64 protein-coding genes, 1 pseudogene and 1 riboswitch (1 of these 66 running past the window's edge) are annotated in these 57416 nt (G+C 35.3%); of the genes and pseudogenes, 59 read left to right on the forward strand and 6 right to left on the reverse strand.

The features are described from left to right. Window positions 1–202 precede the first annotated feature (202 nt). From ACVRZD_RS06005 to ACVRZD_RS06090, 18 genes are all read left to right on the forward strand, one after another. Window positions 203–730: a YqeG family HAD IIIA-type phosphatase gene (locus tag ACVRZD_RS06005; RefSeq protein ID WP_037625538.1), complete on the forward strand. Its 528-nt coding sequence runs from the start codon at window positions 203–205 to the stop codon at window positions 728–730. Further along, window positions 730–1848, forward strand: a complete 1119-nt coding sequence (yqeH, locus tag ACVRZD_RS06010; RefSeq protein ID WP_037625537.1) for a ribosome biogenesis GTPase YqeH — start codon at window positions 730–732, stop codon at window positions 1846–1848. Before ACVRZD_RS06005 ends, yqeH begins: the two co-directional genes overlap by 1 nt. Before the next feature lie 31 nt (window positions 1849–1879). Then, window positions 1880–2188: a ribosome assembly RNA-binding protein YhbY gene (gene yhbY, locus ACVRZD_RS06015; RefSeq protein ID WP_037625535.1), complete on the forward strand. Its 309-nt coding sequence runs from the start codon at window positions 1880–1882 to the stop codon at window positions 2186–2188. A gap of 74 nt (window positions 2189–2262) precedes the next feature. Next, window positions 2263–2895: a nicotinate-nucleotide adenylyltransferase gene (locus tag ACVRZD_RS06020; RefSeq protein WP_037625533.1), complete on the forward strand. Its 633-nt coding sequence runs from the start codon at window positions 2263–2265 to the stop codon at window positions 2893–2895. Next, complete coding sequence (yqeK, locus tag ACVRZD_RS06025; protein ID WP_037625531.1) at window positions 2892–3482, forward strand: bis(5'-nucleosyl)-tetraphosphatase (symmetrical) YqeK; 591 nt, start codon at window positions 2892–2894, stop codon at window positions 3480–3482. Before ACVRZD_RS06020 ends, yqeK begins: the two co-directional genes overlap by 4 nt. A gap of 2 nt (window positions 3483–3484) precedes the next feature. Continuing rightward, window positions 3485–3991 (forward strand): cysteine hydrolase family protein, encoded by a 507-nt coding sequence (locus ACVRZD_RS06030; RefSeq protein WP_052128123.1) that lies wholly within the window; start codon window positions 3485–3487, stop codon window positions 3989–3991. 17 nt (window positions 3992–4008) lie between these two features. Further along, the gene (gene rsfS / locus ACVRZD_RS06035) at window positions 4009–4362 is read left to right on the forward strand and encodes a ribosome silencing factor (RefSeq protein WP_037625529.1); all 354 of its coding nucleotides are present in this window, start codon (window positions 4009–4011) and stop codon (window positions 4360–4362) included. Window positions 4363–4413: 51 nt separating this feature from the next. Beyond that, complete coding sequence (locus tag ACVRZD_RS06040; protein WP_447450357.1) at window positions 4414–5154, forward strand: class I SAM-dependent DNA methyltransferase; 741 nt, start codon at window positions 4414–4416, stop codon at window positions 5152–5154. A gap of 14 nt (window positions 5155–5168) precedes the next feature. Then, entirely contained in the window at window positions 5169–5786 is a 618-nt protein-coding gene (locus tag ACVRZD_RS06045; protein ID WP_037625527.1) for a DJ-1/PfpI family protein, read from the forward strand. Further along, window positions 5783–6898, forward strand: coding sequence for a nucleotidyltransferase (locus ACVRZD_RS06050; protein WP_037625525.1), 1116 nt, complete (start codon window positions 5783–5785; stop codon window positions 6896–6898). Before ACVRZD_RS06045 ends, ACVRZD_RS06050 begins: the two co-directional genes overlap by 4 nt. Before the next feature lie 26 nt (window positions 6899–6924). Next, the gene (locus ACVRZD_RS06055) at window positions 6925–7620 is read left to right on the forward strand and encodes a MerR family transcriptional regulator (protein ID WP_037625523.1); all 696 of its coding nucleotides are present in this window, start codon (window positions 6925–6927) and stop codon (window positions 7618–7620) included. Between the two features lie 43 nt (window positions 7621–7663). After that, the gene (locus ACVRZD_RS06060; protein WP_037625521.1) at window positions 7664–8026 is read left to right on the forward strand and encodes a PH domain-containing protein; all 363 of its coding nucleotides are present in this window, start codon (window positions 7664–7666) and stop codon (window positions 8024–8026) included. A gap of 282 nt (window positions 8027–8308) precedes the next feature. Beyond that, the gene (locus tag ACVRZD_RS06065; RefSeq protein WP_447450358.1) at window positions 8309–9025 is read left to right on the forward strand and encodes a YebC/PmpR family DNA-binding transcriptional regulator; all 717 of its coding nucleotides are present in this window, start codon (window positions 8309–8311) and stop codon (window positions 9023–9025) included. 152 nt (window positions 9026–9177) lie between these two features. Beyond that, on the forward strand, window positions 9178–10005 hold the full coding sequence (locus ACVRZD_RS06070; RefSeq protein WP_037625517.1) for an amino acid ABC transporter substrate-binding protein: 828 nt from the start codon (window positions 9178–9180) through the stop codon (window positions 10003–10005). A gap of 147 nt (window positions 10006–10152) precedes the next feature. Continuing rightward, window positions 10153–10998 (forward strand): MetQ/NlpA family ABC transporter substrate-binding protein, encoded by an 846-nt coding sequence (locus ACVRZD_RS06075; protein WP_037625516.1) that lies wholly within the window; start codon window positions 10153–10155, stop codon window positions 10996–10998. Between the two features lie 78 nt (window positions 10999–11076). Continuing rightward, the gene (locus tag ACVRZD_RS06080) at window positions 11077–12450 is read left to right on the forward strand and encodes a M20/M25/M40 family metallo-hydrolase (protein ID WP_037625514.1); all 1374 of its coding nucleotides are present in this window, start codon (window positions 11077–11079) and stop codon (window positions 12448–12450) included. Further along, window positions 12443–13510 carry a methionine ABC transporter ATP-binding protein gene (locus ACVRZD_RS06085; RefSeq protein ID WP_037625511.1) on the forward strand — a complete coding sequence of 356 codons (1068 nt, stop codon included), beginning with the start codon at window positions 12443–12445 and terminating at the stop codon, window positions 13508–13510. Before ACVRZD_RS06080 ends, ACVRZD_RS06085 begins: the two co-directional genes overlap by 8 nt. Next, a complete protein-coding gene (locus ACVRZD_RS06090; RefSeq protein ID WP_037625510.1) occupies window positions 13511–14203 on the forward strand; it encodes a methionine ABC transporter permease in 693 nt (230 codons plus the stop codon). Window positions 14204–14231: 28 nt separating this feature from the next. Here the strand turns inward: ACVRZD_RS06090 and brnQ are convergent, their stop codons facing one another. From brnQ to rsmG, 4 genes are all read right to left on the reverse strand, one after another. Then, window positions 14232–15599 carry a branched-chain amino acid transport system II carrier protein gene (gene brnQ, locus ACVRZD_RS06095; RefSeq protein WP_037625508.1) on the reverse strand — a complete coding sequence of 456 codons (1368 nt, stop codon included), beginning with the start codon at window positions 15597–15599 and terminating at the stop codon, window positions 14232–14234. 148 nt (window positions 15600–15747) lie between these two features. Next, entirely contained in the window at window positions 15748–16422 is a 675-nt protein-coding gene (gene ktrA / locus ACVRZD_RS06100) for a potassium uptake transporter gating subunit KtrA (RefSeq protein WP_037625506.1), read from the reverse strand. Window positions 16423–16431: 9 nt separating this feature from the next. After that, on the reverse strand, window positions 16432–17808 hold the full coding sequence (locus tag ACVRZD_RS06105; protein WP_447450359.1) for a TrkH family potassium uptake protein: 1377 nt from the start codon (window positions 17806–17808) through the stop codon (window positions 16432–16434). Between the two features lie 85 nt (window positions 17809–17893). Further along, a complete protein-coding gene (gene rsmG, locus ACVRZD_RS06110) occupies window positions 17894–18607 on the reverse strand; it encodes a 16S rRNA (guanine(527)-N(7))-methyltransferase RsmG (RefSeq protein WP_037625504.1) in 714 nt (237 codons plus the stop codon). A gap of 144 nt (window positions 18608–18751) precedes the next feature. Here rsmG and ACVRZD_RS06115 point away from each other — a divergent pair, with 144 nt between their 5' ends. The 15 genes from ACVRZD_RS06115 to greA all read left to right on the forward strand — a co-directional run bounded on the left by ACVRZD_RS06115 (window position 18752) and on the right by greA (window position 36164). After that, the gene (locus tag ACVRZD_RS06115; RefSeq protein ID WP_037625501.1) at window positions 18752–19309 is read left to right on the forward strand and encodes a LemA family protein; all 558 of its coding nucleotides are present in this window, start codon (window positions 18752–18754) and stop codon (window positions 19307–19309) included. 30 nt (window positions 19310–19339) lie between these two features. Continuing rightward, the gene (gene htpX / locus ACVRZD_RS06120) at window positions 19340–20236 is read left to right on the forward strand and encodes a zinc metalloprotease HtpX (RefSeq protein ID WP_037625498.1); all 897 of its coding nucleotides are present in this window, start codon (window positions 19340–19342) and stop codon (window positions 20234–20236) included. Between the two features lie 128 nt (window positions 20237–20364). After that, window positions 20365–20898 (forward strand): YceD family protein, encoded by a 534-nt coding sequence (locus ACVRZD_RS06125; protein WP_037625496.1) that lies wholly within the window; start codon window positions 20365–20367, stop codon window positions 20896–20898. A gap of 255 nt (window positions 20899–21153) precedes the next feature. Then, complete coding sequence (gene covR / locus ACVRZD_RS06130; RefSeq protein WP_037625494.1) at window positions 21154–21840, forward strand: two-component system response regulator CovR/CsrR; 687 nt, start codon at window positions 21154–21156, stop codon at window positions 21838–21840. 7 nt (window positions 21841–21847) lie between these two features. Next, complete coding sequence (locus ACVRZD_RS06135; protein ID WP_447450360.1) at window positions 21848–23338, forward strand: HAMP domain-containing sensor histidine kinase; 1491 nt, start codon at window positions 21848–21850, stop codon at window positions 23336–23338. A gap of 285 nt (window positions 23339–23623) precedes the next feature. Next, window positions 23624–24118, forward strand: coding sequence for a transcriptional regulator NrdR (nrdR, locus tag ACVRZD_RS06140; protein WP_037625491.1), 495 nt, complete (start codon window positions 23624–23626; stop codon window positions 24116–24118). Next, window positions 24102–25286: a DnaD domain protein gene (locus ACVRZD_RS06145; RefSeq protein WP_037625489.1), complete on the forward strand. Its 1185-nt coding sequence runs from the start codon at window positions 24102–24104 to the stop codon at window positions 25284–25286. The genes nrdR and ACVRZD_RS06145 overlap by 17 nt, the downstream gene beginning before the upstream one ends. Continuing rightward, window positions 25287–26189, forward strand: a complete 903-nt coding sequence (dnaI, locus tag ACVRZD_RS06150) for a primosomal protein DnaI (RefSeq protein ID WP_037625487.1) — start codon at window positions 25287–25289, stop codon at window positions 26187–26189. It begins immediately after the preceding gene. A gap of 42 nt (window positions 26190–26231) precedes the next feature. Further along, window positions 26232–27542: a ribosome biogenesis GTPase Der gene (gene der / locus ACVRZD_RS06155; protein ID WP_447450361.1), complete on the forward strand. Its 1311-nt coding sequence runs from the start codon at window positions 26232–26234 to the stop codon at window positions 27540–27542. 300 nt (window positions 27543–27842) lie between these two features. Further along, complete coding sequence (locus ACVRZD_RS06160; protein ID WP_037625485.1) at window positions 27843–30932, forward strand: pilus expression-regulating Snf2 family helicase; 3090 nt, start codon at window positions 27843–27845, stop codon at window positions 30930–30932. Window positions 30933–31040: 108 nt separating this feature from the next. After that, complete coding sequence (gene zapJ / locus ACVRZD_RS06165; RefSeq protein ID WP_037625483.1) at window positions 31041–31652, forward strand: divisome accessory protein ZapJ; 612 nt, start codon at window positions 31041–31043, stop codon at window positions 31650–31652. A 26-nt stretch (window positions 31653–31678) separates the two neighbouring features. Next, window positions 31679–33010: a UDP-N-acetylmuramate--L-alanine ligase gene (murC, locus tag ACVRZD_RS06170; RefSeq protein ID WP_037625482.1), complete on the forward strand. Its 1332-nt coding sequence runs from the start codon at window positions 31679–31681 to the stop codon at window positions 33008–33010. A 200-nt stretch (window positions 33011–33210) separates the two neighbouring features. Further along, window positions 33211–33696 carry a GNAT family N-acetyltransferase gene (locus ACVRZD_RS06175; protein WP_037625480.1) on the forward strand — a complete coding sequence of 162 codons (486 nt, stop codon included), beginning with the start codon at window positions 33211–33213 and terminating at the stop codon, window positions 33694–33696. A 111-nt stretch (window positions 33697–33807) separates the two neighbouring features. Continuing rightward, entirely contained in the window at window positions 33808–35610 is a 1803-nt protein-coding gene (gene mltG / locus ACVRZD_RS06180) for an endolytic transglycosylase MltG (protein ID WP_037625478.1), read from the forward strand. A gap of 71 nt (window positions 35611–35681) precedes the next feature. Beyond that, window positions 35682–36164: a transcription elongation factor GreA gene (gene greA, locus ACVRZD_RS06185; RefSeq protein ID WP_037625476.1), complete on the forward strand. Its 483-nt coding sequence runs from the start codon at window positions 35682–35684 to the stop codon at window positions 36162–36164. Between the two features lie 80 nt (window positions 36165–36244). On the opposite strand, the gene yidC is transcribed toward greA, so the two are convergent. Together yidC and ACVRZD_RS06195 are read right to left on the reverse strand one after the other, a co-directional pair. Further along, a complete protein-coding gene (yidC, locus tag ACVRZD_RS06190; protein ID WP_037625474.1) occupies window positions 36245–37177 on the reverse strand; it encodes a membrane protein insertase YidC in 933 nt (310 codons plus the stop codon). Between the two features lie 82 nt (window positions 37178–37259). Beyond that, a complete protein-coding gene (locus tag ACVRZD_RS06195; RefSeq protein WP_037625472.1) occupies window positions 37260–37538 on the reverse strand; it encodes an acylphosphatase in 279 nt (92 codons plus the stop codon). Between the two features lie 114 nt (window positions 37539–37652). On the opposite strand from ACVRZD_RS06195, the gene ACVRZD_RS06200 reads away from it, so the two are divergent. The 26 genes and pseudogenes from ACVRZD_RS06200 to ACVRZD_RS06325 form a co-directional block, all read left to right on the forward strand. After that, a complete protein-coding gene (locus ACVRZD_RS06200; RefSeq protein ID WP_447450362.1) occupies window positions 37653–38390 on the forward strand; it encodes a TrmH family RNA methyltransferase in 738 nt (245 codons plus the stop codon). A 37-nt stretch (window positions 38391–38427) separates the two neighbouring features. Further along, entirely contained in the window at window positions 38428–38943 is a 516-nt protein-coding gene (locus ACVRZD_RS06205; RefSeq protein WP_037625470.1) for an HD domain-containing protein, read from the forward strand. A gap of 9 nt (window positions 38944–38952) precedes the next feature. Beyond that, window positions 38953–39642, forward strand: a complete 690-nt coding sequence (locus tag ACVRZD_RS06210) for a Bax inhibitor-1/YccA family protein (protein WP_447450363.1) — start codon at window positions 38953–38955, stop codon at window positions 39640–39642. A 102-nt stretch (window positions 39643–39744) separates the two neighbouring features. Continuing rightward, window positions 39745–40984, forward strand: a pseudogene (locus tag ACVRZD_RS06215) (diaminopimelate decarboxylase). A 104-nt stretch (window positions 40985–41088) separates the two neighbouring features. After that, the gene (locus tag ACVRZD_RS06220; protein ID WP_037625468.1) at window positions 41089–41331 is read left to right on the forward strand and encodes a YneF family protein; all 243 of its coding nucleotides are present in this window, start codon (window positions 41089–41091) and stop codon (window positions 41329–41331) included. Between the two features lie 179 nt (window positions 41332–41510). Further along, the gene (racE, locus tag ACVRZD_RS06225) at window positions 41511–42305 is read left to right on the forward strand and encodes a glutamate racemase (RefSeq protein ID WP_037625466.1); all 795 of its coding nucleotides are present in this window, start codon (window positions 41511–41513) and stop codon (window positions 42303–42305) included. Further along, entirely contained in the window at window positions 42302–43300 is a 999-nt protein-coding gene (locus ACVRZD_RS06230; protein WP_037625464.1) for a nucleoside-triphosphate diphosphatase, read from the forward strand. Before racE ends, ACVRZD_RS06230 begins: the two co-directional genes overlap by 4 nt. Beyond that, entirely contained in the window at window positions 43279–43800 is a 522-nt protein-coding gene (locus ACVRZD_RS06235; RefSeq protein WP_447450364.1) for a metallophosphoesterase, read from the forward strand. Before ACVRZD_RS06230 ends, ACVRZD_RS06235 begins: the two co-directional genes overlap by 22 nt. Beyond that, window positions 43797–44264, forward strand: a complete 468-nt coding sequence (gene cbpB, locus ACVRZD_RS06240; protein ID WP_037625462.1) for a cyclic-di-AMP-binding protein CbpB — start codon at window positions 43797–43799, stop codon at window positions 44262–44264. Before ACVRZD_RS06235 ends, cbpB begins: the two co-directional genes overlap by 4 nt. Then, the gene (xerD, locus tag ACVRZD_RS06245) at window positions 44257–45003 is read left to right on the forward strand and encodes a site-specific tyrosine recombinase XerD (RefSeq protein WP_037625546.1); all 747 of its coding nucleotides are present in this window, start codon (window positions 44257–44259) and stop codon (window positions 45001–45003) included. The genes cbpB and xerD overlap by 8 nt, the downstream gene beginning before the upstream one ends. Next, window positions 45003–45710: a segregation/condensation protein A gene (locus ACVRZD_RS06250; protein WP_037625461.1), complete on the forward strand. Its 708-nt coding sequence runs from the start codon at window positions 45003–45005 to the stop codon at window positions 45708–45710. Before xerD ends, ACVRZD_RS06250 begins: the two co-directional genes overlap by 1 nt. After that, the gene (gene scpB / locus ACVRZD_RS06255; RefSeq protein WP_037625460.1) at window positions 45707–46258 is read left to right on the forward strand and encodes an SMC-Scp complex subunit ScpB; all 552 of its coding nucleotides are present in this window, start codon (window positions 45707–45709) and stop codon (window positions 46256–46258) included. Before ACVRZD_RS06250 ends, scpB begins: the two co-directional genes overlap by 4 nt. A 31-nt stretch (window positions 46259–46289) precedes the next feature. Next, the gene (locus tag ACVRZD_RS06260; RefSeq protein WP_037625459.1) at window positions 46290–47015 is read left to right on the forward strand and encodes a pseudouridine synthase; all 726 of its coding nucleotides are present in this window, start codon (window positions 46290–46292) and stop codon (window positions 47013–47015) included. Next, on the forward strand, window positions 47012–47254 hold the full coding sequence (gene yidD / locus ACVRZD_RS06265; protein ID WP_037625458.1) for a membrane protein insertion efficiency factor YidD: 243 nt from the start codon (window positions 47012–47014) through the stop codon (window positions 47252–47254). The genes ACVRZD_RS06260 and yidD overlap by 4 nt, the downstream gene beginning before the upstream one ends. 186 nt (window positions 47255–47440) lie before the next feature. Further along, window positions 47441–47986, forward strand: coding sequence for a tRNA (cytidine(34)-2'-O)-methyltransferase (locus ACVRZD_RS06270; RefSeq protein ID WP_037625456.1), 546 nt, complete (start codon window positions 47441–47443; stop codon window positions 47984–47986). Window positions 47987–48382: 396 nt separating this feature from the next. Further along, window positions 48383–48507: riboswitch (FMN riboswitch) on the forward strand. 76 nt (window positions 48508–48583) lie between these two features. Then, window positions 48584–49144: an ECF transporter S component gene (locus ACVRZD_RS06275; protein ID WP_037625454.1), complete on the forward strand. Its 561-nt coding sequence runs from the start codon at window positions 48584–48586 to the stop codon at window positions 49142–49144. A 3-nt stretch (window positions 49145–49147) separates the two neighbouring features. After that, complete coding sequence (locus ACVRZD_RS06280) at window positions 49148–49798, forward strand: phosphatase PAP2 family protein (RefSeq protein WP_037625451.1); 651 nt, start codon at window positions 49148–49150, stop codon at window positions 49796–49798. A 58-nt stretch (window positions 49799–49856) separates the two neighbouring features. Continuing rightward, window positions 49857–50783, forward strand: a complete 927-nt coding sequence (mnmL, locus tag ACVRZD_RS06285) for a tRNA modification radical SAM protein MnmL/YtqA (protein ID WP_037625544.1) — start codon at window positions 49857–49859, stop codon at window positions 50781–50783. Window positions 50784–50802: 19 nt separating this feature from the next. Beyond that, complete coding sequence (locus ACVRZD_RS06290; protein ID WP_447450365.1) at window positions 50803–51636, forward strand: ABC transporter ATP-binding protein; 834 nt, start codon at window positions 50803–50805, stop codon at window positions 51634–51636. Beyond that, on the forward strand, window positions 51633–52418 hold the full coding sequence (locus ACVRZD_RS06295; RefSeq protein ID WP_037625449.1) for an ABC transporter permease subunit: 786 nt from the start codon (window positions 51633–51635) through the stop codon (window positions 52416–52418). The genes ACVRZD_RS06290 and ACVRZD_RS06295 overlap by 4 nt, the downstream gene beginning before the upstream one ends. 10 nt (window positions 52419–52428) lie before the next feature. After that, window positions 52429–52971 (forward strand): tRNA 5-(aminomethyl)-2-thiouridylate-methyltransferase MnmM, encoded by a 543-nt coding sequence (mnmM, locus tag ACVRZD_RS06300; RefSeq protein WP_037625447.1) that lies wholly within the window; start codon window positions 52429–52431, stop codon window positions 52969–52971. Between the two features lie 137 nt (window positions 52972–53108). Next, window positions 53109–54443, forward strand: a complete 1335-nt coding sequence (locus ACVRZD_RS06305; RefSeq protein WP_037625445.1) for a hemolysin family protein — start codon at window positions 53109–53111, stop codon at window positions 54441–54443. A gap of 72 nt (window positions 54444–54515) precedes the next feature. Further along, window positions 54516–55307, forward strand: coding sequence for a pyruvate formate-lyase-activating protein (pflA, locus tag ACVRZD_RS06310; protein WP_037625443.1), 792 nt, complete (start codon window positions 54516–54518; stop codon window positions 55305–55307). Window positions 55308–55422: 115 nt separating this feature from the next. Continuing rightward, complete coding sequence (locus ACVRZD_RS06315; RefSeq protein WP_037625441.1) at window positions 55423–56358, forward strand: manganese-dependent inorganic pyrophosphatase; 936 nt, start codon at window positions 55423–55425, stop codon at window positions 56356–56358. Continuing rightward, on the forward strand, window positions 56358–56822 hold the full coding sequence (locus ACVRZD_RS06320) for a DUF8821 family protein (RefSeq protein WP_037625439.1): 465 nt from the start codon (window positions 56358–56360) through the stop codon (window positions 56820–56822). Before ACVRZD_RS06315 ends, ACVRZD_RS06320 begins: the two co-directional genes overlap by 1 nt. Window positions 56823–56861: 39 nt before the next feature. Beyond that, window positions 56862–57416: the 5' portion of a DUF1803 domain-containing protein gene (locus ACVRZD_RS06325; RefSeq protein ID WP_037625438.1), read on the forward strand. 105 nt of this gene lie beyond the right edge of the window; 555 of the gene's 660 nt are visible here — the first part of the coding sequence; its start codon is at window positions 56862–56864; the stop codon falls past the right edge of the window.

Consider the following 57416-nt stretch of genomic DNA (forward strand, 5'->3'; position numbering starts at 1 on the left):
GGAAGATTACTTGGAACAATTATTTGGAAACAGAGGGTAAGAAAATGACCCATTTAAAAAGCTATCTTTTCAAAAAAGATGTGAGGGCACAAAAAGGTGAGGAGAAAGTTTTCATGCGAAAGGCGTGCTAGTTCACTATACTTTACTTACAATTCTTATCAAATATGGTATAATAAGAGATACTAATGATTTTGGAGAAAAAATGAGTATAGACGATTATAGGCCGACCTATATGGTTGAGGCAGTTTATGATTTAAGAGCAAATGATCTATTGAGAAATGGTATCACTGCTGTATTAGTTGACCTGGATAACACGCTAATCGCTTGGAATAATCCTGATGGCACAGCCGAAGTGAGAGCTTGGCTAGATGAGATGACGATTGCGGATATTAGTGTAGTAGTCGTTTCAAATAATAATTATAAGCGTGTTGAAAGAGCAGTTTCTAAGTTTGGGGTAGATTTTATCAGTCGAGCTATGAAACCTTTTGCTAGAGGTATTAATATTGCAATAGAACGTTATGGCTTTGACAGAGATGAAGTTATCATGGTTGGTGATCAATTGATGACTGATATTAGAGCCTCTCATAGAGCTGGTATCAAGTCTGTTTTAGTTAAACCATTAGTAGCGTCTGATGCTTGGAATACTAAAATAAATAGAATGCGTGAAAAACGTGTCATTTCAAAACTAGAAAATAAATATGGCGCATTAGCATATAAAAAAGGAATTTGATGGAAGAAATATTTTGCATTGGATGTGGGGTAAGCATTCAAACTGAAAATAAGGAGCAGGCGGGTTTTACACCTCTTGCTGCACTAAAAAAAGGATTAGAGACAGGTGAATTATATTGTCAACGGTGCTTTAGATTACGCCACTACAATGAAATCACAGATGTTAATATTTCTGATGATGAGTTTTTAAAGCTACTTCATGAAGTTGGAGATAGTGATGCATTGGTCATTAATGTTATTGATATTTTTGATTTTAATGGGTCTGTTATTCCTGGTTTATCAAGGTTTGTATCTGGTAATGATGTTTTATTAGTAGGAAACAAAAAAGACATCTTACCGAAATCAGTAAAAGATCGTAAAGTAACACAATGGTTAACAGAAAGGGCTCATGAAGAAGGCCTTCGACCAGTTGATGTTATCTTAACTAGTGCTCAAAGTAAAGAGGCCATTAAAGACTTAATTTCAAAAATTGATCGCCTTCGAAAAGGAAGAGATGTTTACGTGGTTGGGGTTACGAATGTTGGCAAGTCAACATTAATTAATGCAATCATTCAAGAAATAACTGGGGATAAAGATCTTATAACAACTTCCCGTTTTCCTGGAACAACTCTTGATAAGATAGAAATTCCTTTAGATGATGGTTCATTTATTTTTGACACACCTGGAATCATCCACCGACACCAAATGGCTCATTATTTATCTGCAAAAGACCTAAAATATATCAGTCCTAAAAAAGAGATAAAACCAAAGACTTACCAATTGAATCAAAAACAAACTCTCTTTTTAGGTGGATTAGGTCGTTTTGATTTTATTCTCGGGGATAAGCAAGGCTTTACAGCTTATTTCGATAACAATTTAATGGTTCATAGAACTAAGTTGGAGGGTGCAAGTGAATTTTATCAAAAGCACCTTGGCTCATTATTAATGCCACCCGGAATTGCTGATAAGGAAAATTTCCCAGAGCTTACGCAGCATGAATTCACGATTTCTGATAAGACGGATTTAGTATTTTCTGGTCTAGGCTGGATAAGAATCAATGGAAGTAAGGAAAATCCTGTAAGAGTTGCAGGCTGGGCACCTAAAGGCGTTAGTGTTCTAACACGCAAAGCGATTATCTAAAAAATAATCTAAGAAAATAAAAGGAAATAAGATGTTAACAAGTAAACAACGTGCATTTTTGAAATCAGAAGCACACAGTCTTAAACCAATTGTACAAATTGGAAAAAATGGCTTAAATAACCAAATAAAAACAAGTATTAGACATGCACTTGATGCACGTGAATTGATTAAGGTAACTTTGTTGCAAAATACCGATGAGGATATTCATGATGTTGCTGAAACTTTGGAAGAAGAAATTGGTTGTGATACAGTTTTAAAAATAGGTCGTATCTTGATTTTATATAAAGTGTCTGCCAAAAAAGAGAATCGAAAATTATCTGTAAAAGTAAAGGATATTTAATCATTTAAAGTGAATGAATAGCTGAGGCTTTTTCAATTTAGGTTATCGTAAAATTTATACAAGTTGAGGAAAGTATGTCTTTAGAACTCGTAACACCATTTACAAAAGTAGAATTAAAAACAGAAAAAAAGGATAACAATAGAAAGCAAGTCGGTATTTTGGGTGGAAATTTCAATCCCATTCATAATGCCCATTTAGTGGTTGCTGACCAAGTGAGACAACAACTTGGTTTGGATCATGTCTATTTGATGCCAGAATTTAAACCTCCACATGTTGATACAAAAGAAACAATTGATGAGATGCATCGTCTAAAGATGATAGAGTTGGCCATTGAAGAAGTAGATGGCTTGGCTATTGAAACGTGTGAACTGGACCGAAAAGGAACGTCATATACTTTTGATACCATGAAATTTCTAACGGAACAAAATCCGGATGTTGATTATTACTTTATTATTGGTGCAGATATGGTTGCCTATTTGCCTAAATGGCATCGTATCGATGAACTTGTGGAACTGGTCCAGTTTGTTGGTGTCCAACGACCAAAGTTCAAAGCAGGTACTTCTTATCCAGTAATTTGGGTGGATATTCCTCTTTTGGATATTTCTTCAAGTATGATACGTGATTTCATTAAAAAAGATCGTCAACCAAATTACTTATTGCCACAGGCAGTCTTAACATATATTGAGCAAGAAGGTCTTTATAAATGACATACCAGGATTACCTTCCTTATGACCGTCAGGAGTTACTGGAGAAAATTGCTGCGCAGATGAGTCCTCACAGATTTCAACATGTACTAGGAGTTGAAAAAGCAGCCATTGCACTAGCTAAAAAGAATCACTACGATTATGAAAAAGCAGGGCTTGCTGCCCTATTACATGATTACGCTAAAGAATGTGATGATCACGTTTTTATTGATTTAATAAAAACGTATCAGTTGGATACTGATTTACTAAATTGGAATAACAATGTTTGGCATGGAAAAGTTGGTATCTATAAGATACAAGAAGATTTAGGATTGCAAGACCAAGAAATCTTACGTGCCATCGAGATTCATACTGTTGGTGCAGCAACTATGTCAACTCTTGATAAAATACTATATGTAGCTGACTATATTGAAGAGGGGAGAGATTTCCCATTAGTTGATGACGCTCGTCTGATTGCTAATGAAGATCTTGATAAGGCTGTTGCTTTTGAAACCGTAAATACAGTAGCTTATTTAGCTAAAAAAGCAGTGCCAATTTATCCACAAACAATAGAAACCTATAATGCCTTTTGTCATTATTTGAGGAACTAATCGTGAATGAAGTATTGCTTGTTGTTGATATGCAAAAGCAACTAATTGCTGAAAATCCTTATCATTTACCTCAAATGTTAGAAGGGATTCAAAGCTTAATTGCTCATTTTAGAGAAACTAATCATCCCATTATTTTTGTCAGACACAATGATTTAGGGATGCCGCTTGGTAGCCTGGATTGGGAGATTGATTCAAGTATAGCACCTATGGATGGTGAACGACTAGTTGATAAAAGCTATAATAGTGCTTTTAAAGATACAAATTTGAAGACTTACTTGGATGAATTAGAGATTACAACTGTCATTGTTGTTGGTATGCAAATAGAATATTGCATTGATGCAACCATAAAGTCAGCTTTTGATCTAGGTTATCATGTTATTGTTCCAAAGGGACTTGTTTCAACCTTTGATAATAATCTCATGTCTGCCGATACATTAATTAAACATTATGAAGGTATTTGGGCTGGTCGTTTTGCTCAGCTACAGCACATCAATGAGATGATCAAATAGAAAGAAATTGAAATTTAATGAAAAAAGAAGAATTATTAGAAATTGCTGTTAAAGCAGCAGATGAAAAACGTGCTGAGGATATTTTAGTACTTGACCTAGAAGGATTAACTAGCTTAACTGATTATTTTTTAATTGCTAGTGCAACTAATACAAGACAACTTGAAGCGATTGCTGAAAATATTCGTGAAAAGGTCAAAGAAGCTGGCGGTGATGCTAGTCATACCGAAGGCGATAGTGCAACTGGCTGGATATTGTTAGACTTAAATGATGTTGTTGTTCATATTTTTACAGAAGATCAACGTTTTCATTATAATATTGAAAAACTCTGGCATGATGCTCCAACAGTAGCTATTGAAAATGTTTTAGCATAAGAAGAAAAACAGTCCATATAGGCTGTTTTTTCAGAATAGAGGATAGAAAAGATGACAACATATGAAACATTTGCATCAGTTTATGATGCTGTTATGGACGATACGTTATATGACAAGTGGACTGACTTTTCGCTTCGCCATTTACCAAAAAGTAATAGTCGAAAAAAACTACTAGAGTTAGCTTGTGGGACAGGGATACAATCTGTTCGATTTGCACAAGCAGGATTTGATGTGACTGGTCTTGATTTGAGTCAAGAGATGCTTGATATTGCTGAAAAGCGTGCAAGGTCAGCTAAACAAAAAATCAATTTTTTACAAGGGAACATGCTTTATTTAACCCAAGCTGGGAAATATGATTTTGTTACTTGTTATTCAGACTCGATTTGTTATATGCAAGATGAAGTGGAAGTTGGCGATGTCTTCAAGGAAGTTTATAATGCTTTAAATGATGGTGGCGTCTTTATCTTTGATGTTCACTCAACCTACCAAACAGATACAGCCTTTCCAGGCTATTCTTACCATAAAAATGCAGATGAATTTGCCATGATTTGGGATACCTATGAGGATGAGGCTCCACATTCCGTCGTCCATGAATTAACATTCTTTATTCAAGAAGAAAATGGCTCTTTCACACGTCATGACGAAGTCCATGAAGAACGGACCTATGAAGTCTTAACTTATGATATCTTGCTTGAACAGGCTGGTTTTAAATCATTCAAACTTTATGCTGATTTTGAAGATAAAGAACCCACTGAAACAAGCAAACGATGGTTCTTTGTTGCTCAAAAATAAAGGAAGACAATATAATGAAAGTTGCTCTTATTATTTATCCAGAATTCTCACTATATGAAGTGACACCCTTGACTGCAACATTAGCCATTAATTATGACATATCAGTTGATATCATTGCCTCTGAAATGACGGTAATAAAGAGTGAGGATAATTTTCAAGTCATGCCTCATTTTAGTTTAGACCAGATTAATTTGGCCACTTATGATACTATTTTGTTAACTGGGACAATGGCTGCATTCGAAATATTGAAGGATCAAAAACTACTTTCAGAATTATCAAAAATAAATTTAAATAAGACGACTATTGCAGCTATTTCGTCATCTCCTTTATTTCTTGCAAAAGCAGGAGTATTGAGTGGACATCGGTTTACTGGTGGTATTTATAGCAACTTTCTAGATTATTGTACATGGCTAGAAAAAGAAAATTACACTGGTGCACATTATTATCAGGATAGAAATATCATTACAGCAGTAGGTGATAAAAGTGGTGTAGAAGGTTTTACTCAATTAGTATTAAAGCAACTAGGCTTGATTACTGAAGATATTGAATTGGATTCAGGGAAAGTGTCATTTGATTTGTCAGAAGAAGAGTTTAATTCATTCCTAAAAGAAATAAATCCGGAGGTACTATGACAATTACTGGTATTGTGGCTGAGTTCAATCCCTTTCATAATGGGCATGCTTATCTTCTAAACCAAGTTGAGAGCCTAAAAGTTGTTGTTATGTCTGGCAATTTTGTGCAAAGAGGTGAACCGGCTGTTGTTGATAAATGGACCCGAACTCAGATGGCTTTGAATCAGGGAGCTGATTTGGTTGTTGAACTGCCATTTTTAGTGGCAGTCCAGTCGGCTGACTATTTTGCTCAGGGAGCCATTGCTATCCTAGCCAAATTGGGAGTTGGAAAACTAGTCTTTGGCTCTGAAGAGGTGATTGATTACCAAAGCGTTTCTGATACTTATGGGGAAAAAGCAGAGCAGATGGAAGCTTATTTAAGGCAACTTGATGACTCCCTCACTTATCCTCAGAAAACACAAAAAATGTGGCAAGCCTTTGCCGGTTTAGACTTTGCAGGAGAAACCCCAAATCATATTTTAGGACTGGCTTATGCCAAAGCTTGCGCCGCAAAAAATATTAAACTTGAAGCAATCAAACGCCAGGGGGCTAATTATCATTCCACTGACAAAACTGCTCAAATGGCTTCAGCGACAGCCATTCGACAGCATCTAAATGATCAAGAATTTCTAGAAAGCGTCATGCCAGATTCTGATTTATTCTTACAGGCAAATCCTGTGTCTTGGGCGGACTATTTTCCTTTCTTAAGGTACCAGATTGTGATCCATCGGGACTTGACCAGCATTTTCCAGGTTAATCAGGAACTAGCAAGTCGGATTAGCGCAGCTATTGGGAGCGTAGCGACTATAGATGAGTTGGTCGACAAAGTTGCCACAAAACGCTATACAAAGGCGCGAGTTCGTCGTGTGTTGACCTATATCTTAGTCAATGCCAAAGAGGAACCACTGCCTGATGCGGTCCATGTTTTGGGCTTCTCAGAAGCAGGTCAGGCCCATTTGAAGTCAATCAAGTCGCAGGTAGAATTGGTAAGTCGCATTGGTGCAAAAGCTTGGGACCCCATGACTCAGTTGGCTGATCAAGTCTATCAAATGGGGAATCCCGAGATTGAGGAACAGAACTACGGGCGCGTGCCTGTGAGGAAAAAAAGGCTTGACCCTCACATGACGTCATAGTTTATACTTTTTAGTAAGAGGTAATGATGAGGACAGTAAATGAAATGAGTAAGCTCACTGGTATTAGTGTGCGCACGCTCCACTATTATGATGCGATTGATTTATTAAAACCAACACGTGTTGGGGAAAATGGCTACCGCTTTTATGATGATGAGAGCCTCAAGAGGTTACAGTCCATTTTACTTTACCGTGAATTAGAGTTTCCTCTTAAAAAAATCAAAGAAATAATGGATAGCCCAGCTTATATCAGAGATGAGGCCTTACTTGAACAAATTACTTTTTTAGAGGAGAAACAAGCCCACCTACATAAAGTGATCGCGCATGCTAAGGCTATCCAAGGAGGAAATGAGATGTCAGAATTTGATGTTTACGACCAAGAAGTAAAAGAGCGTTGGGGTGATACGGAAGCCTTTCAAGAGTATCAGGGCAAAGCTGGTAAGATTAATCAAGAGCAAGTTGCTGCTGATATGCAAGCTATTTTTGCTGAGTTTGGGAACTTACAAAATGAAGCAGTAGCTAGTCCACTTGTGCAAGTACAAGTTAAAAAATTGCAAGTTTATATTACAGCTAATTTTTATACCTGTACAAAAGAGATTTTAGCTGGTCTAGGACAACTCTACACGGAAGATGAACGCTTTAAAGCTAACATTGACAAGATGGGTGGAAGTGGGACGGCAGAATTTGCAGGCAAAGCTATTGAAACCTATTGTCAGAGTGCTTAATTCACCTTGTAATAAGAGTAATAGAAAATAAAGGAGTTAAATCATGTCAGATTTAAGTATGTTGCAGTGGACATTTATTTCAGAATGTCAAATTCCAAATGATGTTGAATCAGTATTAGTTCCTGGAGAAGTTGCAGTTGCAGCTTACAAAACAATCAGAGATAATGCGATTTTTACCAATAAACGACTGATTGTTAGAGATGCTCAAGGATTGACAGGGAAAAAAGTAGAAATTTACTCATTGCCGTATTCAGCTATTAATATGTGGTCTACTGAAAATGCTGGTGTTTTGGATATGAATTCTGAAGTTGAATTATGGACTAGAGCAGGTCATATCAAAATTAATCTAAGACGAGGCGTCGATATTAGACAACTCGATCAGTTGATTGCAGAAGCAATACTCTAGTAGATTTTTTTATGATCTGATTAGGTTTATCAGAATAATGCCGATCAGTAACTTATCAGTTTATATTATCTAAAGTCTCAATTGAGGCTTTTTTGAGGGCAAGACAGATACTTCAGTCAGATGGACTAATCATTTGATTTTTATTGTTCACAAGCGTCAGCTCTGTTAAATTTCATTTTACCAAATGCTTGCAAAGTGCTATAATAATAGAGTTAAAAGATAAGATAGCTCTGCAATTCAACAGGGACTACATAAAAAAATGTTAATTTAGAGGAGATTCCAATGGGACGTAAATGGGCCAATATTGTTGCCAAGAAAACTGCTAAAGATGGTGCTACTTCAAAAGTCTATGCTAAATTTGGTGTAGAAATCTATGTTGCTGCAAAACAAGGGGATCCAGATCCTGAGTCAAACTCAGCCTTAAAATTCGTTATTGACCGTGCTAAACAAGCGCAAGTTCCAAAACACGTTATTGATAAAGCGATTGATAAAGCTAAAGGAAATACTGATGAGACTTTCGTAGAAGGCCGTTATGAAGGTTTTGGACCAAATGGTGCAATGATTATCGTTGATACCTTGACATCAAATGTTAACCGTACGGCAGCTAACGTTCGTACTGCTTACGGTAAAAATGGTGGCAATATGGGCGCGTCAGGTTCAGTATCTTATCTGTTTGATAAAAAAGGAGTTATCGTTTTTGCCGGTGATGATGCGGATGCTATCTTTGAACAACTATTAGAAGCTGATGTTGAAGTGGACGATGTGGAAGCAGAAGAAGGAACAATTACTGTTTATACTGCCCCAACGGATCTTCACAAAGGTATCCAAGTGCTTCGTGATAATGGGATTGAAGAATTCCAAGTGACTGAACTTGAAATGATTCCGCAATCAGAAGTGACACTTGAAGGCGAAGATCTTGAAAAATTCGAAAAATTAGTTGACGCACTTGAATCAGATGATGATGTCCAAAAAGTTTACCATAACGTTTCAGATTTTTAATGAGATCTTCTCTATCAGTGGATAAGCCAAAAGGCTTGTCCACTTTTTTTATGTGATAAAGAAAGCATATCACTGTGATATGGTATTGGTATTAGTACTAGCTAGTGAATCATGCTAAAATACTACTATTATAACCAAGGGGAGAATGCTCAATGAAATTAAATAAAATAGTAGCAGTCAGTGCTTTAGGTTTGGCAACAGTCAGCCTCTTAGCAGCATGTGCTAATGATAAAAATACTAGTTCAAATAAGAAGGAAGAAGTAAACTTTGCAACTGTTGGAACAACTGCTCCATTTTCTTATCAAAAAGATGGAAAATTAACAGGCTATGATATTGAAGTTGCTAAAGCTATTTTTAAAGATTCTTCAAATTACAAAGTTAACTTTAAGAAAACAGAATGGTCATCTATTTTTACTGGTTTAGATGCTAGCAAATTCCAAATGGGTGCCAATAATATTTCATATACAAAAGAGCGTGCTAACAAGTACCTTTTCTCATACCCCACAGGGACAACGCCATCTGTTTTAGTTGTTCCTAAAGATAGTGATATCAAATCTTATAGTGATATCAAAGGGCATTCAACTCAAGTAGTTCAGGGGACAACAACTGCGGCTCAGCTTGAAGCTTACAAGAAAAAAGAAGGCAATGCAAGTTTAGACTTGAAGTATACTAACGAAAACATTACGCAAATTTTAAATAATTTGAGTCAAGGTAAGGTGGACTTCAAAATCTTTGATGCCCCAACCGTTAATGCTATTATCAAGGAGCAAGGCTTGGATAATTTAAAAACAATTCCTTTGGAAAGCAAAGATCAACCATACATTTACTTCATTTTTGGTCAAGATCAAAAAGAATTGCAAAGCTTTGTTAACAAACGTCTGAAAGCCTTAGAAAAAGATGGAACTTTGACCAAGTTAGCCAAGGAATACCTGGGTGGATCATATGCTCCAAGTTTGGTTGAAATGAAAGAACCCAAATAATATGATGACAGACTTTCCAACGGAAAGTCTTTTTAATACCTAGGTATATAGTTTGAAACTATATAAAAAGCTATATTTTATCTATTTGAAAACTATATTGTTTTAGGTTAGAATAAGAACATGATTTAGAAATGAGGACTATATTACATGAAATTACAAAAGGTTTTAGGAATTGCAGGGATTGCATTATTGTCAACAGTTTTAGTTGCTTGTGGTAGTGAAAAAAATGATAAAAACACCATCACTGTGGGTGTTATGACAAAGACAGAGTCAGATCAAGCGCGTTGGCAAAAAATTGAAGACTTGTTAAAAAAGGATAACATCACAATTAAGTATAAAGAGTTTACGGATTATAACCAACCCAATAAGGCAGTTGATAATGGAGAAGTAGATATCAATGCTTTTCAACATTATAACTTTTTAAATAATTGGAATAAAGAAAACAAAGGTGATTTGGTTGCTATTGCAGATACTTATATCAGTCCAATTCATTTATTCTCTGGTACAGATCAAAAAGGAAAAGCTAAGTATACTAGTATTAAAGATTTGTCAAAGGGCGCACAAATTGCCATCCCTAATGATGCAACAAATGAATCACGTGCACTTTATTTATTAGAATCAGCTGGACTTATCAAATTAGATGTTTCTGGTGAAAAATTAGCTACCATTGCTAATGTGACAAGCAATAGTAAGGATTTGGACATCAAGGAACTTGATGCTAGTCAGACTGCACGTTCATTAACTTCTGCTGATGCAGCTATTGTCAATAATAGCTTTGCAGTTCCTGCAAAAATTGATTACAAAACATCACTTTACAAAGAAAAAGTTGATAAAAATACAAAACAATGGGTTAATATTTTAGCAGCTAAAAAGGATTGGAAGAAGACTGACAAAGCCCAGGCTATTAAAAAATTAATCAAAGCTTACCACACAGATGATGTGAAAAAAGTTGTTGATAAAACATCTAATGGTGTTGATATCACAGTATGGTAATCCCTTATAACAGATTAAAGTAATGACAAAGAGGTTGAAGACAAATGTCCCAACCTTTTCTTGATAGGAGAAGAATAAATGACTAGATTAGATAATAGAGATATCATTGATACATTCTGGGAAGATTCGATAACCCAATCTTATTTAGAGGTATTAAAGTCATTAATTGCTAAAAAATCAATTTTTGCGCAAGATATTGGTCTTCTTGACGTAGCAACTTTTCTACAAACTATTTTTGAAAAGGCAGGGGCCGAAGTGATTTTAGATAAAACTTATCAGGCTCCCTTTGTATTGGCAAAATTTATTAGCCCAAATAAGAATGCCAAAACGCTTATCTTTTATAATCATTATGATACTGTCCCAGCAGATGGTGATCAAAAATGGCAAAGTCAACCGTTTGAATTGACAATCAAAGATAACGTTATGTATGGGCGAGGCGTTGATGATGATAAAGGTCATATTATTGCGCGTTTAACTGCGGTTCAGAAATACATAAGTGACTTTGGCGCTTTACCAATCAATATTATTTTTATGTTAGAAGGTGCCGAGGAATCAGCATCAGTCGATTTAGAGCACTATTTAAGCAAGTACAAAAATCAGTTAGTGGGTTCAGAACTCTTGATTTGGGAACAAGGTATCAGAAATGAACAGGATCAACTCGAGGTAACAGGGGGCAATAAAGGGATCGTCACCTTTGATGCAAAGGTTAAGAGTGCAGCTCTCGATTGTCACTCTAAATTAGGGGGAAGTATTGAATCTGCAACTTGGTATCTGATTGATGCCTTAAGCAGCTTAAGGGGAGAAAATGGCCAAATTCTAGTTGATGGATTGACGGATGCCATTCAAAAACCGAGTCAAAAAGAATTAGATTTGGTGGCACACTATGCATTAGAAGATGAAGAAAAGATAAAAGGGCTTTACGGGCTTAGATTACCTATGTTACAATCAGATAGATTGGAATTTTTGAAGACCTATTATTTTCAACCTTCATTAACGATTCAGGGTTTTGCATCAGGTTATTTAGGAAAAGGTGTTAAAACAATCATTCCCTCGGAAGCGAACGCCAAGTTAGAAATCCGTTTGGTACCAGGGATGGATCCGGAAGTCGTTTTTGAACAGGTTAAAAAGCAATTACAGAAAAATGGCTTTGATCAGGTTGAATTGCTTTATACTCTTGGTGAAAAAAGCTACCGCAGTGATTTAAGTCATCCGGCTATACAACATTTGATTACAGTTTTAGATAAGCATTATCCAAGAGGGCTAAGCCTTCTACCAACATCGGCAGGAACTGGACCAATGCATACAGTCTTTGAAGAATTAGCTGTACCTATGGCTTCATTTGGTTTAGGCAACAAGGATAGTCGTGATCATGCTGGAGATGAAAATATTAGTATTGAAGATTATTATACCCATATTGTATTGGTAGAGGAGTTAATTAAAAGTTATGAGTGAAGAAACGATAATTCAATTAGATCATATTGATATTACTTTTGAACAAAAAAATCGTCAAATACAGGCTGTAAAAGATGTTTCAATAGACATCAAAAAAGGTGATATCTATGGAATAGTTGGCTATTCTGGTGCTGGTAAATCAACTTTAGTCCGTGTTATCAATCTGTTGCAAAAACCAAGTTCAGGAAAAATTACCATTGATCAGGATGTTACTTTTGATCAAGGCAAAGTACAATTGTCAACACAAGCCTTGAGGGAAAAACGACGCCATATTGGCATGATTTTCCAACATTTTAATTTGATGGCACAAAAGACTGCTAAAGAAAATGTTGCTTTTGCACTACGTCATTCAGACTTGTCTAAGGTAGCTATTGACAAAAAAGTAGAAGACTTACTTGATTTGGTGGGATTATCTGATCGTGCTAACAATTACCCATCACAATTGTCAGGTGGACAAAAGCAACGGGTTGCGATTGCGCGTGCCTTGGCCAATGACCCTAAGATTTTAATTTCAGATGAGGCGACTTCGGCTTTAGATCCTAAAACAACAAAACAAATTTTAAGTCTTTTACAGGACCTCAATAAAAAATTAGGCTTAACGATTGTGATGATTACCCATGAAATGCAAATTGTAAAAGACACGTGTAATCGTGTTGCAGTTATGCAAAATGGCGTTTTAATTGAAGAAGGATCGGTTCTTGAGATTTTTTCAAATCCTAAGGAAGCTTTAACACAGGAATTTATCCTAACGGCAACGGGAATTGATGAAGCAATGTCAAAAATTAACCAACAAGAAATTGTGAAAAACCTACCGAAAAATGCGCTGCTAGTCCAATTAAATTATATTGGAAGCTCAACTGATGAACCAATTTTAAATCAGATTTACCGTGATTATGAAGTGACGGCAAATATTTTATATGGTAATATCGAAATATTAGATCAGACGCCTGTTGGTGAAATGATTCTCGTTCTAGAAGGACGACCAGAGTCTATCATTGCTGCTGAAAAAGCGCTTAATGAAGCAGATGTTCAAGTACAAGTGTTAAAAAGGGGAGAATAAATGACTGATTTCTTACATACTTATTTACCAAATGTTGTTCAGTTAGGTTGGTCAGGTGATGCTGGCTGGGGCATGGGCATTTGGAATACCCTTTTTATGACCATCGTACCATTTATTGTTGGGGGCTCTATTGGGCTTTTTCTTGGGTTAATGCTCGTTTTGATGGGGCCAGGTGGCGTCATTGAAAATAAACAGGTTTCTTGGTTTTTAGATAAAGTAACTTCTATATTTAGAGCGATCCCATTTATCATTTTAATTGCTATATTGGCTAGTTTGACTTACTTGCTAATGGGAACAATCTTAGGTGCTAAGGCTGCTCTCGTCCCCTTAACTTTTGCGACCTTTCCATTTTTCGCACGGCAAGTTCAAGTTGTCTTTTCAGAACTTGATAAAGGGGTTATTGAAGCTGCCCAGGCTTCAGGAGCGACTTTCTGGGATATTGTAGTGGTTTATTTAACAGAAGGTTTACCTGACTTGATTCGAGTGTCTACAGTGACCTTAATTTCACTTGTCGGGGAGACGGCGATGGCTGGGGCAATTGGTGCTGGAGGACTTGGTAATATTGCTATTTCCTATGGCTATAATCGTTTTAACAACGATGTGACCTGGGTAGCCACTTTGTTAATTTTATTACTGATCTTTTTGATTCAATTCTTAGGCGACAGCTTAACACGTCGTATTAGTCACAAATAAAAAAAATAAGGAGACAAATTCTTGTCCCTTATTTTTTTAGTTGTCTTAGACATAATCCAAGTAAGAATCCAATGATCGCAAAGCTAATCCAACCAAGAGAGAACTGTCCTAAAGGAACAATCTCTAAGAAGAATTGATTTAGTGAGGTTGGTAGTGAAAATAAACCAGTCATTTTTGATAAGGTTGAAATAGCATCAAACAAGGCTGGTATCATGGTCATAAAAATAGTTGTTTTAAAAACTAGAGGATCTTTATGAAATACGTTTTGCAATAAAACTAAGAAGATTAAAGCGATGGTAATAGGGTAGAGTAAGAAAAGGACAGGAGTTGACCATTTGACAATGGCATCCAGACCACCCAAATAAAAACTAGCTGAAATGAGCGTAAAGATACTTGCCCAAGTGACTTGAGACCATCGAGGCTGTAGTTCATGAAAGAAAGAGGCGCTTGAGCTGATAAGACCAGTTGACGTTGTAAGACAAGCTAAGAAGATAAGAATAGCCAAACAAATTTGCCCTAAGCCTCCAAGATAAAAAGCACTGGTATGGCTAAGTAATTGCCCGCCATTTATGGGCTTATTGCCAGAAATAAATAAGCCATCTTTGAAAGTGAAAAGGGATTGTGATGTTGCGCCAATTCGCCCAATGAAAATATAAACAATGGCTAATAAGGTAATGGCAATTAGTCCAGAAATGATAGTTATTCTAGTGATGTCTTTATCAGACTTTGCTCCAAATTGTTTGGTTGCTTGAATGACTAGTATTGAAAAAACAAGTGATGCTAGAGCATCCATTGTACCATAACCTTGAATTAAACCTGCCATAAAGGGAAAGTCTTTAAAAGCATTATTGATGCCTAAACCAGCATTATGTGCTTGTCCATATGGTCCTGCGGGTTGTATAAATGAAGCAATAACAAGAATTGTAATAACAACTAGTAATGTTGGTGTTAAATATTTTCCAATATTATTTGACAACTGATTGGGCTTAATAGCTAGGTAATAGGACAAACCAAAGAAAAACAAGGCATAAACAATTTTATGGCTGATACTGTCCCCTAATAGCGGAGCAATTCCAACTGCATACGAAGTCGCTCCAGTTCTTGGGATGGCAAAAAAAGGTCCGATAGAGAGATATAAGAGAGCAGAGAAAACGAAGGCAAACCACTTTGCTATTGGCATAGCTAATTCTTTAACATCTTTAGAACCGGATTTTGAAATAGCTAAAACTCCCAAGAGTGGTAAAGAAACACCTGTTAAACAAAATCCTAAAATGGCCCCAAAAAGGTGGTTACCTGAATAGAGTCCAAGAATTGCTGGGTAAATTAAATTTGCAGCTCCAAAAAATAATGCAAAGAGCATGAAACCAATGATAATATAAACTTTTTTTTGAGACATATTCTACCTTAATTCGTAATATTGAAAATTCTGAAAATTTTAATCGTAATCGTAATTGACGACAAAAAACATTATATCTAACTTTACTCTTACCGTCAATCTATTTTTAATGTTAGAAAATAAAAAAAGCTAAGAGTCTTTCTTAGCTTTACTTTAAATAACCTAAATAATCAAATTTTTCAATGGTATTATCATTGGCGATAGCTACAATAATTGTATCATCTATGAGTGGCAGATTGGGATCGATATTTGGAATTAATTTTTTATCACTAGTATGACGAGTACCAATGATATTTAAATCAAAATTTTGACGAACATCCAATTCAGTCAGTGTCTTACCAACCCAAGATTTTGGAATATGGAAATTGACCATTGAGACACCGTGTTCTAAATACACAATACTTTCAATATGATGTTTCATAATATTAGCTGCAAGTTGCTTACCAGAATCACGCTCAGGTGTAATAACTTTGGTAGCCCCAATTCCTAGTAGGACTTCTTCAAAAATTCTATTTTTTGCTTTGGCTACGATAATTGGAACACCTAACTTTTTACAATTCATGATAGCTAATACAGACGATTCTAAGTTATTACCAGAAGCTATGACAACTGTATCACAATTGTCAATACCAATAGCTAGTAAAAATTCTTGATCAGTCATATCACCGATGGCTGCTTTAGTCACAATGTCTGAAACTTGATTAACCAATTTTTCATCATTATCAATTGCAATGACATCCTGATCGAATTCACTTAGACGTCTAGCTACTGTTCTACCAAATATTCCTAATCCTAAAACGCCAACTGTTTTTCTCTTAAACATAAAATCTCCTTATCCGACTAATATTTTCACTTCAGCAAAGTTAACTTTCTTTTCGTTTCCTTTTATTAAGCTTAATAAGAAAGTTATTGGCCCTACACGACCGATGAACATTAAGACTATCACAATTATCTTCCCAATAGGTGACAATTTCGGAGTGATATCCATTGATACCCCAACTGTTCCAATAGCTGAAACAGTTTCAAAAAGTAAGGCAACGGAGTCAATTTCTGGCTCTACCCATAAGAGTAAGAGAAATCCCGAAAACAGCACTGTAAAGAAAAAGATGACTACGGTAGTTGTTTGTTTAATTGTTTTGTTTGAAATAGAGCGAAACTGATAGGTTACTTTTGAAAGACCTGAGAATTCAGCTTTAAAAAGTAAGAAGATAATAGCTGCGGTTGTTACTTTAATACCACCAGCGGTCCCTCCAGGTGCACCGCCAATAATCATTTGAAACATATAAAGAAAATTAGTCGGAGCTAAAGCATCAGTGTACGAAATCGTTGCAAAACCAGCCGTTCGCATTGTGACCGTTTGAAAGAAAGCAATCATTAATTGCTGCAATAAATGATAGTTTCCCAAGGTTTTGGGATTATCTTTTTCAAGAAACCATGTGATAAGTGTTCCAACAAGTAGAATAATTGCTGAGGTTTGTAGAACCAAACGCGTATGATGCGACATTTTTCTGAAGAATGATTTAAAGTAACGTGGTTTATCACTAATAGATACTTTAAGATTATCAAAGATATCTTTCCAGACTGTAAATCCAATTCCTCCGGAAATAATTAAGCCACATAGGACCAAATTAATAGTTGGGTTAATAATAAAATCTTTTAGGCTGTTTGTTGAAAAATTATCAAAACCAGCGTTACAAAAAGCTGAAACAGCTAAAAACAAACTGTTAAAGAGGCCATTTTTCCAACCAAATCGTGGTACAAAATCTGTAGCTATTAGACACATGGCTAGGCTTTCAATACAAAAAGTTATTTTGTAAGCAAAAAAGAGATAATTTTTAAGCCCGTGATGATTTTCATGATTCAGGGCAGATTGCAATAAACTACTGCCAGCCAAATCTAATTTTCGATTAAGGGCATAGGTACTTATGGCTATTAAAGTAACGAGCCCCAAACCACCTATTTGCATCAGCAAAATAGAGACAACTTGCCCAAAACCATTGTATGCTTCAGAAACTGGAACAACTGCTAGGCCAGTCACACAAACCATTGAAACAGCAGTAAAGAGATGGTTAAGGTAACCAACTTCTGGACTATTTGGATAATGGGAAAAAGGCATAGACAAAAGCACACTGCCAATTAAAATAACAATCACAAAGCTAAAAGTAAGTCGTCTTGTGATAGACCATAATCTAAAATACGTAAATTTCATAAACTTTCCTTTCCCAATCAAATCTATAGTATCAAAAAAAAGACAATCCTGCTTGTGAAATCATCAGTTTTTGTCTTTTACATCATTATAATGGTTTTTTATTTGGTAAACCAGCTTTTCTGGGATATTTATTTGGTGTTTCTTTCTTTTTATCTACAATAGTGATATAACGCGAATCACCATTCGGTAATAAGTAATGGTGATTTAAACTAACTTGAGAAAATAAAGTAGACAAAGCTTTTTTCGCCTCATTTATTTCTTGGTCAGCTGCTTGTGCTTTCAAGGCGATAAGGCGACCATTAATTCTTAAAAAGGGAATGGTGAGTTCAGATAAGACTTGCATACGGGCGACAGCTCTAGCGGTAACTATGTCGTAGTGGGCACGAAAGTTTCTATCTTGTCCAAAGTCTTCAGCTCTGCCATGATAAAAATGAACAGTATCTAGGTCTAGTTTTTCAGCTAACAACTGTAAGAAATTGATCCGTTTATTTAGCGAATCAATAATGGTGACATCAAGTTCTGGACAAATAATTTTCATTGGAATACTTGGGAAGCCAGCTCCCGCCCCAATGTCTAGGAGTTTGAGAGGTTGGTTGCTAATATGTCCTTGCAAAATGGGTGCTATGGAATCATAAAAATGTTTTAAATAAACGTCATTTTTTTCTGTGATTGCGGTTAAATTAATTTTTTGGTTCCATTCTACTAAGAGTTCAAAATAGGTTTCAAACTGATTTTTTTGATACTCACTCAAGATAATATCATTATTTTTTAGAGCTTTATAAAATTCTTCTGGAGTCATGCTTATCCTCAATATCTAATTTTAACCATTTTACCATAAAATAGTTAATAAAAAAATGATCGGAACAGGATTTTGATTATCTATTAGTATCATAAAAAGACAAAAGTTGTTATAATGTTAACAAAGAAAAAAAGGAGAAATCAGATGCCAACATTTTTAATTATTCTTATTGTCGTAGGTCTTATAGCATTTTGGTTAATGACTACTTATAATGGTTTAGTAAAGGCTAGAATGCATACAAAGGAAGCTTGGAGTCAAATTGATGTTCAGTTGAAACGTCGTAATGATTTAATTCCAAACCTGATTGAGACTGTTAAGGGCTATGCAAGTTACGAAGAAAAAACATTTGAAAAAATTACTAATCTGCGTGCCAAAGTAAATCAAGCTTCAACACCAGCTGAAACAATGCAAGCGTCTAATGAGTTGACAAGACAAGTTTCTCAATTGATTGCTGTTGCAGAAAATTATCCTGACTTAAAAGCGAATCAAAATTTTCTTAAATTACAAGAAGAGTTAACTAACACAGAAAATAAAATCTCATATTCTCGTCAGTTATTTAATAGCACTACTTCAAACTACAACACCAAATTAGAAACTTTCCCAAGTAGTCTTGTTGGAAAACTGTTCAACTTTAAAGCTAGTGAATTCTTACAAGTACCTGAAGCTGAAAAGGAAGTTCCAAAAATAACATTTGAATTTTAATAATTGTAACTCAAGTAGAAAGGAGGCTTAATGTTATACCAACAAATTTCTCAAAATAAACGTCGTACGATTATTTTAGTTATTGGATTTTTTGTCTTATTAACACTTATCGGAGCTGCTGCTGGTTATTCCTTATTTTCGAATTATCAATTAGGGATAGTTATTGCATTAATTATTGGTGCTATTTACGCCTTTAGTATGATTTTTCAATCTACAGCAGTAGTAATGAGTATGAATAATGCGCGTGAGATAACAGTTGACCAAGCACCAGATTTTTTCCATATTGTTGAAGATATGGCAATGGTTGCACAGATTCCTATGCCTAAGGTTTATATCATAGATGATCCATCATTAAATGCATTTGCTACTGGCTCTAGCCCGCAAAATGCTGCTGTAGCAGCGACAAGTGGCTTATTACAAGTGATGAGTCGTGAAGAATTAGAAGGCGTAATTGGCCACGAAGTTAGCCATATTCGTAATTATGATATCCGTATTTCGACAATTGCTGTCGCATTGGTTTCTGCCATTACCTTGATTTCTTCAATTGGAGGAAGAATGATGTGGTATGGCGGAGGCCGTCGAAATAATAATGGCCGAAATAATGACAATGGTCTCGGTATTATACTTCTGGTTGTCTCTATTTTGTCCTTAATTCTTGCTCCGATACTTGCTTCAATCATTCAATTAGCTATTTCTAGGCAACGAGAATTTCTTGCAGATGCTAGTTCTGTAGAGTTGACACGTAATCCAGAAGGAATGATTAAAGCATTGGAGAAACTAAACAATTCTCAATCAATGGTTAATTCAGTCGATGATGCAAGTGCAGCCCTTTACATAAATGAGCCAAGAAATAAAGAAAAAATTAGTTCACTTTTTAGTACTCACCCACCAATTGAGGAAAGAATCAAAAGGCTGAAAGAAATGTAGTATAACCTGACGGAAAATTTAATTTTTAAATAGCGGTTTAAAAGCTTGATTTTTCAATTCTTGAACTATTTATTGACAATTACAAAAAATAATAGTAAAAAATAATTAGATATTTATTAGGAGAAACAATGTTAGCAGTTTCAGAAATCAAAAAAAAACAAGAACCGAAACAGTTTGAAGTTACTTTGACAATTGATTCGGTCCTTAAAAACAGAAATCCGGAAATCATTGATATTCATGATGTTTATGCCAAAGGAACAGTATTATATGATCAAGGTTTATTCATTTTAGATTATAGTCTAGATTATACAATTGTTCTCCCTTCAAGTCGTTCGATGACGGAAGTTACTTTAACAGAAAAACAACATATTCAAGAATTATTTATTGAAGAATCTCATGTTTCCGAAAAAAAAGAAATGGTTGAAGAGAATCTCGTTCTTATTTTGACAGACCCCTTCATCAATCTTGAAGAGAGTGTTGTTGATAATATATTGTTAAGTATTCCTCTACAAGTATTAACAGAGGAAGAAAAATTATCAGAAAAATTCCCTGCAGGAGATGATTGGGAAGTCTTAACTGAGGAACAATATTTACAACTTAAAGAAGAAAATAATAAGGAAGCAAATCCATTTGCAAGTTTGCAAGGAATGTTTGATGAATAGTGTACTTCAATTATGAATAAAACTGAATCTTTAAGATTTTTGTAATTTTTTATTGAAATATTGAGTTGACTTTGGTATACTCTATACAGTATCTAGTAGTTCACTTTAAATTTCTCTTAAAACAAGGTCTAATAGGCAATTGGTGGATTTTAGAAAGTGAAATTTAATAGCAATGTCGTAGAGGCGAAAAAATAAAAAATAAGGCTTTTAATGTTCGAAATCTAATAGAACTTAGAAGATTAGGGATTGGTATAAATGACTAAGAAAATATTAATTGTTGAAGATGAAAAAAATCTAGCTAGGTTTGTTTCTCTTGAATTACAACACGAAGGTTATGAAGTAAGTGTTGAGGTAAATGGAAGAGAAGGACTTGAAACTGCATTAGAAAAAGACTTTGATTTAATCTTGCTTGATTTAATGCTTCCTGAAATGGATGGATTTGAAGTTACTCGTCGTTTACAAACAGAAAAAACGACTTATATTATGATGATGACTGCACGCGATTCTATAATGGATGTTGTTGCAGGTCTTGACCGTGGTGCAGATGATTATATCGTAAAACCATTCGCAATTGAAGAACTCTTGGCTCGAATTCGTGCAATTTTCCGTCGCCAAGATATTGAAACTGAGAAGAAAACTCCAAACCAAGGAGTTTACCGTGATTTAGTTTTAAATCCTCAAAATCGTTCAGTTAATCGTGGAGATGAAGAAATTTCACTTACTAAACGTGAGTATGATTTGTTAAACATTTTGATGACAAATATGAACCGTGTAATGACACGTGAAGAGTTATTATCAAATGTTTGGAAATACGATGAAGCTGTTGAGACTAATGTTGTTGATGTTTATATTCGTTATCTTCGTGGGAAAATTGATATGCCAGGAAGAGAATCATACATCCAAACAGTTCGTGGAATGGGCTATGTAATTCGCGAGAAATAAGATGCATATGAAAAATCAGGAATCAGGACAGTATAAAAAATCATTACCCAAAAGTTTATCAAATTTATTCTTTGTACTATTTTTCTGCATTTTTTCTGCCTTTACTTTGATTGCATACTATTCAACAAATTATTTTTTATTGAAAAAAGAAAAGCAGTCTGTCAATCAAACTGTTAATATTGTTAGAGTTCGTCTGTCACAGGTGGACTCTAATTTTTCAGTTGAAAATTTATCGGAAGTTTTATATCAAAATAGCAAAGAAAATCTAAAAAAAGATAGTTATAGTGGTAAAAATTTAGTCCGTAGTCGAAGAGATTTAACAAATATCTTAGACTCAAATCAAGAAATTTATATTTATAATACAAATAAACGGATGATTTTTACGACAGATGGGGAAGAGACTGCTAGTCCTCTAAAGGGACCGATTAATAGAGTTTTTGATGACCAAGCGAAAGGTCAGTACCGAGGGTTTTCGATTATTCAAAGGGTATACTCTAAAAAAACTGGAAAATTCCTTGGTTATGTCCAAATCTACCAAGATTTAGAAGACTATTTTGTCATTCGAGCAAGGTTATTAATCTGGTTACTTTTTGTTGAATTATTTGGAACAAGTCTTGCTTATTTCATTATTTATTTTTCAACAAGACGATTTCTAGAACCATTGCAAAATCTGCATGATGTCATGCGGACTATTTCTGAAAATCCTAATAATTTAGCTCTACGCTCAAAAATAAAATCGGGAGATGAAATCGAAGAACTTTCTACCATTTTTGATACCATGTTAGATAAGGTTGAAAATTATACTAATTTACAATCTCGTTTTATAAGTGATGTTAGTCATGAACTTAGAACTCCAGTGGCGATTATTAAGGGGCATATTGGCTTATTGCAACGATGGGGTAAAGATGATAGTGAGATTTTAGAAAAAAGTCTGAATGCTACTGCTCATGAAGCTGATCGGATGGCGATTATGATTAATGATATGTTGGACATGATAAGGGTTCAAGGTAGTTTTGATAGCCACCAAGATGATACGACTAATCTGGAAAGTTCAATTGAAACTGTTATTGGCAATTTCAAAGTTCTTAGAGAAGACTTTACTTTTAATTGGATAAATCCGAACTTGGATATTGAAGCTAGAATCTATAAGAATCACTTTGAACAAGCCTTAATGATTTTGATTGATAACGCTATTAAATATTCTCAATATGAAAAAGAAATCACAATCGATTTAAAATTTTATAGTGCTAATCAGGCTATTGTAACAGTAAGTGATAAAGGTGAAGGTATTTCGCAAGAAGATATTGAACATATTTTTGAACGTTTTTACAGATCTGATAAATCTCGTAATAGAACGAGTACACAGGCTGGACTTGGGATTGGCTTATCCATCTTACATCAAATTGTGGAAGGTTATAATCTAAATATGGAAGTGAAAAGTCAACTAAATCAAGGGTCAACTTTCGTTTTATATTTGCCTATTGTGGATCCATTTTAATTATTGAAATGAGAGTGGTACAAAAATCAGTAATTCCGTAGAAATTTGATTTTGTCGTCCCACCTACGCAAAGATGAGTAGGGCTGTAACAGTTGATTTTCAACGTATTAGAGCCCACTCAACCACTGCGTCATATAAAAACTAGAGTCTGAGAACAGTTTTCCCAGACTTGTTTTTTAGATAAAGATGAGAGGGCTAGTAATCGAGGATGAATATCCTTTTTTTTAGTTGCAAAATATGATAGAATAGAGTACTAAATTAATTTGATAGAATTGGGGTGTTTGCGTGCGTTGTCCAAAATGTAATTATAATAAATCAAGTGTTGTTGATAGTAGACAGGCCGAAGATGGTAATACTATTAGACGTCGAAGAGAATGTGAAAAATGTCATACACGATTTACGACATTTGAACGTCTAGAAGAACTCCCATTGTTAGTTATCAAAAAAGATGGTACTAGAGAGCAATTTTCACGGGATAAACTTTTAAACGGTGTCGTTCAGAGTGCCCAGAAACGACCAGTTTCTAGTACGGATATTGAAAATCTTATCTCAAGAATTGAACAAAAAGTGAGAGCTGATTATGAAAATGAAGTCTCTAGCGCAGCTATTGGCAATTTAGTGATGGAAGAATTAGCTGAACTTGATGAAATTACTTATGTTCGGTTTGCCAGTGTTTATAAGAGCTTTAAAGATGTTGATGAAATTGAAGAATTACTTCAGCAAATTACAACACGCGTTCGAGGAAAAAAGAAAAGTAGAGTGAATGATGAAACCCATTGATGAATTTTATTATGTCAAAAGTAATAAAATTTTATACAATTCCGATAGTCTAACAGCTGTCTATGGTCCCATAATTGGAAATGATGCTGTGATCTTATATCAGTACTTTGTTCAATTCTTTGATGATGCTAAACGCTCTCACAAATTTTCAGAAGTATTGAACCATCTGCAATTTGGAATGACACGCTTAGAAGAGGCATTGGTTGTTTTAACAGCAATGGATTTAGTGACATTTTATCAATTACCAGAAAGTTATGTCATTAAATTACAGGCTGCATTAGATAGAGAAGAGTTTTTACAAAGTCCTGTTTATAGACGTTTATTGGAGCAAAAAATTGGAGATTTAGCTGTTTCAGAAATGATTCCTGAAATTCCTAAGCATGCTCAAAACATTTCAAAAAAATTTTCCGATGTCTTTTCTTCGGATGTAACAGGTCAAAGTCACTCCCAATCGCATAAAAGACGACAGGGTCAATTTGATTTAGATAGTTTCAAACGATTAATGATTAGAGATGGCTTGCAATTTAGTAATGAAAAGGAAGCTATCATCGATCTCTATAGTTTTTCGGAACAATACAGTTTAAGTTGGTTTGATGCTTATCAAGTCGCAAAGGCGACAGCTATAAATGGTAAAATTTCACCCAGTCGTATGCATTTAAAACAATCACAGCCTACTGTGGCAGTATCTGAGGGTAGTTTTACGGAAGCAGAAAAAGTAATTATTAAGGCAGCGAAAAATGATACCGCTCTGCAATTTTTAGAAAAAATAAAAAAAGCCCGTCGTGCAACAGTTACTAAAGATGAGAGAAATCTTTTGTTGCAATTGGCAGAAATGAATTTTTTGGACGAAGTCATTAATGTTATGGTGCTTTATACTTTCAATAAAACGAATTCAGCAAATCTACAAAAAAATTATATTTTAAAGATTGCTAATGATTTTTCTTATCAGAAAATCGCTAGCGCCGATGAGGCTGTGTTGAAGATGCGTAGTTTTGAAGAACGTAAGCAACAAGGAACAAGCAAGGACAAAGCAAAGAAATCTAATGTTCCTGAGTGGAGCAATCCAGACTATCAAGAATCAACGACGCAAGAAGAAATGGAACAACTCAATCATTTCAAAAAAGAAGCTTTGGAGCGTTTGGAAAATCTCAGAAAAGGTGGTGACTAGATGGAAAAAATTGGTCAAACAATCGATAAAAAAGGCCATCTTGGGCGAAATAATGCAAATGAGCTAATCCAGGTGATTTTAGCTGATCCAGAAGTTGCTGAGTTTATTGCTAGTCATCAACTGAGTCAAGAAGAAATTAATTTGAGTTTGTCAAAGTTTAATCAATTTTTAGTTGAACGTGCTAAATTCAAAACAGCTGATCCATCATATATCGCCAAAGGGTACTCACCTATTTTGGTAATGAATGAAGGTTATGCTGACGTCTCATACAAAGAGACTAAAGCATTGATTGATGCTAAGAAGAAGGCCGCAATTTCTGACCGCATCAATTTAGTCAATTTACCAAAATCCTATCGCCATATTCGTATGTCTGATTTTGATATTGATAATGCTAGTCGAATGAAGGCTTTATCTGAATTACTGGATTTTGTAGAAAGTTACCCATCTCCTGAACAAAAAGGGCTTTACTTATTTGGTGATATGGGAATTGGGAAGTCCTATTTGATGGCCGCTATGGCTAGAGAATTGTCAGAGCAAAAAGGGATTTCTACAACCTTGCTTCATTTTCCTAGTTTCACAATTGATGTTAAAAATGCTATCTCAACAGGTTCTGTTAAAGAAGAAATTGATGCTGTAAAATCAGTACCAGTTCTGATCTTAGATGATATTGGTGCAGAACAGGCAACCTCTTGGGTACGTGATGAGATTTTACAAGTTATCTTACAATATCGTATGTTAGAAGATTTACCGACATTCTTTACTTCCAATTATAGTTTTAATGATTTGGAGAGGAAGTGGGCAAATATCAAAGGTAATGATGAAACTTGGCAAGCTAAACGTGTCATGGAACGTGTCCGTTATTTGGCTAAAGAGTTGCACTTAGAGGGTGCGAATCGTCGTTAGAGAAGAAAATTGTCATAAGAGTGACAAAAAAGAAGGAGAATCATGGTTTTACCTACAGTTGCCATAGTTGGACGTCCGAATGTTGGCAAGTCCACATTATTTAACCGAATTGCAGGGGAACGCATTTCTATCGTCGAAGACGTAGAGGGTGTTACGCGTGACCGAATTTATACCACAGGTGAGTGGTTAAATAGAAAATTTTCACTTATTGATACAGGTGGTATTGATGATGTCGATGCCCCATTCATGGAACAAATTAAGCATCAAGCTCAAATTGCTATGGATGAAGCTGATGTTATTGTCTTTGTCGTTTCTGGTAAAGAGGGAGTGACAGATGCAGATGAGTACGTTTCAAGAATTCTGTACCGTACAAATAAACCTGTCATTCTAGCTGTTAATAAAGTTGATAATCCAGAAATGCGTAATGATATTTATGATTTCTACGCATTGGGATTAGGCGATCCATTCCCCGTTTCTTCAGTCCATGGTATTGGTACTGGTGACGTCCTTGACGCTATTGTTGAAAATCTGCCAATCGAAGTTGCAGAAGAAAATGATGATGTTATTCGTTTTAGTTTGATAGGGCGCCCAAATGTTGGCAAATCAAGTCTGATCAATGCTATTCTTGGTGAAGACCGTGTTATTGCTAGCCCAGTTGCGGGGACTACCCGTGATGCTATCGATACCGCATTTAGAGATGAAGATGGTCAAGAATTTACCATGATTGATACAGCAGGTATGCGTAAATCAGGTAAAGTTTATGAAAACACTGAAAAGTATTCAGTTATGCGCGCTATGCGCGCCATTGATCGCTCTGATGTCGTATTAATGGTAATAAATGCCGAAGAAGGTATCCGTGAGTACGACAAACGAATAGCTGGTTTCGCTCACGAAGCTGGAAAGGGGATGATTATTGTTGTTAATAAATGGGATACCCTTGAAAAAGACAATCATACTGTTTCCAAGTGGGAAGCCGATATTAGAGATCAATTCCAATTTTTATCCTACGCACCAATTATCTTTGTTTCAGCAGAAACAGGACAAAGATTGAATAAATTACCAGAAATGATTAAACGAATCAGTAATAGTCAAAGTCGCCGTATTCCTTCAGCTGTGCTTAATGATGTTATTATGGATGCAATTGCTATTAATCCAACACCAACAGATAAAGGTAAACGACTTAAGATTTTCTATGCAACACAAGTTTCGGTTAAACCACCTACTTTTGTTGTCTTTGTCAATGAAGAAGAATTAATGCATTTTTCATATTTGAGATTCTTAGAAAATCAAATTCGTGCTGCCTTTACATTTGAAGGTACACCAATTCATTTAATTGCCCGTAAACGAAAATAGTGAGTAGGACAAAATTAGTAACTACCAAGCATTATGATTCTGTCATCCTACCTCTGTAAAATTAAGTAGGGTTGTAGAAAGTGATTCAGCAATGTATTTTGCCCGCTAACCCATTTGGTATCGTCCATAGTATTATATAAAAAAAGCTAAGACTATTTTGTTCTTGGCTTCTTTTAGTTGAAGAAATTTCAAAATGAGCAATTAATGCAACTCATAAATTTTTTCTTTTAGACAGATTATTGAGGAATTATGAGTGGAATTTTGATATAATTAAGGGATAATGACAGAGGTGGGGTAACTATGGCGAGATTAATTCCGGGAAGGATTAGAAATCAAGGGATAGCCTTATATGATCAAGGCTTAGTGACAATCGTTAAAGAAGAAAAGAGCCACATTGAGGCACGCGTTGACTCCCAGAAAGTAACTTATGGGGTTGATGATGATGCAATTACTTGTCAATGTGATTTTTTTGCGCGAAAAAAATACTGTCAACATATCGCAGCTTTGGAATATTTTTTTAAAAATGATCATAATGGCAAACTGATTTCCCAACAATTTACCAGCCAATCTGAATCAAAAGAAGAAACAAAAAAAATGACCTCTTTTGGAAGTCTTTTCTTAGATAATTTAAAAATGAATGAGGATGATACAACTGTTTACAGGCTATCAGCAACTGGTAGTCGCAGTCCTTATTCTTCAGAATTTTGGTGGAGTTTAAAGATCAATCGTCTTCCTGATGATCGGACTTATGTTATCAGAGATATCAGAGGATTCATTAACTTAATCAAAAAAGAAGGGTTTTATCAAATTGGAAAAAACTATTATGAGCAACTATCACTTTTAAAATTCGATCAAGCTAGCCAAGATTTAATCTCATTTTTATGGCGACTGGCACCTAACTCTGATAAAAGTGACCATAGTTTTGTTTTTCCCAATCATGCCCGACACCTTCATTTACCAAGTGGTTTCTTTGAAGAAGGTTTATTTCTACTAAGAGATTTATACGAATTCACTTTTGAAGGAACTTACCAAAAATACACTAAAGTATTTATCAAACCATTAGAAGCAGATGCAGAATTATTCAAGTTTATTGTTGACGTTCACCGTAAATCGATTGAACTTAAAATAACTGAGAAGTCGGTAACTTATCTCTTTGATAATTCTTATTTGTTGCATAATGATACTTTTTATTATTGCACTTTAAAACAACAAAAACTGATTTCAGCTTTGCGCAGTTTACCGATTGAGTCTGATTTACAAAAGCACATTTATTTTGATTTGGATGATCAAACAAAATTAGCAGCAAGTTTATTAGATTTTAAAGAAATTGGTTCGGTTTTGGCACCAAAAAGTTTTGACATTAGAGATTTTGATGCGACATTTCATTTTGATGCAAATCCTAACCAACTCGTCCTTCAACTCGTTTTAGATTATGGTGAATTGCAAGTATCAGATAAGATGACCTTTGATCATCTGCCTTTTGCTAGTAATTTTAAAAAAGAAGATAAAATTAATAGGGCATTGAGTTTCTATGGCTTTGCACCTCAATTTTCTTCTACCAAAGACATTGAATCAGCTCATGATTTATATCATTTCTTTACAGAGGCACTTCCTTATTTTAATAAATTAGGGAAGGTAACACTTTCTGAAGCTGTCAATCAGCTGAAGTATTCTGAGGCGCCGCAGATTGCCATTGAAAGACAAGGGGGCTTATTAGATGTATCATTTGATTTTTCGCAAGTGCTTGAAAATGATATTGATGACGCCCTTACGGCTTTATTCACAAATAGTCCTTATTTTGTCACTGAAAGTGGTAAGTTAGTTGTATTTGATGATCAAACACAAAAAATTAGTCAATCTTTATTGCAATTACGTGCTAAACAGAAAGAAAATGGTCATTTACAATTAGATAGTATCGCAGCAGTTCAATTATCTCAACTTTTTGAAGGACAAGATAACGTCCATTTCTCTCAAGAATTAGAACAATTGATTTCTGATTTAAGGCACCCTGAGAGCTTTGTATTACCTCAATTACCGATCAACGCCTCAGTAAGAGATTATCAGTATCATGGGATTAAATGGATGTCCATGTTGGATAAGTATGGCTTTGGCGGGATTCTAGCTGATGATATGGGGTTGGGAAAAACATTGCAAACCATTGCTTTTTTGAGTAGCCAATTGGTAGCTGGCAAGAAAGTGCTCATTTTATCTCCGTCCAGTTTACTCTATAACTGGTTAGATGAATTTGACAAATTTCTCCCTGGTTCAGATGTTGCTGTCTCGTATGGCTTAAAACAAACGCGGGATCAACTTATTTCAGAGGAACATCAGGTCACGATTACTTCTTACTCTTCGTTTAGGCAGGATTTTACAACCTATAAAAATTATAACTATGATTACTTGATTCTAGATGAAGCTCAGGTTATAAAGAACTCACAGACTAAAATTGCCCAAAGCTTACGGGAATTTAATGTTAGCAATTGCTTCGCCTTATCTGGTACACCAATTGAAAACAAGCTTCTAGAAATATGGTCCATCTTTCAAATTGTTTTACCTGGTCTTCTTCCAAATAAGAAAGATTTCTTAAAAATGGATGCCAAGCAAGTTTCGAGATATATTAAGCCATTTGTAATGAGGCGTCGAAAAGACGATGTTCTGCCAGAATTACCAGAGTTGATTGAAATGAATTATCAAAATGAGATGTCTGATAAGCAAAAGGCGATTTATTTGGCTCAATTACGTCAAATGCAGGATACAATTAGGTATTCTAGTGATGCCGATATTAATCGCCGGAAAATAGAAATTTTATCTGGAATTACTAGATTACGGCAGATATGTGATACGCCAAGTTTATTTATGGATTATGACGGTGATAGTGGAAAATTAGATAGTTTACGAACCCTTTTAGTGCAAATCAAGGAAAATGGACATCGCGCTTTAGTTTTTTCACAATTCCGAGGAATGTTAGAAATTGCAGAAAAAGAGATGGAACTTCTTGGGTTGACACATTACAAAATTACTGGCTCTACCCCAGCAAATGATAGACAGGAAATGACAAGGGCCTTTAATAATGGTTCCAAAGATGTCTTTCTCATTTCTTTAAAAGCAGGTGGGGTTGGCTTAAATCTAACAGGGGCGGATACCGTTGTTTTGATTGACCTTTGGTGGAATCCTGCAGTTGAAATGCAAGCCATTAGTCGTGCGCATCGGATTGGACAAAAAGAGAATGTCGAAGTCTTCCGTTTGATTACAAGAGGAACAATTGAGGAGAAAATTCTTGAAATGCAAGAAAGTAAGCGTAATTTAGTTACGACGGTTCTTGATGGTAATGAAAGTAGAGCAAGCATGTCTATCGAGGAAATCAAGGAAATTCTAGGGCTTGAAAGTTAATAAAGACAGTTTTTATCATAAAAGCTGCCTAAGCTAGGGGAATGCTTTGAAAAAACGCCTTAATTAGTTTATAATAGTGAATGCTACAGGAAGAAAGAGGACTATAGTATGACTAAGCATCAATTTCCATTGGTTGCCGATGGTCAGCCGATTATCGAAGAGGGGCGTCAAATGCGTTTATATGAAAATGCTGATTTGATTACTAATATTCGTGGCTACTATCAAGATAAAAATTACGATGATGTCACTCAGGATTATCAATTTGCCAATCAAGACCAATCCGACTCATATGAGACATCAAAACGGATGGAAGTCATTGATGAAGGCCGTAATTATGCAGAAATGGCTAGAAAAAGGGCTAAGCAAGATATTAAAGCTAAGCGTCAAGAGTATATTGCAAAAGAAATGACCTTGTCTCAAAAACCAATGCATCACCAAGATAAAAAAGTAATAAATGAAAAAAACAGTCAAGTTGTCAATCAACCAGTGACAGCCTTAAGTCATTTAAGTGAAAAGTTAAGACAGGATACTTATATTTTAGCTGAACTTCCGACTCACTATAATGAATCACAAGAGAATAATCAGCCAGTGGCTAGAAAAAATAATTATGATTTTCTTAAACGGAGTCAAATTTACAATAGTGAACAAACACGTATTAATAGAGAGAAAACAATTGCACAAGAACTGAATCTAACACGGTTAGATGATATTAACAGTTAATGGGTTATTTATAAGAAGGAGTAATCATGTCAAAAACCTATCATTTTATTGGGATTAAAGGATCTGGAATGAGTGCTTTAGCACTTATGTTACATCAAATGGGCCATAAGGTCCAAGGAAGTGATGTAGACAAATACTACTTTACACAACGTGGATTAGAAAAAGCAGGAATTGAGATCCTACCATTTAGTGAAACTAACTTGACTGGTGACATGGAAGTGATTGCAGGTAATGCATTCAGAGAAGATAATAATGAAGAATTAGCTTATGCAATTCACCAAACTATTCCTTTCAAACGTTATCACGAGTTTCTTGGTGAGTTCATGAAACAATTTACCAGCTTTGGTGTTGCAGGAGCACATGGTAAAACATCTACAACAGGTCTCTTGTCTCATGTCTTAAAAAATATTACGGACACCTCTTACCTCATTGGTGATGGGACAGGTAGGGGTTCTGCAAATGCCCAATATTTTGTATTTGAGTCAGATGAGTATGAACGTCATTTTATGCCATATCATCCAGAGTATTCTATTATTACAAATATTGACTTTGACCATCCAGACTACTTTACAGGAATCGATGATGTCTTTTCTGCTTTCAATGATTATGCCAAGCAAGTCCAAAAAGCATTGTTTGTCTACGGTGAAGATCCAGAATTGAAGAAAATTTCAGCCAATGCTCCAATCTACTATTATGGCTTTAGTGATGCCGATAATTTCACAGCTTATGATATTTTGAGAACGACAAATGGCTCAGATTTTAAAGTTAAACATGACGGCAAGGAAATTGGTGAATTCCATGTCCCTGCTTATGGACGTCATAACATTTTGAACGCTACAGCCGTTATTGCTAACCTTTATATTGCTGGCTTTGATATGGATTTAGTGGCAAAACATATGGTATCATTTAATGGCGTTAAGCGTCGCTTTACAGAAAAAATCATCAACGATACGATTATTATTGATGACTTTGCACATCATCCAACAGAAATTGTAGCAACCATTGATGCGGCAAGACAAAAATACCCAAGTAAAGAAATTGTTGCTATTTTTCAACCTCATACTTTTACACGGACAATTGCTTTGCTTGACGAATTTGCACTCGCATTAAATGAAGCGGACAGTGTTTATTTAGCAAAAATCTATGGCTCAGCGCGTGAAGTGGACCATGGAGATGTAAAAGTAGAAGATTTGGAAGTTAAAATCAATAAGCCGTCAAAAGTTATCACTGTTGAAAATGTTTCCCCACTATTAGACCATAACAATGCAGTATATGTCTTTATGGGTGCTGGAGATATTCAGTTGTATGAGCGCTCATTTGAAGAACTTCTTGCAAATTCAACACGTAATAATCAATAAAAATGAGAGTGGGACGAAAATCAGTAATTTCGTAGAAACTTGATTTTGTCGCCCCACCTCCGCAAAGTTGAGTAGGGCTGTAACAGTTGAATTTCAACGCATTAGATCCCACTCAACCACTGCGTAACATACAAAAATCTATATAAAAACTAGAGTCTGAGAACATTTGTCCCAGACTCTTCTGTTAAAAGAGGTAGGTTATGATTATCAGAAATGTTAGACCAAGTGATTGGCAAAGAGTTTCCCAAATAGAAAGTAGCAACTTTTCCAAGGAAGAAGCAATGACCGAGGATGCCATAAAACAGAGATGTCAACGAATTACGGATACTTTTTTGGTTGCGGAATTAGATGACCAAATTGTAGGTTATATTGAAGGTCCTGTTGTTAAGCAACCAATTTTGGAAGATCATCTTTTTCACGATGTGAAAGAAAATCCTCTAACAGGCGGCTATATAGCAATAACTAGTTTATCTATTGAGAAAATGCACCAACAAGAAGGAATCGGTATTGCCTTACTAGCAGCACTAAAAGATGTTGCCATTTCACAAGAACGAAGTGGTATCATCTTAACTTGCCATGAAGAACTGATTGCTTATTATGAAATGAATGGCTTTTCTAATTTAGGGTTATCAGACTCTACACATGGTGGATCAGTATGGTATTTAATGAGCTGGCTGGCCATCTAGCAAGCTAAAGTAGCACTATTTATTAAAAATGAGTAACAAAGTTGGGATTTAATTGCATTTATAGATATATTAAGTTATAATTGCGATTGATTATATTTAGGAGGATCCGCTTTGACAGATCACAAAGATGATGAGCAGCCGTCTCAAGCTAAGTTTAGTTTTAAGGAACAAATTCTTGCTGAGTTGGAAAAAGCTAATCAAATCAGAAAAGAAAAAGAAGAAGAACTGCATCAGAAGGGCTTAAGAGAAGATGAAGTTCAACAAAAGGAAATAGAAGCTAGGCAAGCAGCCCGAAGAACTGCTGAACTATACTATAAATACCAAAAAGAAACAGAATCTCAACCAGTCAGTCCTAACAATGAGCAAACTCCAATAGGAGATGGGCAAGAAAAGGTAGATTACGTTGAAGAAAAAGGTCTTGAAAAAGAGTCTCTGATTCAGTTTTTAAGTAAAGAAAATACTGCAAGTAATAAGAAACAGGATATCTTATCTGAGTCTTCTTTTACTAACTTGCAAGGTTCTGAAGATGAAGATAATAGTGCCAATGATTTGGTTATAGGTGATGAAGAGAATGATTTATCAAAAACGATTCCATTTACACCACTAATGGCCAATGATTTTGATCCAACAGGCATGACGACTGAAAATCAGACGACTGTCATAAGTAATGATGAAGTCATTCACCACGACTATTCTTCGGAAAGTAACCAATCATTGAATGGGATGATGGATGAGACTCCTAATGGTGGAGGAGGGCTTGTGAAAAATAAGCGGGTAAAACGTCAACATGTTAATAAACTGGCTAATAAAATCTCGTTAATAATTATTGCTGGTGTTGTTGTTATCATGTTATTAGTTGCAATTATTGGCACTACTTATGTTTACAGTGCAGTTAATCCAGTTGATAAAACTGACACTAAGTATGTTCAGGTAGAAATTCCTAATGGTTCAGGGAATAAATTAATTGGCCAAGTTTTAGAAAAAAATGGTTTAATTAAAAACAGTACCGTATTTAGTTTCTATACAAAATTTAAGAACTATGGTAATTTCCAAAGTGGCTATTACAATCTTCAAAAGAGTATGTCTATGTCTGAAATAGCTAAAGCTTTACAAAAAGGAGGAACGTCAGAACCGTCGAAACCAGTATTGGGCAAAGTTCTGATTCCTGAAGGCTATTCAATTCGTCAAATGGCGAAAGCTATAGAAAATAATGTCAATACTAAATCAACGAAAGATAAAACGCCATTTAGTGCTGATACTTTCTTAAAAGTTGTTTCTGATGATGCATTTATTAAAGAAATGGTAAAAAAATACCCAAGACTTCTATCAAGCATCCCTAAAAAATCAGATGCCGTTTATCAGTTAGAAGGTTATTTATATCCTGCTACTTATAATTATTATAAAAACAGTAGTGAAAAGGAAATGGTTGATCAAATGTTAGCGACAACGGATGCTACCTTAGCTAACTATTATGATCAGATTGCAAAAGAAGGCAAAACTGTAAATGAAGTATTAACTTTGGCTTCATTAGTTGAAAAAGAAGGCTCTACAGACGAGGATCGTCGAAATATTGCTAGCGTATTCTATAATCGTTTAAATAACGGGATGGCGCTGCAATCCAATATCGCCATATTATATGCGATGGGTAAATTAGGAGATAAAACGTCACTAGCTGAGGATGCTTCTATTGACACAACCATTAAATCGCCTTATAATATTTACACAAACACTGGCCTCATGCCTGGTCCAGTTGATAGCCCTGGTTTATCTGCAATTGAAGCAACTATAAAACCTGCACATACAGATTACCTATACTTTGTTGCTAATGTAAAAACTGGCGAAGTTTATTACGCTAAAACTTATGAGCAACATTCTGCTAACGTTGAAAAATACGTCAATAGTCAAATTCAGTAAGATGAGACATGATGCTTAGGCATCATGTTTCTATTTCTGATTACATAACATGAAAAGAGAGTAAAAAAATTATGGCTGAAAAAACTTATCCTATGACCCAAGCTGAAAAAGATCAGTTGGAACAAGAATTAGAAGAATTAAAATTAGTTCGTCGTCCAGAAGTTGTTGAACGTATAAAAATAGCACGTTCATATGGTGACTTATCAGAGAACTCAGAGTACGATGCAGCAAAAGATGAACAAGCATTTGTAGAGGGACAAATTTCTACTTTAGAAACTAAAATTCGTTTTGCAGAAATTATCAATAGCGATGCAGTCGCAAAAGATGAAGTTGCTATCGGTAAAACAGTTGTTGTTAAAGAAGTTGGAACTAACGATACAGATACTTATCATATTGTTGGTGCAGCAGGTGCAGACATCTTCTCTGGAAAAATTTCCAATGAAAGTCCAATAGCACATGCATTGATTGGTAAAAAAACAGGTGACCTTGCTAAAATTGAATCACCTGCAGCGACATATCAAGTTGAAATTGTCAGTGTTGAAAAAACAAAATAAGGGAGTAGCTGATATTATTCAGCGCTTTTTTATTTTGCTCATAAAAAAATCCCTCTATTGTTTCAGAGGGATCTTATTATTTATTTGCGTTTCTTTTGTTTACCGGCGTTACGGTTTGTTTTTGTATGGCCGTTAGTAGCTATACTTTTAGAAGTTTGCGAGGTATTTGCAGTAACATCTTTTCGAGCTGTATTTGATTTATAAGCCTTAGGAGGGTTATTTTTATAATCTTCCTCAATTTGTTGACGGATTCTTGGTTTAATCATATAAGTTGTGATTAACTGTTGAATGATACTAAAGAAACCACCAACTAACCAGTAAAGTCCAACACCGGCTGGTAGGCTCAAAGTCATGAAAATCATCATGATTGGCATTGTGTACATCATAGTTTTCATTTGTGCACGTTGTTCTTCAGCAACTGCCTGCATTGATAACCAAGATTGGAAGAAATAAAGAATAGCAATAATTCCAGTTAAGACTAGACTACGGCTCCCTAAGTTTAGTCCCATAAAAGTACTTGTTGAAATCCCTTTTGTATACAATGCTGCAAAGTACATTGCTGAGAAGAATGGCATTTGGATAAGCAGTGGAAGACATCCCATGCCACCAAGCATGTTAATGCCATTTGCTTTTTGCGCAGCCATTAAATCTGATTGCGCAGCAAATTTTTCTTCTTGCGTACTTGCATTTTTCATACGTTGGTTAATTGGATCAAAGATAGGTTTTAAGTAAGCCATTTTTTCAGATTGATAGCTTGCTTTCCAAGATTGATAAAGTCCAAGGGGTAGAATCAAAGTTCTAACAATAATGGTAACAATGATGATAGCTAATCCAAAACCAAGCCCAATATGATTGGCGAAGTAGTCGATGAAATAAGACATGGGTTTACCAATTATATCCCAAATCATCCCTTTTGGATTACCATGAGAATCTCTACCTACACAACCTGTTAAGGTCACTAATACTGACAAGGCAAGTCCTGATAAGAGAACACGATTTAATTTAATTTTCAATGTAATTTTCCTTTAAATTTTAATATACCTATCTATTTTACTTTTTTTCCATCAATAGTACAATACTTCTGTAGTCGGATTTTTAATTTGACATTTTAAAGTCTGTAAAATCGGCAGAATTATCTAAAGCAACATCTAAATAAGTGACGTTTGCCCATCTAGAAGGACCTTTTCTAACTTCCTGAATAAATTTGGCAATTTTGTTTGGATCTTCAGATTGGGCAAGGATGCTAACTGTTCCATCATCGTTATTCCAGACACGTCCATAGATATCGCCCATTTCAAGTGCTAAAGCATAGGTTGAATAACGAAAACCAACGCCTTGAACCCTACCTGACACTGTTAAACGTACTTTTTTCATAGTATCCCTCCTTATCCTCTTAATTATAGCATAACTTGATATAATTTTTTTGCCATATAGCAAAGCAAGGCAAGTCAGCATCGCTTTTAGGTGAAGATATGGTATAATATGGGCATGATAATAACTTCCAAAGCAAATCCATTAATTAAACAAACTAAAAAATTATTAACAAAGAAGCATCGTAAAGTAAGCTATTTAATTGAAGGTTGGCATTTATTTGACGAAGCCCAAAAAGCTAATCAAGAATTTATACATATTTTCTTGCAAGAAGATATGGCTGATAAGCTACGCTCCCTAGAGGGGGTTACCTTGGTAACTTACGACATTTTGAAAGAATTAACGGACTCACCAAATCCACAGGGAATTATAGCAGAAGTGAGAATGCCAATTACCCCAATGCCAAACTGTCATCAAGGCAAGTATCTCCTTTTAGAGGATGTTCAAGATCCTGGGAATTTGGGGACACTAATTAGAACTGCTGACGCAGCTGGATTTACGGGTGTTTTTCTGTCTGAGAAATCAGCAGACTTATATAATCCCAAAACATTAAGATCTATGCAAGGCTCTCATTTTCATCTACCTGTTTGGCGACAAGACCCAGCTCTCATTTGTCAAAATGTTAAAGAAAATGGTCTTCCAATTATTGCCTCAACTCTATCAGATCAATCCGTTGATTATCACGTCATTGAAAAACCAGCTTCATTTGTCCTTGTTATGGGAAATGAAGGCTCTGGAATTAGCCCTCAAATGTCGGATATAGCTGATACTTTAGTGCACATTACGATGCCAGGACAGGCAGAAAGTTTAAATGTTGCAGTCGCAGGAGGCATACTTATTTTCAGTTTGATTTAAGCTTATGTGTTATAATAAGTGTGTGAGGTGATCGTTTATGGAATATACAAAAGATAAAGAATTTATGGAACTCGTTGGTGAGTTGATTGATCATCCACGGTTTCAAAAACTGGAACATATCGTGCAACACCATCATTCAACACGCCTTGAACACTCTATTAATGTTGCATATAGTAGTTTCAAAATGGCTAAGCGATTTGGTTGGGACGCGGCTAGTACTGCTCGTGGTGGTCTACTTCATGACTTCTTTTATTATGATTGGCGCGTTACGAAATTTAACAAAAGTCATGCTTGGGTTCATCCAAGGATTGCCGTTCGGAATGCAAGAAAATTAACCCCTTTAAATAAAAAAGAAGAAGATATTATTTTAAAGCATATGTGGGGAGCAACGATTGCTTTTCCACGATATAAGGAATCTTACATTGTGACAATGGTTGATAAGTATTGGGCCGTTAAAGAAGCGACTACTCCAATACGCAGACGTTGGGCTAATCGTCGCTTGTTTAACAAAAAAGCATTTAAGAGAAAGACTTTAAATAGTTATCATCGTTAGGAGGAAATAATGAACGAAAATATAATTTATGCTGAGACTGACACAGGTCTTAACCAATTTTTTGCAAAAATCTATAGTTTAGTAGGGATGGGAATTGGCTTATCTGCTTTTATTTCCTACCTAATGCTTTATCCCTTTAGAGATAACATGTTAATGATTGTGGCCAACCATCCATTTGTTTATTATGGGGCAATCATTTTTGAATTGCTATTAGTTTTTTTTGCTAGTAGTGCTGCAAGGAAAAATACGCCTGCTGCCCTACCGTTATTCTTAGTTTATTCAGCATTAAATGGTTTTACCTTAAGTTTCATCATCATGGCTTATACGCAAGCAGTAGTATTGCAAGCATTTATCTCATCTGCTGGAATCTTCTTTGTTATGGCAATGATTGGTGCTCGTGTTAAACGTGATTTATCTGGCTTAAGAAAAGCTTTATTTGCAGCTTTGATTGGAATTATCCTAGCTAGTCTTGTTAACTTCTTTCTTGCTAGTGGTGCGATGAGCTATATCATTTCAATTGTTTCTGTCTTGATTTTCTCAGGTTTAATTGCTTCGGATAACCAAATGATTAAACACGTTTATCAAGCAAACAATGGACAAGTTGGTGATGGTTGGGCCGTAGCTATGGCATTAAGCTTGTACCTTGATTTTATCAACTTGTTTATTAGTCTACTTCGTATTTTTGGAAGAAATGATTAAGTAAAATGTGGTCAGTCTCATGTGGGCTGGCTATTTTTCTATCTTTATGTATGGACTTATATTATACTATTTCTAATATTTTTGAAAATTCGGATAATTGATATGAAAGTCGTTTTTGTTAGTAAAGAAACCTTAGAAAACATTATTTCTAATCATCCCACGCCATTTCATCTTTATGATGAAAAAGGGATACGAGAAAAAGCAAGAGCATTAAATAATGCCTTTTCATGGAATAAGCGCTTTAAGGAGTACTTTGCTGTTAAAGCTACACCAACTCCAACTATTTTAAAGATTCTTCAAGAAGAAAATTGTGGTGTTGACTGTGCAACAGATGTTGAATTGATGATGAGTCATGAACTTGGCTTTACAGATATTATGTTTTCATCAAATAATACAAAAACTAGTGAATATCAATTTGCCAGAGAAATTGATGCGACTATTAATCTTGATTCTTATGACCAAATTGAATTCTTGAAAGCTGCAGCCGGTCTTCCTGAGACTATTTCTCTTCGCTTTAACCCTGGAGGGACTTTTACCTTAGGCACAGCAATTATGGACCATCCTCAAGAATCAAAATTTGGGATGACTAAAGATCAACTTTTTCAAGGAATCAAAGTGTTAAAAGCAGAAGGTGTAAAAACGTTTGGAATCCATTCTTTTTTAGCTTCTAATACAGTAACCAATGATTATTATCCTGAGTTGGCTAAGGAATTGTTCTTGCTAGCTATTGAAATCAAAGAGCAGCTAAATGTCTCATTAGATTTCATTAATCTATCAGGGGGGATTGGGGGTCAACTGTCGACCAGAAGAAAAGCCGAATGATATTGCTGTGATTGGGCAGGGTGTCAAAGAAGTATTTAATGAATTGTTGGTTCCAAACGGATTAGGCGATTTAAAAATCTTTACGGAGTTAGGACGCTTCATGTTGGCTTCTCATGGTCATCTAGTAACGAAAGTGTTACACCGTAAAGAAACCTATAAAAAGTACGTAGGAGTTGATGCATCAGCAGTTAATTTACTTCGTCCTGCTATGTATGGTTCTTATCATCACATTACAAATTTGTCGCATCCTGATGCAATACTAGAAACAGTAGATGTAGTGGGTTCTTTGTGTGAAAATAATGATAAATTTGCTAAGGAACGCCAAATCCCAAATGCAGGAATTGGGGATATTTTGGTCATTCACGATACAGGGGCACATCGTTTTTCGATGGGATACCAATATAATGGTCGTTTAAGATCAGCTGAAATTCTCTTAAAGGAAAATGGTGATTACCGTTTAATTAGAAGAGCAGAACCTCCAGAAGATTATTTTGCAACAATTAGAGGATTTGATTTCTAAAAACCATTCCTTTAGGTGACTGATTTTAGAGGACCTCTATTTGTAAAAAGACTTGAAGTTTGATATAATAAGTGGAATAAAAAACTAGGAGAATTTACATACATATGTCTACAGCTATTTGGATTTTATTAATTATTGTTGCCCTTGCAGGTGGTCTTTTCGGAGGCGTATTTATTGCTCGCAAACAAATGGAAAAAGAACTAGGTGAGCATCCTCGTTTAACACCAGAAGCTATTCGTGAAATGATGAGTCAAACTGGTCAAAAACCAAGCGAAGCGAAAGTTCAACAGACTTATCGTAATATTATCAAACAAGCTAAAGCAGCTTCAAACAAAAGTAAAAAATAAGAATAGTTTAAGGATTGATAGCAGTTCAGGATAGCTATTTTTTACAAGTGAACAGTCATCAATAGTTAAAGTTTAAAAACTTTTGTAATTGATTTGCATTGTCAACTGTTCAGGGTTCAAAATCAACTCAGTTGGCATACCGACTGAGTTTTTTATGGTATTGATAGAAAAGAGATATAATGGATAATAGACCAATTGGTTTTCTGGACTCAGGAGTGGGTGGCTTAACAGTTGTCCGAGAGCTTAGAAGGCAATTACCTTATGAAAACATAGTTTATATCGGAGATTCAGCAAGAGCCCCTTATGGACCAAGATCAGCCGATCAAATTCGTCAATTTACTTGGGATTTAGTCAATTTTTTATTGACCAAAGATGTTAAAATGATTGTTTTTGCTTGTAATACGGCAACAGCGGTAGCTTGGGAGGAGGTTAAAGCGGCATTATCAATTCCGGTTCTAGGTGTTATATTACCTGGATCAAGCGCAGCGATTAAATCAACAACTACAAAAAAAATAGGGGTAATTGGAACACCAATGACGGTCTCCTCCAATATTTATCAAGAAAAAATTCAACTGTTAGCACCAATGGTTGACGTGACAAGTATAGCATGTCCTAAATTTGTTCCAATTGTTGAGTCTAATGAGATTAAGTCTAGCGTAGCTAAGAAGGTGGTTTATGAAACCTTAGCTCCTTTAGTTGGGAAAGTTGATACTTTGGTTTTGGGATGCACACATTATCCTTTACTAAGACCAATTATTCAAAATGTGATGGGACCATCAGTTCAATTAATTGATAGTGGAGCTGAATGTGTGCGAGATATATCAGTCTTACTAAATTATTTTCAAATCAATGCTAGTCCTAGTGAGATAATAGCTAATCATCACTTTTATACAACGGCAGGAATTGACAGTTTTCAAGAGATTGCAACAGACTGGTTAGAAGAAAATGTAAACGTGGAGCATGTGATACTATGATAAATAAAACTTACGAACTGAAAGATGACCAAAATTGGTTTATTGGTAAATGGAATGGCTATAATTCGATTGAATTATTGGGTGGTGTTCTTGATGAAGACATTAATAGTCTTAATCAACTGTTGGCGCCACTAAATAATCAAGAATTTGATGAAAAAAATTGGCAAGAATTTGGATATGCTATTACAGTAATTGAAAAAGAATCTGACTTTAAATTAATTTCTTTTGTGATTAATATGATTAATGAAGAAACAGGTCGCCATCTCGTTGCCATTGAGGAGGCTGGGGCAATTATTGTTCTTGAAGGTGAGACTATTTATGCCATAAGAGTACCTGATCAAGGTATCAGCAAAACAGCTTTTTTTGGCAAGTCCTCACAAAGTTTAGGAGATACTATCCTAATTGCAACACATAATCAGGGTAAAACAAAGGAGTTTCGTCAATTATTTGGTAAAATGGGATATAAGGTAGAAGACTTAACTGATTATCCAGAATTACCTGAAGTGGAAGAGACTGGGCTTACCTTTGAAGAAAATGCCAGACTAAAAGCAGAAACAATTGCCAATTTAACAGGCAAAATGGTGTTGGCTGATGATTCCGGGCTAAAAGTGGACATTTTAGGTGGCTTACCTGGTGTCTGGTCAGCAAGATTTTCAGGACCTGAGGCAACTGACTTGCGCAATAATGTAAAATTATTACATGAATTAGCAATGGTATTTGACAAAAAAGACCGTTCAGCTCAATTTCATACAACCTTAGTTGTAGCTGCACCAGGAAAAGACAGTTTGGTTGTCGAAGCAGATTGGCCGGGGTATATTGCGACGGAACCTAAGGGTCAAGGTGGATTTGGATATGATCCGCTCTTCATAGTTGGAGAAACTGATAAGCATGCAGCAGAATTATCAGCTGAAGAAAAAAATGAGATATCACATCGAGGTCAAGCTGTTAAGAAATTAATGGAGGTATTTCCATCATGGCAGGCAAAACTTTCATAGTTATGAGTGATACGCACGGAGATCGTGGTATTATTGAATCTATCAAAAATCGTTATTTAGGACATGTGGATGCTATTTTTCATAATGGGGATTCGGAATTAAAAAGTTCGGATGAGATTTGGCAAGGAATTCATGTTGTAGCCGGAAATTGTGACTATGACGCTGGATATCCAGACAAAAATATTATTACTATTGGTCCATACACTGTCGCACAAACACATGGGCACCTTTATCACATTAATTTTACTTGGGATAAGCTTGATTACTTTGCTCAGGAAGCACAGGCTGATATCTGTCTTTATGGGCATTTACATCGTGCAACAGCTTGGAAGTCTAGTGGCATTGTATTTATTAATCCCGGAAGCTTAGTTCAACCGCGAGGAGAAATTAATGAAAAACTATATGCCCGTGTGCAACTGTCTGATGACTTGATTAAAGTTGAATTCTTTAATCGAGACCATCAGATTTATCCCCTATTAACTAAGGAATTTAATCGATGATTGCAAAAGAATTTGAAAGCTTTTTACTTCAACATTTGGATAGTTACTTAATCCCTGCGGATGATTTAGCTATTTTTATTGACACCCATAATTCAGACCATGTTATGTTGTTATTAGTTAGTAACGGTTTTTCAAGAGTACCGGTCTTAACTAAGGATAGGATATATAAAGGGACAATTAGTATCTCTGATATTATGAATTACCAACGTAAAAACCAACTAACTGATTGGGAAATGAATCAAATGGATATTGGGGAAATGGTGAATACAAAAATTGAACCTATTTCGGTTACTGCTAGATTAGCAACAATTATGCATCAACTTGTTGAGTTTCCATTTTTGCCAGTTGTCGATAAGAAAGGAAAATTTGTAGGAATCATTACAAGAAAATCAATTTTAAAAGCAGTGAATTCCCTCTTGCATGATTTTACTGAAGGATATGAAATCGTTGAAAAACATGATTGAACACATTGACTTATTTCTTGACCAAAAATCAATTTCACAAAACACAAAACTTTCTTACCGTTATGACTTATTGCAATTTGTAGAGGTAATCGGTGATAGGCTTTCTCAGGATAAATTGAAATTATATCGGGAAAGCTTATCATCTTTAAGTCCAGCAGCCAAAAAGAGAAAGTATTCAGCAGTCAATCAATTTCTTTTGTTTCTTTATCAGCATAAACTGGTAATGGATTATTATTTTTTAGATGATAAAATTAGAGTGGAAGTTGATTCTGATAGTCCTAAGATTCGTGTTAATCCAGAATTATTTTATCAAGCTACAGCTTTTGAGTCGGGTCAGCTGATTGCATTGTTGACTTTGGAAATGGGACTCTTTCCTAACGAAATTGCTCAATTGTCGCATCAGTCCATAGATCTATCATTCGATGTGATACGCGTAACTCATAAAAAACGTGTGAGGGTGCTAACGATCCCCAAAAAAGTCATTCCGATTCTGGAAAAACAACTGATTTCACATCACAATTTCTTATTTGAACATGGTGGGAAGCCTTTTTCTAGGCAATGGTACTTCAGTCAATTAAAGAGTTTTCTTGAATCAATTGGGTATGGTCAGCTTTCTGCTCAAGATCTTCGAACGGAGTTTATCTTGACTCAAAAGGAGAAGGGAAAGTCGTTAATGGAGTTGAGTAAGGAACTTGGCTTAAAGAGTCCAATCACGCTAGAAAAGTATTATAAAAATTAATGGATATTAAATTAAAAGATTTTGAAGGGCCGCTTGATTTGTTACTCCACTTAGTTTCTAAGTATCAGGTGGATATTTACGATGTTCCGATTGTGGAAGTTATTGAGCAATACCTAGCTTATCTTAACACGTTGCAGGCTATGAAATTAGATGTAGCAGGTGAGTATATGGTGATGGCTAGTCAATTAATGTTAATTAAAAGTCGACGCTTATTACCAAAAGTTGTTGAAGTCGACGCTGAAGTTGATGATCCTGAAATGGATTTGCTTAGTAAGATTGAAGAGTATAGTCGTTTCAAAGAATTGAGTGAAGAACTTGGTAATCAACATGACCAAAGAGCCAAATTTTACTCAAAAGCTAAACAAGAACTGATTTTTGAAGATACCGTTTTAAACCAGGATAAGACAATTACGGATTTATTTTTGGCGTTCTCAAAAATTATGACAGTTAAACAAGAAGAGTTCAAAAATAATCATACGGTTATTGAGCGCGATGACTTTAGAATCGAAGATCTGATGACTCATTTGGACGATAAGTTAAGGCAACAAACTCAGTTAAAATTGTCTAGTGTTTTTCAAGAATGCTCCAGTTTGAACGAAGTGATTACCTTATTTTTAGCGACCTTAGAATTAGTAAAAATTCAACATGTCTATATTCAACAAGAACATAATTTTGGAGACATTGTTTTAAGAAAGGGAAATGGATGACTTATCTATCTCAAATAGAGGCACTTTTGTTTGTTGCTGGTGAAGAGGGACTTAGCTTACGAAATTTAGCTAGCATGGTTAATTTGACACCGACTGCTTTACAGCAACAACTTGAAAAATTGGCAGATAAATATAAAAGTGATGACGATTCCAGTCTATTATTAATGGAATCTGCTAATACTTATAAATTGGTAACAAAATCTGACTACTGGGAATTACTTCGAGCATTTGCTAAAGCACCAATGAACCAAAGTTTATCACGAGCTAGTTTAGAAGTTTTATCTATTGTTGCGTATAAGCAACCCATCACTAGAATTGAGATTGATGACATTCGGGGGGTGAATTCAAGTGGAGCCTTGAGTAAACTGCTAGCCTTTGAGTTAATCAAAGAGGCTGGAAAAAAAGAGGTTATTGGTCGACCGAATTTGTACGTTACATCAGACTACTTTTTGGACTTTATGGGAATCAATGACTTAAATGACTTAATCGATATATCTGAGGTCGATATGCAAGAGCAAGAAACAGACCTTTTTCATAATAATGATTAAATAGGCTTGCTAGAAATAGAAAAGAGAAAAAATGAGAATTAACAAATTTATTGCCCATGCTGGGGTTGCCAGTAGACGAAAAGCTGAAGAATTAATTAAACAAGGCTTGGTAACGATTAATGGTCAAGTTGTCACTGAACTAGCAACACTTGTAAAATCAGGCGATCAAGTAGAAGTAGAAGGTAGTCCAATCTACAATGAGGAAAAAGTATACTACCTATTAAATAAACCCCGAGGCGTTATCTCGTCTGTTTCTGACGATAAAGGGAGAAAAACAGTTATCGATTTATTACCTCAAGTTAAAGAAAGAATTTATCCAGTTGGTCGCTTAGACTGGGATACGTCTGGACTATTAATTTTAACCAATGATGGTGATTTTACTGATATGATGATTCACCCTCGAAATGAAATTGATAAGGTTTATTTAGCACGCGTTAAGGGAATTGCTACAAAGGAAAATTTACGTCCTTTGACACGTGGTATTGTGATTGATGGTAAGAAAACAAAACCAGCTCGCTATAATATTATTCGTGTTGAAGCGGATAAAAATCGTTCAATTGTAGAATTGACGATTCATGAAGGACGTCATCACCAAGTTAAAAAAATGTTTGAATCTGTTGGGTTATTGGTTGATAAATTATCTCGTACACAGTTTGGAACCTTAGATTTAACGGGTTTACGTCCAGGAGAAGCACGTCGCTTAAATAAGAAAGAAATCAGCCAACTTCATAATTCAGCTGTCACAAACAATAAATGAAACGACTATTAATTGCACCGGTCAGAGCTTATCAAAAATGGATTTCGCCACTTTTTCCACCATCATGCCGTTACCGACCAACTTGTTCAACCTATATGATTGAAGCAATTGAAAAACATGGTTTTTTGGGGGTCATAATGGGTATTGCACGTATTTTACGTTGTCACCCTTTTGTCAAAGGTGGAGATGATCCTGTACCGGATTATTTCACTTTACGAAGTCATAAGAAAATAAGATAAAATAATAAATTTTTAATGATAAATTCTTGACAAATGAGGTCAGAGTGCTATAATTAATAATAAGTTTTCGTTGATTTAAATCAAACCTGTTATGATTTAAGTTTGCGAAGCACCACAACCACATTGTTTGCTGAGCATGACTCCGAGCAGTGTGGTTTTTTTATGAGTGAAAAGGTAAAAATATAAATGAAAAAGCAACTAGAAGCTGAAGAATATCGAGAAAGTAATAGTAAAAACCATGTGGTTTTGTTTCAACCTCAAATTCCTCAAAACACAGGAAATATAGCTAGAACTTGTGCAGCAACCAATTCTCCCCTTCATATTATTAAGCCTATGGGATTTCCAATTGATGACCGAAAGATGAAACGCGCTGGCTTGGACTACTGGGATAAATTAGACGTTCGTTTTTATGATTCGTTGGATGACTTTTTAGAACAAGTAGACGGAGAGATTCATTTAATCAGTAAATTTGCAGAAAAGGTCTATTCAGATTATGACTATGACGATGGGCAAGCCCATTATTTTATTTTTGGACGTGAGGACAAGGGGCTACCTGAAGAATTCATGAGAAATCACTCAGATAAGGCCTTACGCATCCCAATGAATGATGAACATGTTAGAAGTTTAAATCTTTCAAATACAGTTTGTATGATTGTTTATGAAGCATTAAAACAACAGTCATTCCAAGGTTTAGAATTAAGCCATACATACGAACATGATAAGTTGAAGTAACACTAAAGCTGTCATAAGGGCCATCAGATCTAAAGGTATTTTCTTGCAAAAAAAAACGGCTAATTATGTGGTTGGTATTCTATTAACACGCTGTGGAACCAAAGAAGCACTGATCATAGTGATAATATAAATATTAAAGCACCTTTCTTTAAAATTACAACACTCTAACAATAGAAGGAGTCTGGGACAACTGTTCTCAGACTCTATTTTTTTATAGATTTATGTCTGTAAGGCAGTTGGTTGACTGGGCTCTAATACCTTGAAAATCAACTGTTACAGCCCTACTCCACTTTGCGGAGGTGGGACGACAAAATCAAATTTCTGTGAAATTACTGATTTTTGTCCTGCTTTTTTAATCAAAGGCCTTGCTATCATCTCAGATATTTGCTATGCTATAAGTGTCTTCAGGGCAGGGTGTAATTCCCGACCGGCGGTGACTAGTAAACTAGAAGTCCGCGAGCGCAAGCTGATGTGGTGTAATTCCACAACCGACAGTATAGTCTGGATGAGAGAAGACCGGCTTTTTGGGCTACTCTTTTTTGGTACCCAAATACGACGGAACTTCTTTCAATTTGAAAAAATTGGAGGAACTTTTTTATGTCAAAAACACAACGTATGGTAATGATTGCAGCCTTATCTGCTGTATCATTTGTCTTGATGTTTTTTAGCTTTTCAATCATTCCAGGGGCGAGTTTCCTAAAGATTGAATTTTCGATAATTCCTGTTTTATTGGGAGTGATATTACTGGATTTAAAGAGTGCCTATGTCATTCTTATTTTACGGTCATTATTAAAATTATTACTCAATAATAGTGGCATCAATGATTTCATTGGTTTACCAATGAATATTGTTGCCTTAGGCTTATTTGTGGCTGTATTTGCTGTAATCTGGAAACCTAAGCCAACTTTTAAACAATATGTTGGTGCTAGTCTTATTGGGACAATTGTTTTAACACTTTCAATGCTCTTATTAAACTATTTTTATGCCATTCCACTTTATGCTAAGTTTGCGAATTTTGATATTGGAACTTTTATTGGTGTAGGTAAATACATGATAGCCATGGTTTTACCATTCAATATTCTTGAAAGTTTAATATTTGCTATTTCATTTTATTTTGTGTATATTGCTTGTAAACCAATTTTAGAAAGATATACATAAGAAATGAAAAATAAGCAACAATACTGGGTCATTGCTTCGTTTGCATTCCTGATATTTGTTATGATTGGCTATATGGTGCGTTTTTTTCCAGAAAATTTAGTGCCGTTTGACCAAACGATACAGACAGCAGTTAGAGGAAATTTACCTGAGGAGCTAACTGATTTTTTCAAAATCATAACTAAATTTGGAAATGTTATGACCCAAATTATCATCGTCGTTATTTCAGTTAGCATTTTAGCCTTTAAAAGATGGAAAGCTGAAGCCTATTTTATGCTTACTATTGGCATAATTGCAGCAATTTTAATCACTGGATTAAAGCTCATTTATCAAAGAGGTCGTCCTTCGCTAATTCATATCGTGGTAGCAGATGGTTTTTCTTTTCCTTCGGGGCATTCAATGGGGAGTATGTTGATAATTGGAGCATTGATTATTATTGCTTATCAACGAATTAGTAACAAGGTTTTGAAAACTATTACAGTTAGTCTAATGGGCCTATTAATAGCTGCAATTGGAATATCGCGGATTTATTTAGGGGTTCATTACCCAAGTGATGTTTTAGCAGGCTTTATATTAGGATTTGGGATATTGGAATTCTTATACCCACTTTATGTGAAAAAACGGTTTGAATGGCGTTTTCAATCCAAACAAAAATAATCAGTGAACAACTCATCAGAGTTGTTTTTTTCTGTATATTTAATGCTATAATATGAATATGAAAAAGAGATATCAAACCCTTAATGGCTACTATCGGTGTACATTTGGAGAAAAAATTTTTAAGGTTCCTATTGATGCTGGTTTCGATTGTCCAAATAGGGATGGAACAGTGGCACACGGAGGGTGTACTTTTTGTACCGTCTCAGGATCAGGGGATGCTATTGTAGCGCCAGATGCCCCGATTCGGGAACAATTTTACAAAGAAATTGATTTTATGCATACGAAGTGGCCAGATGTCAAAAAATATTTGGTTTACTTTCAAAATTTTACTAATACTCACGCTCCTTTGGATAGTATTAAAGAACGATATGAACAAGCTATTTTTGAGCCTGGAGTTGTAGGTGTCAATATTGGCACGCGTCCTGATTGCTTACCTGATGATGTCATAGCTTATCTAGGACATTTAGCAGAGCAGATGCATGTTACTGTCGAATTAGGTTTGCAGACAACTTATGAAGAAACATCACAGATCATTAATCGTGCTCATTCCTATGACTTATATAAAGAAACGGTAAAACGACTTAGGAAATATCCAAAGATTGAAATTGTTTCACACTTGATTAATGGCCTTCCAGGAGAGTCTCGGGAGATGATGGTTGAAAATGTGAGACGTTGTGTTACAGATAATGCTATTCAAGGAATAAAGCTCCATTTACTGCATTTAATGACCAACACGCGCATGCAAAGAGATTACCATCAAGGTAGACTACAATTAATGTCACAAGAGGACTATGTTTCTGTTATTTGTGACCAATTGGAAATAATCCCAGAAGATATCATCATTCATCGCATAACAGGTGATGCTCCAAGAGATATGCTGATTGGTCCCATGTGGAGCTTAAATAAATGGGAAGTATTAAATGCAATTGATTTAGAAATGGAAAGAAGAGGCTCTTATCAGGGTTGTCGTAGCTTAATGAATTAAAGGAAACAAAGGAGAGAAAATGTCTGATACAATTATAAAAATAGAGCATTTATCCAAGTCATATGGCAGACATTTGGCATTAGATAATCTCAACTTAAGGGTTGAAAAAGGAGAGATTTTTGGCTTTTTAGGATCAAATGGAGCAGGTAAATCAACGACGATTCGCTGTATTCTTGAATTGATTGGTCATAAAAAAGGGATAATCACTCTGTTCAATAATCGTCATAAAACAAGTGAAGATTTATTAGAACATATCGGCTATATGCCATCAGAAGCAATGTTTTATCCGACTATGACAGCTAAGCAAGTTATCCGTTTTGCTGCCAAGGCTCATTCTAAAGATTGCACAAAGGAAGCAGACCGTATTTGTCAATTGTTAGATGTTCCCTTGACTAAAAAAATTCAGGATTTATCACTTGGAAATCGCAAGAAGGTTAGTATTGTATGTGCTTTGCAGCATCAGCCAGACTTGTTGATTCTTGATGAACCGACATCTGGTTTAGATCCTCTCATGCAAGAACGTTTCTTCCAATTACTCCTGGAAGCCAAAGAGGCTGGAAGGACAACTTTCCTTTCATCACATGTATTATCTGAAGTAAAGGACTATTGCGACCGGGTCGGTATCCTTAAAAAAGGAAAACTCTTAGCAGTGGATACCGTTGAAAACTTGATGCGCAGTAAAAAGAAAACAGTGACAACTTGGAAAGATGGAGAGTCTAATACCTTTACTTTTGAAGGGGAAATAACTCAACTGCTTGCTGATTTGAGTCAATTAAATCCTGATGATGTTTTAATTGAGGAACCTAGCTTAGAGGAACTATTTATGCATTATTATCAGGAGGATGGCAAATGATTATTAGACATGAATTACGTCAAAATACCAAAAGTCTTTTGATTTGGGCCCTTTCAGTCGGTGTTAGCAGTGCTCTTTGTATCTTGCTTTATGAAAGTGTGGCAGATAGTATAAAATCCATCGCTAATCTTTATCAGGATATGGGAGGTGTCTCTAAGGCTCTAGGGATGGACAAAGTCTCCATTGCAACATTAGGGGGGTATTATGCAGCTGAGATTGCATTGATTTATTCCTTGGGCGCTGCCATGTATGCTACCTTACTTGGGATATCAATTGTCGCTAAGGAAGAAGAAGGGCATACTGCTGAATTTCTTTATAGTTTACCTTTGAGTAGACAACGCGTTCTTAATGGCAAATATATGGGTATGCTAGTCTGTTTAATGTTTTTCAATGTCATTAGTATCGCACTCGAATTTCTTGGCCTATGGAAAGTGAATATGACGTTTGATTATACAGCTTTTTGGCAATACCATGGCTTAGTCCTCTTACTACAAATTGAAATTGCCAGTCTTTGCTTTATGATTTCTGCTTTTACTAGAAAACGGTTGATTGGTCTTGGTATGGGAATCGTTTTATTGGCTTACTTTATGGATATTATTTGTCGCCTAGTAGAAAAAGTTGATTACCTTAAATTTATGACACCCTTTTACTTTGCAAACGCAACCGATCGATTTGGTGGGCAAAACTTGGACTGGAAGATGTTACTGGTTGCATTAGCTATTACCTTAATTTCAATCGTAACGGCAAGCCTTATTTATAATAATCGTGATTTAGCAAGTTAGGAAGAAAAACGTGAAAAGACCAATTCAATTATCACATGAATTTTTAGAAGAAATAGTAACAAGGGATAGTTGTTTTGTTGATGCAACTATGGGGAATGGCTTTGACACATTACATTTTGCACCATTAGTAAAAAATGTCCTTGCCTTTGATATCCAAATGGAAGCAATAGAAGCAACTAAAGCCAAATTGGAGGCAGCTAATCTTAATAATGTGCAATTAATCCATGATGGCCATGAACATGTTGATCGTTATGTAGATCAGATTGATGCGGCTATCTTTAATTTGGGTTATTTGCCAAGCGCCAATAAGGAGCTCATAACAAAACCAGATACAACGATAATGGCTGTTGAAAAAATACTTGAAAAATTAGTAACTGGTGGTCGGATTGCTATTATGGTCTATTATGGTCATGATGGTGGTCAAGAAGAACGGCAAGCCTTAATGACCTATTTGTCTGGTCTAAACCAGAAAGAAATAACGGTTATGACTTATCAGCCTATTAATCAAGTTAATAATCCTCCCTATCTGCTTATGATTGAAAAATACAACTAGAGTCTGGGACAGAGGTGATTGGTGTTAGAAAAATAATTGTTGTGGAAAATTTTAAGATATCAAAAACAAAATATCTGTTATCAAATAAATATGTGCTATAATGAATGTACTATATCTATTTTTAGGAGTTACAACTAATGGAAGACCCTGTGAGTCAGCCCTTATATTTACAATTTTTATTACTATTTTTCTTAACATTGTTAAATGCATTTTTCTCTGCTAGTGAAATGGCTCTGGTTTCATTGAACCGATCTAGAGTTGAACAAAAAGCAGCAGATGGAGATAAGAATTATAGTCGTTTATTATTTGTTTTGGAGCAACCCAATAATTTCTTATCCACAATTCAGGTTGGTATTACCTTTATTGGACTACTATCAGGGGCAAGTTTATCAGCCTCACTTGGTAAAGTTTTTTCACAATGGATGGGTGGATCTGAAACAGCCCAAACAGCTGGAAGTATTATTTCACTTGTTTTCTTAACCTATATCTCGATTGTGCTAGGAGAGCTTTATCCAAAACGAATTGCCATGAATTTAAAAGATAAATTGGCAATTATTTCTGCACCAATTATTATTATATTAGGCAAAATGGTTAGTCCTTTTGTTTGGTTGTTATCAGCTTCAACTAATTTACTGAGCCGTTTAACACCGATGACCTTTGATGATGCCGACGAACAAATGACCCGTGATGAAATTGAATACATGTTGTCAAATAGTGAAGCGACATTAGATGCCGAAGAAATCGAAATGTTGCAAGGTATTTTTTCACTTGATGAATTAATGGCGCGTGAGGTAATGGTTCCTAGAACCGATGCTTTTATGATTGACATCAATGATAATACCATGGAAAATATTAAAGAAATTTTGAGTCAAAGTTTTTCAAGGATACCTGTTTATGATGATGATAAAGATAAGGTAATTGGTCTTGTCCACACCAAACGTCTCCTGGAAGCAGGCTTTAAAGAAGGTTTTGAAAATATCAATATGAAGCGTATTTTGCAAGAACCACTATTTGTTCCAGAGACTATCTTTGTTGATGATCTTTTAAGACAATTTAGGAATACGCAAAATCAAATGGCCATACTTTTAGATGAATATGGTGGAGTAGCAGGTCTTGTTACACTGGAAGATTTATTAGAAGAAATCGTTGGTGAAATTGATGATGAATCTGATAAGGCTGAAAAGTTTGTTCATGTTATCGGAGAAGACACTTATATTGTCGTTGGGACGATGACTTTAAATGATTTCAATGAGTTTTTTGAAACGGAACTTGAAAGTGATAATGTGGATACTATTGCAGGTTTCTATATAACAGGTACTGGTAATATCCCAAGTCAGGACGAAAAAGAAAGCTTTGAATGTGATAGTAATGGTAAACACTTAATTCTTATCAATGATAAGGTAAAAGATGGACGCATTACCAAGCTTAAAATGATTGTTTCTAATATAGAACAGAATATTGATGAAGACTAGGACATTACCTAGTCTTTTTTCTTAAAAATGATATAATGAAACTGTTAAACGTTTTCATGAAAAGGAGAATAAATGGCAGATATAGATTACAGTCAAGTAACAGGTATGATTCATTCTACAGAGAGTTTTGGTTCAGTAGATGGACCTGGAATTCGTTTTATAATATTTATGCAAGGCTGTAAAATGCGTTGTCAGTACTGTCATAATCCAGATACATGGGAAATGGAAACTAACAAGTCACAAGAGCGAACAGTCAGTGACGTCTTAAAAGAAGCTTTGCAATATAGACATTTTTGGGGTAAAAATGGTGGTATCACGGTTTCTGGTGGGGAAGCTATGCTTCAAATTGATTTTATTATCGCTCTCTTCACGGAAGCAAAAGCATTAGGGATTCATACCACTCTGGATACCTGTGGTTTTGCTTATCGTGCTAAACCGGAATACCATGAAAAACTAGATACATTGTTAGCTGTCACAGACTTAATTCTTTTAGATATTAAAGAAATCGATGAAGAACAACATAAAATTGTTACCAGACAGCCTAACAAAAATATTTTACAGTTTGCTCAGTATTTATCTGATAAAGGTATTCCAGTATGGATCAGACATGTTTTAGTACCAGGCTTGACCGATATTGATGACCATTTAGAACGTTTGGGTGACTTTGTTGCGACTTTAAAAAATGTCGATAAATTTGAAATATTACCCTATCATACGATGGGGGAATTCAAATGGCGTGAATTAGGCATTCCTTATCCTCTGGAAGGGGTAAAACCGCCAACAAAAGAGCGCGTTCAACATGCCAAAGAGTTGATGAAAACGGAAACTTACACAGAATACCTCAATCGAATTCATCAATCATAAATGAGGCTAGCTGATTGCGCTGGCCTTTTAAATTCCCTTAAATTAAAGAAGCATACTTTGATTTTAGCCTCTAATTTTGCTAAAATAGAGTGAATAAAAAGAATGAGGTACAAACATGTCTAAAATTTTTGTTTTTGGTCACCAGAATCCAGACTCTGATGCGATCGGATCATCTTATGCTTTTGCTTATTTAGCAAAACATGCTTATGGTTTGGATACAGAAGCTGTTGCTTTAGGTGAACCAAATGAAGAAACTACATTTGCTCTGGATTATTTTTCAGTGGCTGCACCACGAGTGGTAGAATCTGCTAAATCTGAAGGTGTGGATACAGTTATCTTGACCGATCATAATGAGTTCCAACAATCAATTTCAGATATTAAAGAACTAACTATTTATGGCGTTGTTGATCATCACCGTGTTGCCAACTTTGAGACTGCTAACCCATTATTTATGCGAGTTGAACCAGTGGGATCAGCGTCATCAATTGTTTATCGTATGTTTAAAGAAAACAATCTTGATGTACCAAAAGAAATTGCCGGCTTAATGCTTTCTGGTTTAATTTCAGATACCTTATTACTAAAATCACCAACAACTCACGTGACAGATGTTAAATTGGCTGAAGAATTAGCAGAGCTGGCAGGAGTTAACTTAGAAGAGTACGGAATGGCGTTACTTAAAGCAGGTACAAACCTCTCAAGTAAAACAGAAGAAGAATTAATTGACATCGACGCAAAAACATTTGAACTGAATGGCAATGCTGTTCGTGTCGCACAAGTTAACACTGTTGATATCAATGACATTTTAGAACGTCAAGAAGCCATTGAAGCAGCTATCAAAGATGCCATTGCAAAAGAAGGCTACTCAGACTTCGTTCTTATGATCACCGATATTGTCAATTCAAATTCAGAAATTTTAGCAATTGGTAGCAACATGGATAAAGTTGAAGCAGCTTTTGAGTTCTCACTTGAAAATAATCATGCCTTTTTAGCAGGAGCAGTTTCACGTAAAAAACAAGTTGTTCCACAATTAACAGAGAGCTTTGGTGCCTAATGTCATACATTGTAAATTTTAAAGAAATTGAAACGACTTTATTAGAAGATAGCTCAGTTAAAGATGTACTAGCTGGCCTTCGTGCGAATGAAGCCCGTTATTTCTGGAATAAATATAAGATTGACTACGAAGTCTTTACACCAGAAGAGAAGCCAGACATTCTCCCATTTATTGAAAAAGTTTTAGAAGAAAGAGATATGGTCTTTCCTTATAAAGCACTCTGTGTCTCACAGATGGAAGTTGATGGCATTTTATGGTCACATGTTTATTATGATAATGGACTTGCTGTAAATGTTTTATATACTTTAGCAGAAGGTGGCAAACGTGCCGTTGGCTTCAAATTATCAAATGGTATTGAGATTCCACAAGAATTTGAAGGCAAATTTAAATTTGCTCGCCAACGCTCAAAACTGGCAGGAGAAATTCGCGGAACATTCTTTGTTGTCAAAAAAGAATATTTATAAAGAGAAGGAGGAATCCTTCTTTTTTGTTATAATAGTGTCATGATTAAAATAATAAACCCGGATAAATTAACAGCACAGCCATTTTTTCAAGATCTCGTTAATTATTTGGCTGAACATAATGATGTCATTTTACGACAACTCAAAAAAGATTTTCCTGAACAAAAAAACTTGGACCGCCACTTAGAAGATTATATCCAAGCAGGTTATATTGTGCGCGCTGAAAAACGCTATCACCTAGCTTTGCCAATGCTTAATACTTTAGATGGTGTCAAATTAGATCAAATGGTTTTTGTTGATGACTGCTCTGCTATTTACCAAGATTTAAAAGAGCTACGCTTTGAAACGCAATTACCTAATACCACTAATGAGTGTGTCATCATAGAATCAACGGACTTTGAACGACAAGAATTGACCCTTTCAAATTATTTCTATCGTTTAAACCATCGCTATCCCCTCTCAGAGCAACAGCTCCCATTATATAAGCTTATTGGTGATGTTAATGCACAATATGCCTTGAAGTATGTATCAACTTTTTTAACCAAATTTCTACGCAAGGATGTCGTCAAGCAGAAATCAACAGATATTTTTTGTCAG

The sequence above is a fragment of the Streptococcus hongkongensis genome (assembly GCF_053206145.1).

Bases quoted from the DNA above. Each gene is read 5' to 3' on its own strand.
- der (WP_447450361.1), top strand. From the start codon at position 26,232: ATGGTTTTACCTACAGTTGCCATAGTTGGACGTCCGAATGTTGGCAAG.
- yqeH (WP_037625537.1), top strand. From the start codon at position 730: ATGGAAGAAATATTTTGCATTGGATGTGGGGTAAGCATTCAAACTGAA.
- yidD (WP_037625458.1), top strand. From the start codon at position 47,012: ATGAAACGACTATTAATTGCACCGGTCAGAGCTTATCAAAAATGGATT.
- ACVRZD_RS06115 (WP_037625501.1), top strand. From the start codon at position 18,752: ATGCCAACATTTTTAATTATTCTTATTGTCGTAGGTCTTATAGCATTT.
- ACVRZD_RS06270 (WP_037625456.1), top strand. From the start codon at position 47,441: ATGAAAAAGCAACTAGAAGCTGAAGAATATCGAGAAAGTAATAGTAAA.
- ACVRZD_RS06020 (WP_037625533.1), top strand. From the start codon at position 2,263: ATGTCTTTAGAACTCGTAACACCATTTACAAAAGTAGAATTAAAAACA.
- ACVRZD_RS06070 (WP_037625517.1), top strand. From the start codon at position 9,178: ATGAAATTAAATAAAATAGTAGCAGTCAGTGCTTTAGGTTTGGCAACA.
- ACVRZD_RS06200 (WP_447450362.1), top strand. From the start codon at position 37,653: ATGATAATAACTTCCAAAGCAAATCCATTAATTAAACAAACTAAAAAA.
- ACVRZD_RS06040 (WP_447450357.1), top strand. From the start codon at position 4,414: ATGACAACATATGAAACATTTGCATCAGTTTATGATGCTGTTATGGAC.
- ACVRZD_RS06280 (WP_037625451.1), top strand. From the start codon at position 49,148: ATGAAAAATAAGCAACAATACTGGGTCATTGCTTCGTTTGCATTCCTG.
- cbpB (WP_037625462.1), top strand. From the start codon at position 43,797: ATGATTGCAAAAGAATTTGAAAGCTTTTTACTTCAACATTTGGATAGT.
- ACVRZD_RS06145 (WP_037625489.1), top strand. From the start codon at position 24,102: ATGATGAAACCCATTGATGAATTTTATTATGTCAAAAGTAATAAAATT.
- ktrA (WP_037625506.1), bottom strand. From the start codon at position 16,422: ATGTTTAAGAGAAAAACAGTTGGCGTTTTAGGATTAGGAATATTTGGT.
- yqeK (WP_037625531.1), top strand. From the start codon at position 2,892: ATGACATACCAGGATTACCTTCCTTATGACCGTCAGGAGTTACTGGAG.
- ACVRZD_RS06160 (WP_037625485.1), top strand. From the start codon at position 27,843: ATGGCGAGATTAATTCCGGGAAGGATTAGAAATCAAGGGATAGCCTTA.
- ACVRZD_RS06085 (WP_037625511.1), top strand. From the start codon at position 12,443: ATGAGTGAAGAAACGATAATTCAATTAGATCATATTGATATTACTTTT.
- ACVRZD_RS06055 (WP_037625523.1), top strand. From the start codon at position 6,925: ATGAGGACAGTAAATGAAATGAGTAAGCTCACTGGTATTAGTGTGCGC.
- ACVRZD_RS06250 (WP_037625461.1), top strand. From the start codon at position 45,003: ATGGATATTAAATTAAAAGATTTTGAAGGGCCGCTTGATTTGTTACTC.
- ACVRZD_RS06080 (WP_037625514.1), top strand. From the start codon at position 11,077: ATGACTAGATTAGATAATAGAGATATCATTGATACATTCTGGGAAGAT.
- yhbY (WP_037625535.1), top strand. From the start codon at position 1,880: ATGTTAACAAGTAAACAACGTGCATTTTTGAAATCAGAAGCACACAGT.
- ACVRZD_RS06260 (WP_037625459.1), top strand. From the start codon at position 46,290: ATGAGAATTAACAAATTTATTGCCCATGCTGGGGTTGCCAGTAGACGA.
- racE (WP_037625466.1), top strand. From the start codon at position 41,511: ATGGATAATAGACCAATTGGTTTTCTGGACTCAGGAGTGGGTGGCTTA.
- htpX (WP_037625498.1), top strand. From the start codon at position 19,340: ATGTTATACCAACAAATTTCTCAAAATAAACGTCGTACGATTATTTTA.
- rsmG (WP_037625504.1), bottom strand. From the start codon at position 18,607: ATGACTCCAGAAGAATTTTATAAAGCTCTAAAAAATAATGATATTATC.
- ACVRZD_RS06230 (WP_037625464.1), top strand. From the start codon at position 42,302: ATGATAAATAAAACTTACGAACTGAAAGATGACCAAAATTGGTTTATT.
- ACVRZD_RS06045 (WP_037625527.1), top strand. From the start codon at position 5,169: ATGAAAGTTGCTCTTATTATTTATCCAGAATTCTCACTATATGAAGTG.
- rsfS (WP_037625529.1), top strand. From the start codon at position 4,009: ATGAAAAAAGAAGAATTATTAGAAATTGCTGTTAAAGCAGCAGATGAA.
- covR (WP_037625494.1), top strand. From the start codon at position 21,154: ATGACTAAGAAAATATTAATTGTTGAAGATGAAAAAAATCTAGCTAGG.
- ACVRZD_RS06135 (WP_447450360.1), top strand. From the start codon at position 21,848: ATGAAAAATCAGGAATCAGGACAGTATAAAAAATCATTACCCAAAAGT.
- ACVRZD_RS06320 (WP_037625439.1), top strand. From the start codon at position 56,358: ATGTCATACATTGTAAATTTTAAAGAAATTGAAACGACTTTATTAGAA.
- pflA (WP_037625443.1), top strand. From the start codon at position 54,516: ATGGCAGATATAGATTACAGTCAAGTAACAGGTATGATTCATTCTACA.
- ACVRZD_RS06090 (WP_037625510.1), top strand. From the start codon at position 13,511: ATGACTGATTTCTTACATACTTATTTACCAAATGTTGTTCAGTTAGGT.
- ACVRZD_RS06290 (WP_447450365.1), top strand. From the start codon at position 50,803: ATGTCTGATACAATTATAAAAATAGAGCATTTATCCAAGTCATATGGC.
- murC (WP_037625482.1), top strand. From the start codon at position 31,679: ATGTCAAAAACCTATCATTTTATTGGGATTAAAGGATCTGGAATGAGT.
- ACVRZD_RS06235 (WP_447450364.1), top strand. From the start codon at position 43,279: ATGGCAGGCAAAACTTTCATAGTTATGAGTGATACGCACGGAGATCGT.
- ACVRZD_RS06175 (WP_037625480.1), top strand. From the start codon at position 33,211: ATGATTATCAGAAATGTTAGACCAAGTGATTGGCAAAGAGTTTCCCAA.
- ACVRZD_RS06065 (WP_447450358.1), top strand. From the start codon at position 8,309: ATGGGACGTAAATGGGCCAATATTGTTGCCAAGAAAACTGCTAAAGAT.
- scpB (WP_037625460.1), top strand. From the start codon at position 45,707: ATGACTTATCTATCTCAAATAGAGGCACTTTTGTTTGTTGCTGGTGAA.
- xerD (WP_037625546.1), top strand. From the start codon at position 44,257: ATGATTGAACACATTGACTTATTTCTTGACCAAAAATCAATTTCACAA.
- ACVRZD_RS06105 (WP_447450359.1), bottom strand. From the start codon at position 17,808: ATGAAATTTACGTATTTTAGATTATGGTCTATCACAAGACGACTTACT.
- ACVRZD_RS06050 (WP_037625525.1), top strand. From the start codon at position 5,783: ATGACAATTACTGGTATTGTGGCTGAGTTCAATCCCTTTCATAATGGG.
- ACVRZD_RS06125 (WP_037625496.1), top strand. From the start codon at position 20,365: ATGTTAGCAGTTTCAGAAATCAAAAAAAAACAAGAACCGAAACAGTTT.
- ACVRZD_RS06205 (WP_037625470.1), top strand. From the start codon at position 38,428: ATGGAATATACAAAAGATAAAGAATTTATGGAACTCGTTGGTGAGTTG.
- ACVRZD_RS06315 (WP_037625441.1), top strand. From the start codon at position 55,423: ATGTCTAAAATTTTTGTTTTTGGTCACCAGAATCCAGACTCTGATGCG.
- zapJ (WP_037625483.1), top strand. From the start codon at position 31,041: ATGACTAAGCATCAATTTCCATTGGTTGCCGATGGTCAGCCGATTATC.
- ACVRZD_RS06275 (WP_037625454.1), top strand. From the start codon at position 48,584: ATGTCAAAAACACAACGTATGGTAATGATTGCAGCCTTATCTGCTGTA.
- ACVRZD_RS06210 (WP_447450363.1), top strand. From the start codon at position 38,953: ATGAACGAAAATATAATTTATGCTGAGACTGACACAGGTCTTAACCAA.
- ACVRZD_RS06295 (WP_037625449.1), top strand. From the start codon at position 51,633: ATGATTATTAGACATGAATTACGTCAAAATACCAAAAGTCTTTTGATT.
- ACVRZD_RS06220 (WP_037625468.1), top strand. From the start codon at position 41,089: ATGTCTACAGCTATTTGGATTTTATTAATTATTGTTGCCCTTGCAGGT.
- ACVRZD_RS06060 (WP_037625521.1), top strand. From the start codon at position 7,664: ATGTCAGATTTAAGTATGTTGCAGTGGACATTTATTTCAGAATGTCAA.
- ACVRZD_RS06195 (WP_037625472.1), bottom strand. From the start codon at position 37,538: ATGAAAAAAGTACGTTTAACAGTGTCAGGTAGGGTTCAAGGCGTTGGT.
- ACVRZD_RS06305 (WP_037625445.1), top strand. From the start codon at position 53,109: ATGGAAGACCCTGTGAGTCAGCCCTTATATTTACAATTTTTATTACTA.
- ACVRZD_RS06005 (WP_037625538.1), top strand. From the start codon at position 203: ATGAGTATAGACGATTATAGGCCGACCTATATGGTTGAGGCAGTTTAT.
- ACVRZD_RS06075 (WP_037625516.1), top strand. From the start codon at position 10,153: ATGAAATTACAAAAGGTTTTAGGAATTGCAGGGATTGCATTATTGTCA.
- mnmL (WP_037625544.1), top strand. From the start codon at position 49,857: ATGAAAAAGAGATATCAAACCCTTAATGGCTACTATCGGTGTACATTT.
- dnaI (WP_037625487.1), top strand. From the start codon at position 25,287: ATGGAAAAAATTGGTCAAACAATCGATAAAAAAGGCCATCTTGGGCGA.
- brnQ (WP_037625508.1), bottom strand. From the start codon at position 15,599: ATGTCTCAAAAAAAAGTTTATATTATCATTGGTTTCATGCTCTTTGCA.
- greA (WP_037625476.1), top strand. From the start codon at position 35,682: ATGGCTGAAAAAACTTATCCTATGACCCAAGCTGAAAAAGATCAGTTG.